This is a genomic window from Candidatus Clostridium stratigraminis (genome assembly GCF_045310675.1).
GTDB classification, from domain to species: domain Bacteria; phylum Bacillota; class Clostridia; order Clostridiales; family Clostridiaceae; genus Clostridium_AT; species Clostridium_AT stratigraminis.
On the sequence record NZ_JBJHZZ010000018.1, the window covers coordinates 1 to 51,965 of the forward strand.

A 51,965-nucleotide genomic window follows, 5' to 3' on the forward strand; every position below is an offset into this window, starting at 1 on the left:
CCATAATAAAACAGCCTCCTATGATTTTTTATTTTATCATAGAAAGCTGCATTTTACAGACTTTTCTTCACAGGCTCAGGCCTTCAGTGTTTCCTTTAGTTTTAAAATTCTTAACACAAGGATATTTATTTACAGCCTTTTAACTCTTCATATCTAAAGCAGCTAATCAAATGATCATTAATAACTCCTGTAGCTTGAAGATGTGCATAAATTATTGTGCTTCCTAAAAATTTAAACCCTTTCTTTTTTAAGTCCAAGCTTACCTTATCAGAAAGTTCAGAAGTAGCAGGAACCTTATTAATATCCTCTATATGGTTAACCACGGGTTTATTATTTACAAAGCTCCATATATATTTATCAAAGCTTCCAGACTCCTTCTGTATTTTGAGAAAAAGCCTTGCATTATTAATAGAGGCTTCTATTTTCTTTCTATTTCTAATGATGCCTTCATTTTTCATTAGCTCTTCAATTTTATCTTCATCATATTGAGAAACAATTGAAGCGTCAAAATTATCATAGGCAATTCGATAATTCTCTCTTTTCTTAAGAACTGTAAGCCAGTTTAAGCCGGCTTGTGCCGATTCTAAAACCAAAAATTCAAAATGCTTTTTATCGTCATGTACTGGAACACCCCATTCTTCATCATGATATCTTACATACAACTCGTTGGTTCCACACCACGGACATCTCTTCATTTTACCCTCCCGTCACTCATTAGGGGACATAACAATTATTAACTGTTATGCCCTTTTTAAATTAAAATACAGCATTCATATTAAAGAGTCAATAATAACTTAATTACATATTATGATTTTATTAAATTAGCATTTAAAAAACTAGAAAAAATATAAAAGAAAGATTATTTAAATAAGCAGATTTTATATTGATACTTTTTTCACTGAACTACGTCTATATGTATGGAATGGTTGGGAGGAGTGTGTGTTGAGGCATGATTTTATAAAGCTGTATGATGAGAGCTATGATGATATCTACAGATATATATATTTTAAAACCAATAGTAAATGGGAAACTGATGATTTGGTAAGTGAAATTTTTAAAAGAGCTTATGAAAAGTTTGATACTGTTACAGGAAATTATAGAGCTTGGCTTTTTACAATTGCCAGGAATTCAGTAATTGATTATTACCGTAAGAAAAATATTTTTTATACAACAGAGGATATAAATGACTATGTTGACTCTAATAATATTGAAGATAATTTAGTTAAAAAAGATTTAATTGAATATCTTAAAAAATCACTTGAAAGTCTTCCTATGGATGAAATGGAGATAATTATGCTAAGGTACTTTTACAATATGAAATTTAAGGATATAAGTAAAATTACGGGAAAAAATAAAGATTTTCTAAAAACAAAGGCAAGTAGAATTCTTAAGAAATTGCGAATACTAGTTAAAAAACATATGGAGGGATAGATGTGAAAAATTTAAAAATTATACTGTCTCTACGTAAATTGAAAAATAGAATTTATGTAAATAAAGATTTAAAGAAAAGCCTAAGAAGCAGCTTTATTGAAGAACATGGAGTAAAAACCTTTAAATTAAGGAAAGGATTAATATTAACTGCTGTTATTTGTATTCTTTTAATGATGACTACTACGCTATTACTAAATAGAAAAACCTATGTTAGTGCCGAGGCTTTAAAGGTAGAAAATTATACCTCCTTTATAGACTTAGGTGAAATGGGAAAAGTAGCAGTAAATGAATATAAGGGAACACTTTATATGATCTTATTTGGAAGAGGAATATATACCTATAATGACAAAGGACTTACAAAGCTTTACGAGGGTGGTGTGAATTCAGGAAGTTTATCTAAAGACGGGAAAAAATATGCCTTTTCCATAGATGGTGCCATAAAGATTTATGATATACCAACAGGAAAAGTAAGTGAGGTTATAGAGGGTGATAATAAAACAACCTTCTATGAAGAGCCTGCTTGGAAGGATGATAATCACACCTTATTTTATACTGAAGTTGTTATAGGGGGAACTGAGGAGCAGCCAACAGTTAAGCACAGTATTTATAGCATAGATATAAATGATTTAAAGTCGGCTGAAATTACAGAGGGAACTTATCCATCATACGTAAACGGAAGGGATGCCATAGTATTTCAAAGTGAGAATGAGCACGTAATATATAAGTCTCTAAAGGACAATACCGAGAAGGATTTAGGAGATGGCAGTCAGCCAAGTGCTTCACCAGATGGAAATTATGTAGCATTAACAAGAACTGAAAGAACATTAAAGGAAGTAGAAAAAAATGTTAAAATTGAAACAAATCTTCAGAATATTTGGGTTATAGATTTAAATAATACAGCCATAAAGAAGAAAATAACAAATAACTATCCTTTAAAAACAATTGACGAGGAAGAATGGCTTAAAGGAATTACACCTTCAAATGAAGAACAGATATTGTCTTATGGAGGAAGGTATTGGTATCTATATCCTTCTTGGAACAGTGATTCTAAAAGTATATACTCTATGAAAAGAATTTTTAATAGTGACAACAAAAGAGATGAAGGAAGACTTATAAAGATAAGTCTTTCAAATAAGGAGCTTTCCGGAAATGATATTGTTGAAAGATATTTAAAGAATATTTCATCTATGGATGAGGATTATTTAAATAGTTTAGTTGATACTAATTTTAAAGATGAAGATTTAAATATTTACAAACTTAAAGGATATAATATTTTGAGCTCAGGTAAGGATACAGCTGGACAATATGTTGATGCTGCAATAAATCTTGCAAGTAAGGATAATTCGGCCGATAAAGTACAAAATGTAAGATACTATTTATTAATGAGAGGAGGAACTTATATTATACTGGGTAAAAAGATACTTAATGAGGTTGAGGTATCAAGCAATAAGCTTGGGATATATTTAAATAGTAATGGCCAAAAGTCTAAGATTATATCCTTACTTGATATTCCGCAAAAATATCTTGAAGGAAAGGCTAATACCTTTGACGAAGTAGCTTATTCAAAGGTAAATGAAACCATATATTTTACAATGAAAGCTGATGAAAATAATACAAAAAAAATTTCAATACTTAATGTATTTGCATATAACTTAAACACAAAACAATTAATGCAGCTGGATAATATTAAAAACAAAGAAGGAAAGCTAAATGCTAATACGCTTTCCTTAGATTATACAGGAAAATATATAGTATTAAATTATAGTATTACTGAAGGAAATGCATTTAAGAATATAAGCAATTTATATGAAACTGATAGTAAAGCAAAGAAAACCCTAAATGAAATAATAGGCGCTTATAAGTCAGAATCATCAATTTCAGCCTATTGGGAAGGGAAAAGTATTATTTTTAAAAGCAATAGCTATGGCCAATATGCATGGTATAGATATACTCCAGATAAAGGTGAAGTAACAATAAGATAGAAAATAGGGGGACATAAAAATGACGAGGGGTCCGTTCTTGAATTTAATAATAGTTCCAATTTTTGTGGTACTTTTCACAATTGTTATAATAAAAAACTATTATTCTGTAGAAGCATTTAATGAAATAAGTATTGCAAAGATAAATAGTAATAAAACTGCAGAAGGCACATTAAAGCCTTTGGAATATAAAATAGAAAATCAACAGGATAAAAAAGATTTTGATAAGTATAATAATACAGTTACTGTCGAAGCTACTGCACCAGAAACAGCAGCAACTCCGGTTTCAGCTGGAGCCACGCAAGAAAGTAGTGTAGTCTATTATTCAGGCAGCAAAGAAAAAAAACAGCTTGCCCTTACCTTTGATGATGGACCTGATGATTATTATACAAATAAAATTTTGGATATATTAAAAAAGTATAATGTAAAGGCTACATTCTTTGTAATTGGTAAGAATGCTGAAATGCATAGAAATACCTTAAAACGGATTGAATATGAAGGTCATGTAATAGGAAGCCATACTTATAGTCATGCAGACCTAAATATGCTAAATGAAACTCAAATACGCTCCGAGCTATCAAAAACAGAGGCGATTTTAGACAGCACTTTAGGGCATCACACAAAGATAATGCGTCCACCATTTGGAAATAACAGTAAAGAAGCAATTAAAACCATTGCTTCTCTAGGCTATAAGATAGTTGATTGGTCAGTTGATACACGTGATTGGTCAGGAGCTTCTCCAACTAAAATAATGGAGTATATTAAAAGTCAGGTACATCCAGGAGCAATTATACTTCACCATAGTGCAAACCGAGTAAATAATACTTTAGAAGTCCTTCCAAAGGAAATAGAAAAGCTTAGATCAGAGGGTTATGAGTTCGTAACTATTCCGGAACTTTTAGGCCCTCATTAGTGAAACCTTCAATCTTCGTTGTTAAGAACATTTGGGGTATCTAAAAATGAAAGCACTAAGTCATGATGATCTCTTAGGTTTATTATAGAAGAATAAAAACTCATCTGATTTGAAAGATATTTTTCAAGCAGGTGAGTTTTATTACATAAAATCAATATAATTTCAATAGTTATGCAGTCTTCTTTAACTGCTTAATAGGCTGCCTTGCAATATTTAAGTTGCTATGCTTTCTTGAATAAGTGAAGTAAATTATAGTTCCTACTGAAAGCCATGCTGCAAAGTAAACCCAAGTCATTAGAGATAGGTTGTACATTAAGAATAAACAGCATAGTACTGCGAACATTGGAAGCACTGGTACCAAAGGAACTGTAAAGCCTCTTTTAATGTGAGGATGGGACTTTCTAAACACAATTACAGAAAGAGCAACAAGCATAAAGGTTCCTATGAGAATTATATTAGCCAAATCAGCAAGCTGTTTTAAATCAACTAAGCCAGTCATTAATGCACCAGCAATACCTACAACTATAGTTGAAAGGATTGGTACATTTGTTTTTTTATTTACTTTTGAAAAGGCTTTAGGTAAAAGTCCATCACGACTTACTGAAAATAATATACGTGAAGCACCATAACTATAGGCAAGCATAACTGCTATTATTCCTATAACTGCACCTACAGAAATAATTGAAGCTGCCCAGCTTTGATTAACACTGCTTAGGGCAAAGGACATAGCATCTGCTACATTTAACTTTGTGTAGCTTGTTAAACCAGTTAAAACAAGGCAAACGACTATATAAATTAAGGTACAAGTAATTAGTGAAGAAACTATTCCCCTTGGAAGGTTTTTTTGGGGATTCTTAACCTCTTCCGCTGAAGTAGAAACGGCATCAAAGCCAGTAAAGGCAAAAAATACTGATGCTGCTCCTGCAAAAACTCCTTTAATTCCAAAGGGCATAAAAGGATGCCAGTTTTGGGAATTAACATGAAATACTCCAACAACTAAAAATAAAAATATAATTGCAAGTTTTATAATAACCATTAAATTATTTATTTTTTTACTTTCCTTAGTTCCTTTTGATAAAAGGAAGGTAACTAGTAAAATAACAAGTACTGCAGGAAGATTTATTATTCCTCCTTCGCTTGGAATGCTTGTAAGTTTATAAGGCAAAATGATTCCAATACTATTTAATAGGCCATTAAAGTAAGCAGCCCAGCCTCCAGCAACAGTAGCGGTGCTTAAGGTATATCCAATTATTAATGACCAGCCCACTAAATGAGCAACAATCTCTCCAAGAGAGGTATATATATATGCATATGCACTTCCTGAGGAAGGTATTGAAGATGCAAATTCAGCATAACAAAGTGCTACTAATATACATACAATAGCTGAACCAATAAATGAAAATACAACAGCAGGACCTGCATCTCTAGATGCCACTAGTCCAGTAAGCACCATTACACCAGTACCTATAGTAGCACCAATACTCATTAGGGTTACATCAAAGGCACCTAAGGTCTTTTGAAGTGTATTTTTACTTTCTAAAATTGACTCTACATCTTTTTTTCTAAAAATAGAACTCATATGTAGTTAACTCCTTTCGAAATGTCCTATGAATTATACTATATGGCTCACAAGCCATATACATATTAAGAAAAATACTATACCTTGTCAAAGCGGTGAAAGTACAATTTACAGCAAATTATTGCATTATTCTATGCATTACTATAAAAAACGCTGTTTTTCTTGCATGTTAGATTCAAAAATGAATTAAAAATTTCAATTATTTAAGCTTGGCTTTCCAAATGCTTTAATTTTAATTAGAATGATGAAGTAATGCCTCTATTGAAACTTTATATTAAGTTATTTATAATAATCATAAAATAAAAAATTTCGCCATCAAGGAAAGGAAGAGTGGTTTTTATGTGGAAAGAATTTAAGGAATTTGCCATGAAAGGTAATGTTGTTGATTTAGCTGTAGGTGTTATTATCGGTGGAGCTTTTGGAAAAATTGTCTCATCACTTGTTAGTGATATAATAATGCCAGTAATTGGACTAATTTTAGGAAATATTGACTATACAAATTTGTTTTTACCTTTAGATGGAGGGCATTATAAAACTCTTGAAGCGGCCAAAGGTGCCGGAGCAGCTACTTTAAATTATGGAGTGTTTTTAAATAATGTTATCGACTTCTTAATAATTGCCTTTTCTATATTTATGGTAATAAAACTAATAAATCGTTTTGCTAAGAAGAAGGAAGAAGAATCAGAACCATCAAATACTAAGCTTTGCAAATACTGCTATAGCACTGTTCATGTAGATGCAACAAGGTGTCCACACTGCACTTCTGTGCTTGAATAGTTTCATAAATCAAATAAGTATTATAAGGTATGCAACATAAAAATTGCATACCTTTTTTATATCTAATTAATAAGATTATAATTTAAAAAAAATTGTGATGGTGCAATATTTTGAGAAATGATTAGATTGATGAAGCAAATTAATGCTAATTTACTTTTGTGTGCTGATTATTAATAAATTCAAATTAATTGGAATTTGAAGAAATAACAATATATGGTACAATTATAAATAACACATAAATGGTTATTAAATACTATATTAAGGGTTATACAATATAGGAAATTTCGTTGCATAAATTTAATCAAAAATAACCAAGGTATGTTATACTAATATAGGGAGGTGAGGTAAAAAATGCTATTTATTTACTCGGTTATCTTTTTTGTGGGGGTAATTTATACTGTAGTCACGTTTTTACTTGGTGGGTTGTTTGGTTTTGCTCACATTGACGGTCATATTGATACCCATATTGACACACATGTAGACACTAATATAGGGTTTCATCCACATATAGATGCCCATGTAGACGGTCATACAGGATCTTCAGCTAACGTATTTCCTATAAAGCCAATAACAGTTGTGTCTTTAATAACTGTATTTGGTGGTATTGGAATGATTGGAACTTATTACGGGGTCAATCCTGTAATATTATTTATTGCTGCTTTAGCTCTAGGTTTATTTGTTTCTTTTCTACTTTATAAATTTGTTGTACTTCCCCTTTATAAGGCTCAAAATACAAGTTCAGTTTCAGAGAAAAGCCTTATAGGCAAGGTTGCCAAAGTTATTTCTCCTATTATAGAGAATGGTTATGGGACAATAGCTTATGCAGTAAATGGAAGTAAATACAACGCACCAGCACAGCATGTAGCTAAGAAATATGTAGCACAAGGAGAAGAAGTAATAATTTTTGAAATTAAAAATAATGTGTTCTATATAGAACCATTAAATGATAAAAATTAAAAGGAGAGATTTAAATGCCAGTGTATATGATTGCGGGGATAATTGTTGGGGTACTAATACTTTTAATTCTAAGCCTGTTTTCCTTATGGAAAAGAGTGCCACAAGATAAGGCGTTAGTTATTACAGGACTTAAGAAAAGGGTTATAACAGGTGGTGGAGGTTTTGTAGTACCTCTACTTGAAAGAACAGATAAGATTTCCCTTGAAAACATGCAAATTGAAATTCGTATTGATGGAGCATTAACTGGACAGGGAGTTGGCATTACAGCTGATGGTGTTGCTGTTGTTAAAGTTAAGTCCGATACAGAATCGATTCTTTCTGCTGCAGAGCAGTTTAATACTTCAAATGGACTGCAGCATACTTTAGAAGTTATTGAACACACTACAAAAAACGTCCTTGAAGGAAAACTTCGTGAAATTGTTTCTAAAATGACTGTAGAAGAGATATATAAAGATAGAGAAAAATTTGCGTCACATGTTCAAGAGGTTGCAGCGCTGGATCTAGCTCAAATGGGGCTTGAGTTAAAAGTGCTGACAATTAAGGATATTGCAGATAAGAACGGCTACCTAGAAGCTCTTGGTAAACCAAGAATTGCAGCAGTAAAAAGAGATGCTTTAATAGCTGAGGCGGATGCAAACAAGGAAACTAAGATAAAAACAGCTGAAGCTTTCAGAGAAGGTGAAGCAGCAAAACTTCTATCAGAAACTCAGATAGCTGAATCAGGCAAGGAAAAGGAATTAAAGGTTCAATCTTATAGAAGAGAACAGGAAATTGCAAAGGCTACTTCTGACCTTGCATATGAAATTGAATCTAATAAGGTTAAAAAAGAAGTTACTGAAACCCAAATGCAGGTTGAAATTACAAGAAAGTTAAAAGAAAAGGAACTTGCGGATGCAACAGTTCAGGTAGAAATAACAAAGAAGGAAAAAGAAATTGAATTAGCTGAAAAAGAAGCACTTAGAAAAGAAAGAGAGCTTGAAGCTACAGTTAGAAAACAAGCTGAAGCAGATAAATTTAAGCAAGTTCAAGTGGCTGATGCCGTAAAATATAAAGAAATTGCAGATGCAGAAGCTAGAGCAAAATCTATTGAACTTGAAGGAAAGGCAAAAGCTGACGCCTTAAGACTTCAGGGTATGGCTGAGGTAGATATTATAAGAGAAAAAGGTATAGCTGAAGCAGAAGCAATGAGTAAAAAAGCAGAAGCATTTAAACTTTATAATGATGCTGCAATGACTCAAATGATTATAGAAAGGCTTCCTGATATAGCTAAAGCCGTAGCTGAACCATTATCCAAGACTGAAAAAATTGTAATTGTTGACAGTGGTAATGGAGAAGGAAAAGGGGCAGCAAAAGTAACAGGCTATGTCAGTGACATAATGTCACAGCTTCCTGAAACAGTAAAGGCACTTACTGGCGTTGATCTTATGGAGCTTTTAAGTAAAAAGACAGAAAATAAGGAAGAAATGTAAAAAAATTTAGACGGGTAACTCTCCTAAGCTTACTGAAATGTTGAAGGATTATTATATAAGCATTTAATTAATAATCCACTATACAAATTCAGCTGCTTATGAGCCTAACCCGTCTAATAGTTTTATGTAATTAATTTAATAATTCTCCTTTTATTTTCCAAGGAAATATAGTAAAATATACATAAAATTTGTTACAAAATAGAAAGTAAATATCTAATCACCTTGAGCAGTCCTATAAATCCTTGAAGATTAGATATTTTGCCACTGCTCCAGGTGAAGATATTTATTACTTTCTATGTATTAAAGGGGATATGCTATGAGATTCATGAATCTTTCAGAAATAATGGATAGATCTATTGATATATTAAGAAAAAATATAAAAAGCATTGCACTATTTAGCTTTGGATATACAGTGATTGAAATTATAGGCATTATTTTAGTTAGTATTATTATTAGTATTTTTGGTGCGATTACCGTTGGAATTTTTCATAATGTTGCATTTGCAGCAATAATTATTTCCGTATTTATTCTGTTTCTTGCTGCTTTTTTAATTAGTTATTGCATAGGAATTATAAGAATATCAAGCGGAGAATTTACTGAGGAAAAAATTTATGCTCACACAGCAATTAAAGCTTCCTTCAAAAGTTTATTTAAGGTTTATGCCATAATAATAATTGGTACTATTGCATTGTTACCGGTACTTGCTGCTTTTGGAGGTCTGGGATATGTTTTAGCTAACTCTTTCAATATTAACAGTATTAACAATATTAGCAATGTTAACACTGTTATAGGAAAAGGAGTTGTCATACTAATTGTCTTTATATTATATATTTTAGCTGCTATATTTGCAGTTTTGGCTGTATTAAATTGGTTTTTATTTTCCCTGCATACCTTAGCTATAGAAAATATTGGAGTTGTTAATTCTATAAAAAGGAGTTTTTATTTAGTGAGGAAAGATTACTTAAGAATTCTTGGAGCTTCTATACTTTTCACATTGACAGTAACTGCTTTAAGGCTTTCGGTAGATTTAATTCTAGGAACTGCTTCAAGTATAATATATTTACTTTTAAAATTTTTTAGTGTTAAACAGGATTACATTGGATTTTTAAGTATGATTTATAATTATACTAACTGGCCCTTAAGCATTATAGTATTAATGGTAATAACACCAATTAATGTTATCATGCTTACTATGCTTTATTATAATCAAAGATTTAAGAAAGAAGGTTATGATTTAGAGCTTCGATTAAGGGAAATAGAATTAAAAAATGAAAGGGAGCAAGTAAGTGAAACTAATTAGTTTAGTTATGCCATCTAAAAGCGAATTTGAAAAAGGTGTTTATAATATAGTGCAAAGCCCAAGCTACACCCATCTTAGAAATGGTGCCTCAGATTTTATTAATAAAATTAAAGAAGGTTTAACAAAGTGGCTTATGAAGCTTTTAAATAAAATTTTTAATAATGTAGATACGGCATCAGCCTATAGTGGAGAACTTTCCACTATATTTATAATATTTGGTATTCTTATTATTGCAGCAATTATATTAGTTATAATTTTAAAAATAAATAAAACTTCGGAGAGAAAGAGAAAAGTAAAAGAGATACTTGGAGAAAAAATAAATGAAAATACTACTCCTAATAGCTTAAGAGAAAAGGCATTAAGTTATTATGAAAATGGAGATGTTAGACAGGCACTTCGATATGACTTCATTTCACTGCTGCTTTTGATGCATAATAACAAGATAATTTATCTTGATGAAACGAAAACCAATGAAGAGATTTATAGCTTTTTAAGAAAAAATAATTTTAATATGTTAAAAAACTTTAAAGTTCTTATAGATAGCTTTAATTTATCCTGGTATGGTAATAAGGAAATTTATGAAGAGAGCTATAGAGTCTGGAACAGTAATATGAACTTAATATGGAATGAGGTGGTTAAACATGAGAGTTAAGAAGGATTACCAATTAATAATTTTTCTTATATTAATCCCTATTTTTATGTTTGGCGCCTTTTATATATCCAGCAGAATTGGAAATAGCCTTCCACAGTTTTCTATAGAAAACAAATCAAATGAAGGTTGTAGTATCTTTTATGAGACTTTGAAGAATTTGAAGCTTCCAGTTGATAGATCAATAAGTACTGTGGAAATACAGGATATTAACAGTATTCAAATTGTTGTTCCAGGAGGAAGCTTTGACATTAATAGTAGTAAGATAAAGAACTGGGTTTACAATGGAGGGGTGCTGGTGAGCCTATCATCAGGAAATATTCATATCCTTGATTATGGACTTTTACCAAAAATAAAAGGGGGCATGAATATTTACAGTTATGGAAAAGGGACAATAATCGGTGCAGATATAAATGCTATAACAAACAAAACCCTTTTGAGTAACACTGATGGAGCTTATGAACTTTTAGCTGAAATGGGTAGCTATAATAAGGCAAAAATATACTTTAATGAAAGTTACTTGTTCTCACAAAACAATAATATGAGTTTATGGGACTATATGCCTCTTTGGTCCAAATTTATAGTTTATCAGCTTATTATTGCTTTAATTGCATTTTTTTATTATAAAGGAAAGCGTTTTGGGAGGCCATTGCCCTTCTACGAAGAAACTGAAAGATCAGAAAATGAATATTTACATTCTGCAGCTGCGCTGTACAGGCAGGCTAAAGGCTATGACCTAATACTTGAAAATTTCTATAAAAAGCTTTTAAAAGAGTTAAATTCAAATCATGAGGATTGGCTTAAGCTTTGGGAAAGTAAGTCTTTACCTTCTCTAAAGGAGGCAAGAAGATTTAAGGAATTCATGGACATTAATAAAAAAAGAAAGCCTAAGGAATATATTAAGGCAATTGCCATAGTAGAGCACTTAATTAATATTATAGAGCAGAGGAGAGAATCATATTGGAAAATCTTGAAAATAATAAAGTAAAAGATCTTATGGAGAAAATAAATACCGAACTGAAAAAGGTAATTGTAGAACAGGATGAGCTTTTAGAACAGGCTTTAATAAGTCTTATTAGTGGTGGTCATGTGCTTATAGAAGGAGTTCCAGGCCTAGCAAAAACCTTAATGGTTAGAGCATTATCAAAGACTCTTTCCCTTGATTTTAAAAGAGTTCAATTTACCCCAGACTTAATGCCTTCAGATCTAACAGGAACAAAGGTATTTAACATGCAGACAAGAGAATTTGAGTTAAAAAAGGGACCTATTTTTACAAACTTTCTTTTGGCAGATGAAATAAATAGAACTCCACCTAAAACTCAGGCAGGCCTTTTGGAGGCAATGGCTGAAAATACAGTTTCCATTGATGGGGAAATGCAGGAACTAGGAAGGCCATATATGGTTTTTGCAACACAGAATCCTTTAGAATATGAAGGAACCTATCCTCTTCCAGAGGCATTAGTAGATAGATTTCTGATGAAAATAATAATATACTATCCCTCTATTAAGGCCGAAAAGGAAGTTTTAAAAAGGCACAATGAGGGTTTTTCCAGCATAAACTTAGATAATTGTGATTTAAACACAATATGCAGTGTAGGTGAAATCTTGTACTGCAGAGAAGAAGTACAGAAGGTAAGGGTGGAGGACTCTCTTATGGAATACATAATAAATATTGTGGCAGAGACAAGAAATAATCCAATTATTGATATTGGAAGTTCTCCAAGGGGTTCTATTGCACTGCTCCAATGTTCAAAAGCCTGTGCCGCATATTACGGAAGAGATTATGTAATCCCTGAAGATATTAAAAAGATGGCATATCCTACCTTAAGGCATAGAGTAATTTTAAAGCCAGAAACAGAGCTTGAAGGGGTAAAGGTAGAACAAGTATTAACAGAGATATTGTCAAAAATTAAAGTGCCTAGATAGAGAAAGGGTGAAAATATGAGCATTACCAAAAGATTTGTTTTCCTTTTAACTTTAGGTATTGTAGTTTTAGCAGGGAGTCTTTTTATAGGAAACTCACTTACTATGTTTATTGTCTATAATTTAATTTGTTTTATTCTGCTATTAACTGATTACTTTATTTCTCCAAAAGATACAGAGATTGAAGTAGCACGAGATGGAAATGATAAACTTTCTATATTTGAAAAGGAAGTTATAAGCTTTACAGTTTACAATAAAAGTGAATTTAGATTAAATATTGAGCTCATGGATGAAATACCGGAATTTCACTTTGAAGCAGAGAATAAAATTATGAAGGAGGTAATAGCTCCTGCTAAGAAGGAGACTTTTCAGTATTTTGTAATTCCTACTAAAAGAGGTGCCTATGAGTTTAAATCAGTGCATATCAGGTATGAAGGGAGGCTGAAGCTCTGCAAAAGGCAGTATAAGGTTCCCTTAAATAAAGAGTATAAGGTATACCCCAATATAAAGAATTTAAGAAAGTATAGACTTAATTTAACTAATAACAAAAATCTTAGACAAGGTCAACGAAGCATGCAAATGCTTGGCAAAGGTACCTCCTTTGAATCCTTAAGAGAATATGTAGTAGGAGATGAATACAGAAAGATCAACTGGAAAGCCACTGCAAGAGAAAATAAACCTATTGTAAACCAATATGAACCAGAGAAGAATCAACATGTATATCTATTTGTAGATACAGGAAGACCAATGAGCTATACTGTACACGGCTTAAGAAAACTAGATCTTGCTGTAAATACAGCTTTAGTGCTTTCTGACATAGTAAATCAAAATGGAGACCAATCGGCACTGCTGCTATTTAACACTGAGGTTAATAATATGATAGCTCCAGGTAAAGGAGCAGGACACAGAAATAGGATAATGGAATCTTTATATCATATTGATTTCACTAATGAAACCTCTAATTATGATGATGCCTTTTACTACTTTAAGAAGAAGGAAAGACATAGAAGCATTATTTTTATTTTTACAGACTTTGAAACCCTTGAGGAAGCTGAAAATATGCTAAGGGTTCTTCCTATTATAAGCAAAAATAATTTAATAGTAATAATCCTAATAAAAAATGAATCCCTTGAAGAAATAAGTATACAAAAGGTAAAAAATCAAAAACAAATGTTTGATAAAGGAGTTGCACTTGAACTTCTAGAAGAAAGAAAAAGGATAATCAGCCTTCTAAATAAAAGAGGAGTATTATGCGTCGAATGCCCCTCTGAAAAATTAGAACTAACCGTAATAAATAAATATATTCAGATTAAGAATAAAAGTTATATATAATTGTTAAAGGATCGATATCATTTCTAAAATGAATTTATATTTAATTTTTTTTCTTAACAACATAAGGAATTGAGAAATAACAAATTAATATTAAAGCTGTTATTCCAGCAAAGAGAAGCTTCGAGTCAGCTGAAATATCTAAAGGTGTAAAGAAGCCTTCAATAATCCCTGCTATTATAAGCATTATAATAACGCCCATAACTAGGGAAACGGATTTTTTAGCTCCGGCTATAAGGGAATGTTTTCTGGAATATTCGCCTGGGATGAGTATACTTCTTGCTATTATAAGTCCAGCGGCTCCAGAGATAAATATAGCAGTAAGCTCAAATACTCCATGAGGAAGAATAAGAGACCAGAAGTTCTTTGGATTACCATACAAATATATTAGTCCAGCCAGAGCTCCTAAGGTTGCTCCATTAAAAAATAGCACATAAATTGTTCCAATACCTATGGTAATACCAAAAACAAAGGCCCTAAGTGAAACAGAAATATTATTAAACATAATAGTGCTTGACATTAGGGGGTAATTCCATTGACCGCCACCGCCAGCTTTACCACTTTTAACGCTGTCCACAATACTCTGCTGGAGAAATAATGCCGCATTATCACTATTATTTAAAGTAAGCAGTATACTAATTATTAAGCCTAATGCAAAAAAACCCAGGGAGGCTAAAACATAATATCTATATTTCTTAAGTAAGTTTGGAAATTCATAGCCTATGTATTTTAAGAGTTCAATAGGAGAAAACTTTTCTACAGCATAAACTTGACTATGGCTTTTACTAATAATTGAGTTTAAGTAAGGAACTACGCTGCTTTCAGCATAGTGAGTTCTAGCATAGGCCAAATGATGACTACACTCTCTAAAACAACTTAAAAACTTTTTGATGTCTCTTGAAGTAACAGACTTTATACCTTTTTTATTTATTCGTGAAGAAAGGTCTTCAAGATCTTTCCATATATTTGAATTAATTTTGATAAATTGTTCTTCTTTCAAATTTACCACCTCAATAGTTATTTTATCAAATAGTGAGGCAATTGTATATAAATGGGAGGTAAACCGTGAAAAAAATTAAGATTACAACTCCTGAAAATATAGAAGTTGAATATACCCTAGCTGACGTAGGATCTCGTACCGCTGCTGCTGTTATTGATTTCTTAATTCAGGGAATGTTTATTTTACTTATTCTTATAGCAATGTTTATAATATATTACTTTTCACCAGACTTTTGGGAAAAATATTATGGATGGATAGCAGGTATTTCTTTACTTCTTTATGGACTTATAACCTATGGCTACTTTATAGTTATGGAATTAAGCGGCAATGGACAGACAATAGGAAAGAAAGCACTTAAACTGAGAACTATCAGAAACAATGGGCAGTCTATTACCTTAAAGCATTCAGCTATTAGAAATCTCTTTAAAGTTTTTATTGATATACTTGGTATAGGATTAATAGTAATCTTTTTTACTAGAGAACATAAAAGACTTGGAGATTATGCAGCCTCCACCCTGGTTATATCTGAGGGAAGCGAGAAAGCGCCTGTTTCTCTAGATGAGCTTCAAAACGCAAATAAAAATTTTAGCTATTATTTATCAGCTGAAGAACAGGAACTTTTAAGGGACTATTTTAAGAGAAAAAATGAAATGGATAATAATGAAGGAATCAGGGAAAAACTGAGGTTATATTTTAATGAAAAATTTGAAGCTCAGGGTGAATTTAATGAATGGAAGGAATTTATCGATAAAATTTAAATCATTACTAAACTTAACTTAGAAATCCATAAGTATAATAAATTGCTATAAATAATTATAATTTATAGCAATTTATTATACTTTATTTACATCATCTGCTATATAATTGTATAATAATACAATAATAATTTTATCTCTAATGATAATCTAAGGAGTAATGTATATGCTTTTTAATTTGAATGAATTTTTGGTATCAGTTTCTTTTGCACTAGATTTTATTGAAATGGATTTTCTAGGTCTGCCCTCTAATCATGGAAAAAGGGTTGCATATATGGCCTTAAAGCTTTCTGAAAAGCTTAATTTTTCAGAGAAAGAAAAGTACGACCTTGTATCGTTAAGTATACTACACGATAGTGGAATCGCTGAGGTGTATTCCAGAGAAGAATTAGCTACTAATGGTATCGGAATACTAAGATTAAATGAAGATATTAAGGATCATTGCGTAATTGGAGAAAATAATGCTAAGCCATATCCGTTTTTTACAGATACAACAAATGTAATAAAGTATCATCATGAAAAATATGATGGGACAGGCTTTTTTAATATAAAAGGTGATAATATACCTTTAATGTCTCATATTATTTTCTTAGCTAACGATATTGAACATAAGTTTAAAAACACTGGTGCTGCTTATAATATTAAAGAAGATATTGTAAATTACATAAGATCTGAAAAAGGCAAGTCATTTTCTCCAAGAATTACAGAAGCTTTTTTAACCCTTTGTGAGGAAGATAGCTTTTGGGAAAATTTAAAAGAAAAAAATGTAAGACCTTACTTAAGAACTAATACCCCTGCTTTTAGTAAAACTCTAAGTTTAAAGGAAATTAGGAGTATAACAAAGGTCATGTCTAAAATCATAGACTCAAAATCTGAATTTACTGAGGTTCATTCCAACGAACTGTCGGAAAAGGTAGCCATAATGGCAGATTTCTATAAAGTACCGGAAGATGAGAAAGATATGTTAATTATTGCGGCAGACTTACATGACATAGGGAAATTAGCTATTTCAAATAAAATATTAGACAAGCCAGAAAAATTAACAAAAGAAGAATTTGAAGTAATGAAGGAACATGTAAGATATACAAGGGCGGCGCTAGAACAAATTACAGGTTTTGAAGATATTACTGAATGGGCTGCTAATCATCATGAAAAGCTAAATGGGAGCGGATATCCTTTAGGAAAAACTGAGGTAGATTTAGATTTTAATTCTAAGCTAATGGCATGTCTTGATATATATCAGGCTCTTGTTGAAGAAAGACCTTATAGAAAGCAGCTTAGCCATAAAGAGGCAATGAGCATAATGAGGAAGATGCAGGAAGATAATTTAATTGATAAAAAAATAGTTAATGATATAAATACTGTTATGGCCTCCATATAACTTATTACTTATTAGTACCTGCTACATTAAATACACTGCATTATATAAAATAAGTTATTGAATTGATTACTGCATAAAAACTTCTAAGTAAAATAAACCCAAAGTCAAGTGATTCCGCTAAATTCATTTCATTTAGACGGTAAACATTAAGGCTTTGGGTTTATTAAATTTTTTATGCTTCTTTTTTATTAGCTAATTTAGTAAAGAAGGTTAATACGTAACCAAGAATTATTAGTAATACTGGACCGCCATAGTCCTTGCCTACAGCCATTATTGCATCCTTGGAGGATTCGGCTCCAACAACATCTCCAAGCCCGGCACCAATGAAGCCTAAAATTCCAAGTACTATAAGTAAAATAGATACTGCAATTGCAAGACTATTAGACTTGAACATTGTATAAGGGGCTTGGTTTCCTTTTAATCTATAAGCCAAGTATGCAAAAGCAAGAATAATATAAGGAATAATAAGAGATAAAGAGGATAGATTAGTTAAGGTTTTAAATAGCCAGTCTACAGAATTTAAACCTACTGCAGGTACTATAATCATTATAATAACTACAATACACTGAATCCATAAAGCATTTTTTAAAGTTCCATCTTCTGATTTCTTAGTAAGTACTTTTGGAAAAGTATTTTCAGGAACTTCAGAGAACATTGCCCTTATTGGTGACTCTATCCACACAACATATGCTGCAATGGAGGTTAAGGTTAAAATAGCTGCATATATCTGAACAAATATTTTACCATTTAATCCGAAGTTTTCAGCTAGCAGTTTATATACAACATAACTTGCATCCTTAAGTCCTGCCTTTTGAATTGCATCCGGTGAAGCTACCACACTAACAGCTATTGAGCCTATAATGTATGCTGCAGCAACAAGCAAAGTTGCTATAATTACAGCCTTTGGAAATGTCTTCTTAGGACTATCTACATCTTGTATATAAGTTCCGGCAACTTCTGCGCCAGCAACCGCAAATAAAAGCCACGCGAAGGTTGAGATATAATCAACATTAAACTTAGGTATAACATTTTCAGCTGTAAAAGCAGTAGCAGATGGTTTGCCTACTAATAATCCAACAATTGCAAATACTATAAAGATCATTGTTGCGGCTATAGTAAATTTTCCTCCAAAATTACTTAGCTTTGAAAATTTCTTTACCCCTGTGGTGGCAATAAAGGTTAAAAGTATTGCAAGACCAATACCTAAGTAGGTTAACATCTGTGCATTTGCATCTGTGAACCTGTTTTCTCCAAAGATTGCCCAGGATACCATTACAGGTATTCTTGCAAAAACCATTTGTAGATAGAAAAGGTTAGCTATAAAGTAGGACCAAGTTCCTATATAAGCCCAATTTGGACCTATACCAGCTTCTATCCAAGTATATATACCACCTTCTTTTTCATTATTTGCAGAAGCAAGCTCTGCTATAACACCGGATAAAGGTAAAAAGAATAATACCGATACGATAAGCCACGATGGTATGGCGGCAGGCCCTAATGCAACAGCATTTGTAGTGATGTTACCGAAACCAAAGGTTGGAACAAAAATCAACATTACTAGGGGCCAAAGTGCGATTTTTTTTGACATAATAAACCCTCCTAATTCCTAAGGTAATAAAGCTTTTTAAACTTCATACCCCCTACTATAAATATAAAGAATAATGTAAAAATTGTATATTATAATTATATTCTACATTTTTCTTTATTGCAATTGTAACAAAAAGTCCTATTTTTATAATTAATTATAATTATACTAAAACTATACATAAATATAATGAAATATATTATTCATAAATTAGCATGCAGCATAAACATAGTAGTCAATATTTTAATTAACTGTTTTTTATAATATTACAAATTAATTGCTCTTTTTTAAGCTATATGATATAAAGTAGTTAAAAATGCTTTAGTATGGAAAGGAACAAATATGAACTTTATAAGTGCAGAAAATATTAGTAAAAGCTACAGCGAAAAAAAGCTTATAATTAACATAAATCTCGGAATAAATGAAGGGGATAAACTTGGACTTATTGGTGTTAATGGCACTGGTAAGTCTACATTATTAAAGGTAATAGCAGGACTTGAAGAGCCGGACTTAGGGAGGATTATAAGAGCTAGTTCCATTCGAATAGAGTACTTAGGTCAAAATCCTGTATTTGATCTTGGGGCAACTGTTTTAGAACAGGTCTTTAAAGGTGATACTGCCATTATGAAGCTAATTAGGGAATATGAAAGTGCTACAAACTCTAAAGCTGCTTCAAATGAAAAAATAATAAAACTCACACAAGAAATGGATGCACTAAATGCGTGGACTATAGAAAGTGAAGCTAAGACTATTTTAACTAAACTTGGCATTTTAGATTTTAACGCTAAAATAGGAACTTTGTCTGGAGGACAAAAAAAGAGAGTGGCTGTGGCAGCAGCCTTAATTAGCCCATCAGATTTGCTTATTTTAGATGAGCCTACCAATCATCTTGATAATGAAAGCATAGATTGGCTTGAGCAGTTTCTGAATAAAAGAAAAGGCGCACTTTTAATGATTACTCATGATAGGTATTTTTTAGATAGAGTAGTTAATAAAATAATAGAACTAGATAATGGGAGTTTGTATCAGTATGAAGGAAACTACAGCAGTTTCCTAGAGAAAAAAATAGAAAGAGAAGAGCTAGAGGCTGTTACTGAGAGTAAACGAAAGAGCCTTTATAAAAAGGAACTGGCATGGATGAGAAGAGGCGCTAAGGCCAGAACCACAAAACAAAAGGCAAGAATAGATCGATTTGAAGCCCTAAGCAAGGATCTACTAATTAATAATGAAGAAGCTATGGAAATATCTGTAGGCAGCAAGAGGCTTGGGAAAAAGGTTATTGAAATTAAAAATATTTCTAAGTCCTTTAATGATAAATTGCTAATAGATAATTTCAGTTATATAGTTGTAAGAAGTGATAGAGCTGGTATTGTAGGACCAAATGGCAGCGGTAAATCTACACTTATTAATATAATGGCGGGCAGGTTAAAACCTGAAAGCGGTACTGTTGAGATAGGGGAAACTGTAAAAATAGGGGTGTACTCTCAGGAGACCTATCATATGGATGACAGTTTAAGGGTTATTGAATACATTAAGGAAGCAGCGGAATTTATAGAGAATGCTGAAGGATTTAAAATTACAGCTTCTCAGATGCTTGAAAGATTTCTGTTTCCAGGAGCTATGCAGTGGACTCCAATTGGGAAGCTTTCCGGAGGAGAAAAAAGAAGGCTTTATCTTTTAAGGGTTCTTATGGAAGCACCAAATGTATTACTTTTAGATGAACCTACAAATGATTTAGATATTGAAACACTTAAGATTTTAGAAGATTATCTTGAAGATTTTCCTGGAGCTGTTATTGCAGTTTCTCATGATAGATATTTTCTTGATAAATTGGCTGAAAGAATATTTAGTTTTGAAGGTAATGGCAAAATAACTGAATATACAGGTAATTATTCTGATTATACTAATACTGTAAAGGAAGCAGAAAATATAACTAACAAAGCAAATGAAAAAACTAAGGATAATGTGGATAAGAGTTACGCTTCTGTGAATAAAAAGAAGGATAAACCAATTAAGTTTTCTTATAAGGAGCAGAAGGAATATGAGGAAATAGATGATGTAATTTCTGAGCTTGAAAGCAGTATTGAGAATATAGAACTGAGAGTTAATGAGGCTTCTTCAGACTACACACTACTACAGGAATTATTATTAGAAAAGAAGCTCTTAGAAAATAATCTTCAAGAAAAAATGGATAGATGGGTTTATTTAAATGAATTAGCTGAGAAAATTGAAGAGATAAAGAAGAAATAAGCAATGAAGTGATTAATGGCACTCATATGAGTTATTACTTATCTGAATAAATAAGTAATAATTCATATGGGTGCCATTTTTAATGTTAATTTAGAACATAGACATTTACATACTTAACTGCCCAATTTACTGACTCTTCATATGTATTAAAGAATACATCTATAGTATTTCCTACAATTGCTGAACCAGTATCAGCAGCTATTGCAAAGCCGTAGTTTTGAACGAAAAGCCTTGTACCATAAGGGATTACTCTAGGGTCTACAGCAATGGTACTGTAGCCATCTTGATTTCTTACAGCTTTTCTACCAGTAGCAGTATAGCCAACACCGCTTTTGACAGAATAGGCTGTTGCTCTCATTTTCATTACTTTAGTAAATGGAATTGGATCCCCACCCCTAGAAACAGGCATTACTGGATATGTACCAAGAACAACAATTTTATCCTGAGGCTTTTTTGAAACAACTTCTTGCAAAACCTGCCTCTTAACTTCTTTGCCATTTTCATATGTAACACTAGTGGTAGTGGTTTTCTCTCCTGCATGTCCATCTTGCACAACTCTTTTTTGAGTATTTGCAAGACTGTGGTCTGTTTTAACTACAGTGGCATAGCTTATTGCTGCGGTATCTGTTAATACCTTGGTGTCAACTCTTATTATTTGCAAGTTCATACCATCAGCTAGTGCAGAAGCTTTATCAATACTAAGCTTATCTTGATCTCTTAAAGTGATTCCTTCAGCTTTGAGCATAGAATCAATATTATTCTCTGAAGATAATACGTCAAGTGATTTACCATCAACAGCCACATTAACCTTTACTGCTCGCTTTATATTGATTATTTCATTTTTATAAACCTTTGAATCTAAGGCAGCATCAATTCTATCTTTTGAACCTACCGTTATATTATTATCTGCCAAAGCCTTTATTACGGTTTTCTTAAAGGTAAGTATCTTTGTTCCCTTACCATTAATTACAACAGTAATATTTTTCAAGTTTAAATATATAGTTGCACTAAGAAGCATAATTGTCAAAATTAACATTAGGTGTTTAAAGTATTTTTTGGCTGATACTTTAATAAAGAAATCTTTTAAAGTATTTATGATATTCGCCTCCTCATTTGAGATTAATAGTATAATAATACTGATAAATTATTATACCCATAAAGTGGTAAATTCATGTAGATAATCATAACCATAAATTTATGATTTGTCAAATTTGCAAGTTATCACTCTTTAAAAATTCACAAAAATGATTATAATTATATATGAATCAAAACAAAAAAGATTAAAGATGTTGTAATATGGAGGAAAGGTTATGAATTTAAAGAGCTTTTTAAAATATGTTGAAATACAGACGAAGGTAGCTAGTGTTACACCCTTCATTTTAGGAACACTCTATGCTTTTTATAGGTTTAATAGTTTTAAAGTTTTAACCTTTATTATTATGTTTATTTCACTTATTTCCTTTGATATGGCCACTACTGCAATAAACAATTATATAGATTTTAAGAAGGCAAATAAGAAAGAAGGCTATGGCTACGAGGAACATAATGCTTTAGGTAAAGATGGTATAAAGGAAAGTACTGCTGTAGCAATAATAATGATTTTGCTAACTATAGCTATATTTTTTGGTATAATCCTTACATTAAAGACTAATGCAGTAGTTCTTCTTATAGGGATTCTTTCCTTTTTTATTGGAATTTTTTATACCTTTGGACCGGTTCCTATATCACGAATGCCTTTAGGAGAAGCATTCTCAGGTTTTTTTATGGGCTTTATTATTCTGTTTTTAGCAGCTTACATTCAAGTGTTTGATAAAAGCATAGTATCTATAGCCTATACTAATAATATATTAAGTTTTAGTTTAAATATTATAGAAACTTTATTGATTTTTATTGTTTCTATACCAACAATAGGTGGTATAGCTAATATCATGCTTGCAAATAATATTTGTGATGTGGAGGATGATATAGCAAACAAACGTTTTACACTTCCATATTACATAGGTAGAAAAAATTCACTTAACTTATTTGCATTTTTATATTACATAGGCTTCGGAGCAATAATTATAGGTGTAATTTTAAAAGCACTTCCTGCTGCATCTTTGTTAGTATTTATTACTTTAATACCCGTTTATAAAAATATTAAAACCTTTACTAAAAATCCTAAAAAGAGTGAAACCTTTGTACTTGCAGTAAAAAACCTTTTGATTATAAACTTATCTCATATTTTTATTTTAACAGTAACTATTATGTATAAAATATTTTAAAAAGTTCTTTTCTTTTTTAAACAACTGTAGTATAATAAAAGCTTGTGTGTTAATAAACAACATAATAGGATGGAACGCTTGGCGTTTGAAAGAAGGAAAATTAATGGAAGATATAAAATTTAGTGATTTAGGCTTAAGTGAAAAGGTACTTAAAAGTATAGATGATATGGGCTTTGAAGAGCCTTCTATGATACAGGCAGAAATAATACCAGTTCTACTTGAAGGCTTTGACGCAATAGGTCAGGCTCAAACAGGAACAGGAAAGACTCTTGCTTTTGGAGCTCCCATATTAAGCAAGTTTGAGAGAAGTGGAAAAATTAATACCATAGTACTTACTCCTACTAGAGAATTAGCAATTCAAGTTAATGATGAATTAGCAAGAATAGCGAAGTACACTAGAGTTAAACTTCTGCCAGTATATGGCGGCCAGCCAATTGAAAGACAGATCAGGGCACTTAGAAGCGGAGTGGATATTGTAGTAGGTACTCCAGGCAGAGTCCTGGATTTACTTAGAAGAAATCTAATTGATCTATCAGAAATTAAGTTTTTAGTTTTAGATGAAGCAGATGAAATGCTTAATATGGGCTTTATAGATGATATCGAGGAAATAATCAAAAACACAAATAGCAATAGACAAACAATGCTGTTTTCTGCTACTATGCCTGATGAGATTAGGAAGCTTTCCAAGAGATACATGAAGGATGATAGAAAGCACATCTCCATTGTTAAAAATACAATGACTGTTTCTACAGTAAGTCAGTATTATTATGAAGTGAAGCAAAAGGACAGATTTGAATCCTTCTGCAGAATACTTGATGTTGATGAGCCTTCTGCAGCAATTATCTTCTGCAAAACTAAAAAAGGTGTAGATGAGCTAGTAGAAGCTATGCAGGCAAGAGGATACAGCGTCGAAGGTATGCATGGGGATATGAACCAAAATAATAGACTTAATACCTTAAGAAAGTTTAAGGAAGGCAATATTGAGTTCTTAGTTGCAACAGATGTAGCAGCTAGAGGAATAGATGTAGAAAATGTGTCTCATGTAATAAACTATGATCTTCCTCAGGATATAGAATCCTATGTACACAGAATAGGAAGAACAGGAAGAGCTAACAAGGAAGGTATTGCTTATTCTATAGTTACTCCTAGAGAATATATGACATTAAAACAAATTGAAAAAGTTACTAAGAGTAAAATAAAAAGAAAAGAAATTCCTACTGTTGATGATATATTTCATGCAAAGTTTAAGAATATATCCAGTAGAGTACAGGAAACTCTTGAAGGTGAAGAATATAAGAGATTTGCATCCTTGGCTGCTGAACTTGATGATGAATATAATTTAGTAGATGTTGCTGCAGCGCTTATGAATATACTTTACAATAAAGAAGTCAGCTATGATTATACTGAAAATGCAATAAGTACTGAAACAAGTAATATAAGGCTGTTCCTTACAGTTGGAAGAATTGATAAAATTAATCCTAAGACACTACTAGAATTCTTTAAGGATACTGCTAATGTAGATAGAGATGAAATAGGCAACATTGATATACTTGAAAAGTTTACCTTTGCAGATGTTTCGGAAAGAGTAGTAGATACTATAATTAAACAATGTACAGGTAAAAGACTTGGTGGTAGAAGGGTTAAGATCGAAGTTTCAAGACCTAGAAAGTAATTTTCACAGCAATATGGGAAGCTATTATAGCTTCCTTATTTTTTACAGGAGGAAATATGGACAAGCGAAGAAGAAATATAGTAATAGCTATAATGGTGGCTATGTTTTTAGCAGCCTTTGAGGGTACTGTTGTTACAACGGCAATGCCTACAATAGCAAAGTCCCTGAAGGGCTTTGAATATATTAGCTGGATTTTTTCAGCCTACCTCTTAACATCTGCTATTTCAACACCTATTTATGGTAAGCTTGCAGATTTGTATGGAAGAAAGCACACAATATGTGTTGGAATAACAATATTTATAATTGGAAGTTCACTTTGCGGCTTATCGCAAAATATGTACGAGCTTATAGCTTTTAGAGCACTTCAAGGCTTAGGGGCTGGGGCTATACTTACACTTACCTACACCATTGTTGGTGACGTTTTTACACTAAGCGAAAGAGCTAGAATTCAAGGGTGGATAGGCACGGTTTGGGGAGTATCAAGTTTAATTGGGCCCTTTATAGGAGGATTTTTAATAGACTTTTTATCTTGGCATTGGATATTTTTTATAAACGTCCCTTTTGGAATATTATCTATAATTCTTATACAGAAAAATCTTAAAGAAGATTTTAAAGTTCTTAAGCATAAAATTGATATACTTGGAACACTTATGATGACAATTACAATAATGAGTTTTCTTTTTGGTGTATTAGAAAACTCTTCAACCTTTTTAACATATATATGTTTTGCAGTTTCCATTGCAGCATTGGTAATCTTCTATTTTATAGAAAAGAAGGCTTATGAACCAATAATACCTTTAAATATCTTTAATATAAATACAACAATAGTGAATTTAGCGGCTTTTCTAATAGCTGGTGTTCTAATAGGAATTCAAGGCTATATGCCTATGTATATTCAAAGTGTATTAGGATATAGGGCAACAATTTCAGGGCTTACCATGTCTCCGATGTCGGTATCATGGTTTTTAACTGCTTTTATTTTATCAAAGGCAATACCAAGGTTTGGAGAGAAAAAGGTGATTTTGGCAGCCATTGGAACTTTGATATTAAGCAGCATACTGCTGTCTACCTTAAATGTAAGCTCATCAATATATATCCTTTTAATTTTTATGTTTATAATGGGTTTTGGCTTTGGTGGGCTTTTCAACGCGGTTACCTTAATTGTCCAGTCTTCAGTGGGTTATAATATGAGAGGAGCTGCAGTAGCAGTTAATACCCTAGTTAGAACTTTGGGACAGACCATCGCTGTAAGTATCTTTGGCAGCGTGCTAAATAATAAAATAGTAAGTTATTTTTATCAGCTTGGATTTATTAACGTGGATACAAACAATCTGTATTCTCCTGTAAATTTAAATAAGGGAATAACATCCATGCAAATAAAGACCGCCATTAATTCTGGTGTTCATTGCATTTTTGCTATAACCATAATTATATGTGTCGTTTGCTTAGTTTTATCTTTAATACTACCAAAAAAATTTCACGATGTTCATTAATTAGTAATAAGTATTAAATTAACAATATTTCCAGGGAAATAAGATAACTGCTTAAAAATATAGGAGATTCAAATACTTCTTATGTGCAATTAATCGGGATATGAAATACCTATTAGAAATATTTAAAGAGGATGGAGTAAACTGAGCCTAAAAAGAATATAATAGATTTATAACCCTGTACTTACGTATGCAGGGTTATTTTACAATATAAATAGATTGTAAATAATAAATATTTGTAAATTTAACACTATTATATATTTTATAGTGGATAAATTATTAAAAACATTTATAATATAAGATAGCTTATTATTTTTTGAAAAACATTTTTGTATTATTAATGGAGATGTAAATTATGAAATTATGTTCAATATGTAATAAAAATATAGCCACTATATTTACTTCAAAAATAAGTGAAGGAAAAACTGAAACTATTGGGGTTTGTTTACCTTGTGCTAAAAAAATGGGACTTCCAGTTATAGATCAGCTAATGGCACAAACTGGAATGAGCCCGGAAGAAGTGGAAAATCTATCAGAGCAGATGAATGATATGCTTAAGGACGTTAACATGGATGACCTAAGTAATAATGATATGTTTATGAATTTAATGAATGGCTCTTTTCCAGAACCTATGAATATTGATAAGGAAGAGGAGAAAAAATCAGATTTAAGGGCTATGGATAAAGCTAAGGAAAAGGAAAAAGAGGCAAAGAAAAAACCTAAGAGAAAGTATCTTGACACCTATGGGACTAATCTTATTGACAAGGCACTAGAAAACAAAGTGGATAAGGTTATCGGAAGAAATAGGGAAATAGATAGAGTAATTCAAATTTTAAATAGAAGAACTAAGAATAACCCAATATTAATAGGTGAGCCAGGCGTTGGTAAAACTGCCATAGCTGAAGGACTTGCTGTGAGAATAGCTGAAAAGGAAGTTCCTGCTAAGCTTTTTGATGCAGAGGTATATCTTCTTGATTTAACTGCTGTTGTTGCAGGTACCCAATTTAGAGGGCAGTTTGAAGGAAGAATGAAGTCCATTATAGACGAGGCTAAAGAAAATGGCAATATCATTTTAGTTATTGATGAGATTCATAATATTATAGGTGCAGGAGAAGCCCAGGGCGGTGCCATGAATGCTGCAAATATTTTAAAGCCTGCATTGGCTCGCGGAGAGATACAAGTTATAGGGGCCACTACTTTAGAAGAATACAGGAAGCATATAGAAAAAGATAGTGCTCTAGAAAGAAGATTCCAACCTGTAATTGTAGAAGAACCTACTGTGGAAGACACCATAGAAATTTTAAAAGGCATAAGACATTATTATGAAGAATATCACAGGGTGCATATATCTGATGAGGTAATTATAGCAGCTGCAAATCTTTCTGAAAGGTATATTACTGATAGATATTTACCTGATAAAGCTATAGATGTCATAGATGAGGCCAGCTCAAGGGCAAATTTAAAAAACAAGGGGCTAGTTGAACTTAAAGCTATTAAAGAAGAATTACAGGCGGTTGTAGATAAAATAAATACTGCGTCAGCTAATAATGATTATGAGAAGGCAGCACAATATAAGGTTGAGGAATGCAGACTTCAGGAGAAGGTAGCAAAGCTTGAGAAAGAATGCAGTGATGTTTATTTAACTATAGAAGACATAGCCTATGTAATTGAAGCATGGACAAAAATACCTGTTAAGAGTCTAACAGAAGAAGAAACTGAGAAATTAATACAACTTGAAAACAGACTTCATAATAGAGTTATAGGTCAAAATGAAGCAATAATCAGCTTAGCTAGAGCTATTAGGAGAAATAGACTTGGCTTTAGAAAGAAGAAAAAGCCATCATCCTTTATATTTGTTGGCCCTACTGGAGTGGGTAAAACTGAACTTGCAAGGGCATTAGCTGTAGAGCTATTTGGGAATGAAGAAGCACTGATTAGAATAGACATGTCTGAATATATGGAGAAGCATACTGTGTCAAAGCTAATAGGAGCTCCTCCAGGATATGTAGGTTATGATGAAGGAGGCCAGCTTACAGAAAAGGTTAGAAGAAAACCTTATTCGGTAATACTTATGGATGAAATAGAAAAAGCACATCCTGATGTATTTAATATGCTGCTGCAAATTCTAGAGGATGGTAGACTTACTGATAGTCAAGGCAGAACCGTCTATTTTGAAAACACAGTTATAATAATGACCTCAAATGCTGGAACTAACTTTAAAAATTCAGGTATTGGATTTGCACAGGATAATTATAATGCACTGGAAAATAAGGTTAGAGAGGCCTTAAAGGAATTTTTTAGACCCGAATTTTTAAATAGAGTAGATGATACTATTGTGTTTAAAGCTCTTACAAAGGAAGAGCTTCATAAAATTATAGACTTAATGCTTAATGAAGTAAAGGAAGAGGTAAGAGAAAAGCATATAAACCTAGATGTTACTGAAGAAGTTAAAGATTTCATATTAGACAAGGGATATGAGGAAAAGTATGGTGCAAGGCCATTAAGAAGAACTATTCAAAAATATATAGAAGATGAAATTGCAGAAGGTTATCTTCATAAGAAAATTCAAGAAGGTTCAAAGGTAACTGCAGTATTAAAGGAAGGAAAGGTCGCTTTGCATTAGAATCGAGGGATGAAATTGAGCAAGTTAACTGAAAAAGAAGATAAATTAAAACTTTATGGGTTCAATAACTTAACAAAAACTTTAAGCTTTAATATCTATGATATTTGCTATACAAAGACAGAAGAGGATAGAAAAAAATACATCGAATATATAGATGATCAGTATAATTCGGAAAGACTAACAAAGATATTAACCGATGTAACTGAAATTATTGGTGCCAGCGTACTAAATATTGCAAAACAGGACTATGATCCACAGGGTGCCAGTGTAACCCTATTAATTTCTGAAGAAGAGGTGCCATTATATGTGCTGGATCCATCCTGCAACAGAGGTATATTAACCCCTGCTCGCGAAAGTGTGGTAGCCCACTTAGATAAGAGTCACGTAACGGTACATTCTTACCCGGAAAGCCATCCTCAAAATGATATTAGTACCTTTAGAGTGGATATTGACGTTTCCACCTGTGGAACTATTTCTCCGTTAAAGGCCTTGAATTATCTTATAGACAGCTTTGATTCTGATGTTATAACTATTGATTATAGAGTTAGGGGCTTTACTAGAGACATTCATGGCTATAAGCATTTTATAGATCATGATATTACTTCTATACAAAATTTTATAGCTAAGGATACCATTGATAGATATAACCTTATAGATATGAATATCTATCAATCCAACATATTTCATACGAAGATGAGGGTAAAGGATATGGATCTGCCTAATTATCTTTTTGAAATAAAGGAAGAGGACTTAAGTGGGGAAGAAAGAGAAGAGATTGTTAAGAAGCTGGATAGAGAAATGACAGAAATATTTTTTGGTATTAATGTTCCAAATATGTAAATTAAATTTTATAATAAAGACATCAAAGCTTTATAATCTATAGCTGAGATGTCTTTTTTATGTAAATATTGTAGTATATATTTATAACTAAAAGAAATATAACTTCGAAAGGGTAATTAATATGATCAATAGTATTAGGTTGGAGATTACAGGCATATTAATATATTTATTGCTATTTATAATACCGATTATTACATATTTGAAATTCAAGGAAAAGGTCAATCCACTAACGGCGCTAAAACTTAATAATGAGCCTTTAAAAAACATACTAAGAGCTATTTTGATAGGCCTTGTATACATATTATTGCTTATTGTAAAAAATGAGCTTACAGACAGAAGGCCTATTAATTTGAGTATAGGTATAATGTGGGTATCAGTGTTTTTAGTGGGTATTTTTGAAGAAGTACCCTTTAGGGGCTTCCTGCTTCAAAAGCTTTGTAAAAAATTAAATTTTATACAAGCCAATATTATCACAACTTTATTATTTGTATTAATTCACATACCTGAGTGGATTTATTCTGGAGCAGATATAATTAAATCTTCCTTCACGGTTTCAATAGTTAGTCTTGTACTTGGATATTTATTTAAGGAGTATGATTCTTTGTGGATACCCATAGTGTGTCATTCCATATTTAACTTTACCACTTGGATCGGACTTAAGTAGATAGGGTTATTCAAATTTTTTATAATTTTTATAAGGACTTTTAAATAATATATATGCAGCTGGTGTTATGAGAAGAGTTTCTATAAATACTGAAAATGTAATTAAATTCACATAAACACTATTATTTATGAACATAGTTATGAAGTATAAAATTATTACTGCTAGACTTGAAAATATTTTTAGCTTTAAACGAACTTTTTTGCTGGTGAGTGGTTTTGCTGCTGTGTCTGCAGGTGCAAATAACAATACAAGACAAAGACTTATTAAAAACAATAATGTTATATATAAATTGTTCAGATTTAATTTAAGACTTAAATATACGTTACCAAAAAATATTAAGAAGTTTGAAATAATACATTTTAAACTTGAGGTAGCATGAATACCAGATGCAAAGCCTCTAATAAAGCCAAAGCTAATCAATGCAATAAAGGTATATCTTGCTATTCCAATAAGGTATGCGGCTAAAAAGAGAATAATTAATTTTGTGATATTTGCCAGAATAGAATCAATACCATACTTTATTTGTTCTAATTCTGTATTAGACTTATTAAGAGAGCCTTTTATGAAATTCATTAAGTTTTTACTTATAATATCAGAAATATCCATATAAATACCATCCTAAAAATATTAAACTTAGTTGATTTTATAATGTCATATGTTGTAATTAAAGTCAAGAATTAATAGAATATTGGATTAATTTCAAATTAATGCTATAATATAAACAAATTATGTGTTAGAATTTGTTAAAATATGAGGTTAAATTAAATGCTTAGTATTATAATTTGTGAAGATAATGATATACAAAGAAAAGCCATTGAAGCTATCATAAATAAGAAAATACAGGATTCTAATTTGGATTTATTTATTAGCTTGTCAACTAATACACCTGAAGTGGTAATTGAACATGTGGAAGCCTCTAGAGGAGTTACTTATATTTACTTTTTAGATGTTGAACTTGGTGAATCAATAAATGGTATTGAGCTTGCAAGAAAAATTAGAAGATTTGATCCTAAAGGCTATATTGTATTTATCACTTCTCATTCAGAATTAACTTTATTAACTTTTCAATATAAAGTACAAGCTATGGATTATATAGTTAAATATGATTCAAAAGATATGAAGGAGAGAATAGCAGAGTGTATTGATGCTGCTTACAATGATTATAAAAATTATAAAATAACTGATGCAAATATGCTTCCTATTAACATAGGAAACAGAATCATTTACTTTAACATGGATGATATTTTATTTTTTGAAACAACTAATAAGGATCATAGAATAAGAATTCATACCTGTGAGGAACAGTTAGAATTCTACGGAACTTTAAAAGATATAGAAAAAATAGTATCAGATTATTATTATAAGCCCCATAGGTCTTATCTGGTAAATACAAAGAAAATAAAAAGTATAGATAAAGATAGACTAATTATACATATGATTAATGGAGAAGAATGCTATATTGCTTCACGTTATTTGAGAGGACTGTTAAACCTATGTTCCATGTAGTTTTTATTGTTCTATATCCGCTTTTAATGGCGACTATATTAAGTGTAATTATTTTTAATATAATTTTTACAAGGCCCAGCAAAAAAAGTATATTTCTATTTACTATAACTAATTACTTTCTTATAGGAATATTTCACTATTTAAATCAGGATAAATTATTATTCCCAATGATTGCTGTTGCTGCTTTTGTATATATTTATTTGGTAATAAGAAAGTTGTATTATTCAATTATTACAGCTATTATTTCTTGCTTAATTTTTATTATAAGTGACGCTGTAGCAGGAGTATTAACCATTTATATTTTAAACTTAAACTATGCTGCATTTGAAAAAAGTGAAAAGGCTTATTTTATTACCGCTGCAGTTATTGTTATAATGGCCTACCTTATAAGTAAGTTAGTTAAATTAATGAGTATCAAATTTCAAATGTATAATAATATATTAAGGGAATATGCAAAAGAGAACTTATTGCTTATTTTATATATTGTTATAGGGATATGTTCCATTTATGCAAACTTAATGATATACAAGCAATTAGCCCCAAATGTTAATAAATTAGTTTTGTTTTTGTATATACTCACTATTATTGCATTTTTTACTATCGCAGTTGTATTAATTACAATAAGCAATAGAAATATTAAAAACAAGCTGGAAAATCAATTTAAAACTCAGGAATATGAGCAGCTAAAAGATTATACAAATATGCTTGAGATTGTTTCAAATGATACTAGAAAGTTTAGACATGATTACTTAAATATACTTAAAACCTTAGGAGATTTTATAGAGGAAGAGGATGTAAAAGGGCTTAAGGAATTTTATAATAAGGAATTAATGCCTGGGAGCAATATAGTTATTGGTGAAAACAAAAATCTAAGTTTACTTCAAAATATAAGGATTATTCCACTAAAGGGACTAATTTCTTCAAAAATTATAGATGCTCAGTCTAATGGAATAAAAACAAGCATAGAAGTTGTTGATGTTATTGATTCACTTTCAATTGGTATTATTGATATTTGCAGAATCATGGGAATAATTTTGGATAATGCAATAGAAGCAACCCTCTGCTGTGAAATTAAAAAGGTAAACCTATCTATAGTACGAAATGATGATAATACTATAATAACCGTTATTAATACTTGTACAAGCAATACTCCACCAGTTCATAAGATTTATGAAAAGAACTTTACTACAAAAGGTGAAGGAAGAGGAATGGGTTTAAAAATAGTTAAAGAAATAATAAATGAAAAATACAGCAATGTTTTGCTGAATACTAAAATTAAAGATGGTATATTTAAACAAGAAATTAATATTTTTCAACAAGAAAGAACGACAATGTAAAAATTGTCGTTCTTTCTTTATGCCTAATTATTTCTTATATAAGGATTCAGGCATTTTAGGTTCACCAAATAAAAGCACCCAGCACATAGACGTGGATGTTGATGCAATAAACATAGCTATTGCACAGATAATAAGAGAAAGCTGTTTTTTGAAATTTAATTTTTTCATAATTAGAGTTCCTCCTTTATTTTTATTTAGTAAGGCACGCAATATCTTATGTAATAATTTAAATATACCACAAAATTACAGATTTTTTTTATAATATGTCGTGAAATGCATAAAATACGTCGTGAAATGTTGAATAAGTTATTTCACGACTAAATATTGACATTTCACGACATTTAATTGAAAGTAAGTTTAAAGAGATGATAAACTATATTTATATTATCGTTAACCATTTTTTATGTAAATGAGGTGTTATAATGGGTCAGGTTAGAATTTTAAAATTTGCATCAGCTTATTCTCTTATAATTTTCTTGTTTCAACTTGCAATTTTTGGAACATTCAATGTTTACCTTATAAAAGTTATGATAGTGGCTTTATTATTATGTTTAGTAGCCTGGTTGTTAGGAGATAAAACAAGCTAATAATTAATAAAACTATCGATTTAGATTTTTAAAAGCTATTAATGTGGAAAATATGAATGTTATTAACAAAACAATAAAAAAGATTATCCAGATCTTTGACTCATAAATATGCTCAATTACTATTAATGATAATATGAAAAACAATAATAATCTAATCATGATACCGCGGAAGCCTTTTTCGTTCATAATGCACAGCTCCATTCTACAATTTAATTAAATTAAAGTAAAAGTTTCTATAATTCGACTATACTATGCACAATTAGGAGAAACAATAGTTATATCGTAAAATGGCCTTTTTTAGTCGTGAAATGTAGCAAGGGAAAATTTCCCCTTAAGAAAGTGTCAATTTTAATAATTTAGAGATATTCTTTTCTAATGCTAACAAGGTTCCCCCTTTCCATTAAAACAGGCTTAATAGCCCATATGGGTATAAGCCTGTTTTGTTTTGCTATATAGGTATCCTTAAACTCATTTTTGTTCCGTAATGAGGTCTGCTTTGTACCTCTACACTGCCCTTGTGCTTTAAGATAATCCATTTAGCTATTGATAATCCTAAACCGGTGCCACCAGATTTCTTGGTTCTTGATTTATCAGCTCTGTAAAATCTATCAAAAATGTGAGGCAGGTCCTCCTTTGAAATACCAATACCTGTGTCATCAATTTCTATAACTAGACTCCCGCCTTTAAAATAAGAATTTAACTTAATATTTCCTCCTTCTGGAGTATATTTTATGCTGTTATCTATAAAAATCCGAAGTGCTTGTTTAAGCAGATTTTTGTCTGCTACTATTTTTAATTGCTCATTTTTTTCATTAATTATATTATGGGTACTATCAATCATTTTTGTTTCTTTAATGACCTCATCTATTACTTCTTTTACTTGAAATTCTGACATTTCTATCTTTTGGGTGTTTTTATCACTACGGGCAAGAAATAGGAGTTGTTCAATTAAATTTTTCATATTTTCAGCTTCAGACTTTATGGCAGTAACTGACTCATCAAGAACCGCCTTATCTTCCTTGCCCCACCTATCTAGAAGATTGGCATAGCCTTGGATTACAGCTATTGGTGTTCTAAGTTCATGGGAAGCATCAGAAACAAATCTGTTTTGTATTTCATAAGAGTCCTGCAATCTATCTAGCATTTGGTTAAAGGTTATTGCCAAATCCTTAAGCTCATCCTTTGAACCACTTATGTTTAATCTAGTATTCATATTTTGAAGTGATATATTTTTAACTGCATCAGTCATTTTTTTAACTGGGAGCAGTAATTTTTTACTCATTTTTGATCCAATCCCCAATATAATCATAAGAAACAACAAATCAGTTGATAAAATCACCAAAACTATGATACCAATGTAATTATTAACCTCTATAGTATTCTTAGTAAATTCAATATATAATAAGCCCTGGTCCGTTCTTATATTGTCGGCATGTTTTTGAATAAAGTATATAAATCCTGAAACTACTGCTATATTTGATAACAGCAAAAAGAAGGAAAAGATGAAAGCATAAAAAGTAGTAATTTTAAAGCTAATTGAGAATCTCAGTTTATTTATAACATAGTTAAAAAGTTTAGGTACTGCCGCCAAAGTAAATTTTAATATCTTTAAAATTTCTGAAAAGAATAAATTTCGCTCTTTTAAGTTTTTATTTTTCTTTATCATTTTTAATCATATATCCCACCCCTCGAATGGTGTGAATAAACTTTTTATTATATTTATCATCAATCTTACTTCTTAAATATCTTATATAAACATCTACGACATTAGTATCGCCATAGTAATCAAAGTCCCAAACAGCCTCAAGTATTTTATCTCTAGTCAGCACTATATCTTTGTTTTCTATAAGATATTTTAATAGGTCAAATTCTTTTTTAGTTAAATCTATAATATTATTATCATAAGTTACAGTATAGTTTTCTAGATTAATGCATAATTTTTCAAGTTCCATGGTTTTCGAATTAATGGGTTCAGTTTTTTTCTTTCTTAGCGCTGTTCTAATTCTGGCCAGAAGCTCTTCTATAGCAAAAGGTTTTGTCATATAATCATTTGCTCCTGTATCCAGCCCCATTACTTTATCAATAATATCATCTTTAGCAGTAAGCATTATGACCGGTACTTCTGAATTTTGCCTAAGCCTTCTCAATACCTCCATTCCATTAAGTGAAGGAAGCATGATATCAAGAATTATTAAATCAAAATTTCCTTCAAGGGCCCTGTTAAGTCCTTCTCTTCCATCATGGCATTGGGAAACTTCATAGCCTTCATATTGGAGCTCCAGCTCAATAAATCTGGCTATTTTTATTTCATCTTCAATTATAAGTATTTTTTGATTAGCCAAGCTCTACCACCACCTTAATTTATAAACATAACCTTAATTATGCAGCAAGAAAAAGAAGAACAAATCTACTAATTATCGCTGCATAAATTAAGTTTACATATTGCTAATTTATATTACAACTGTATTATAAAAAAATATTTACTATAAATAAATAGGCACGAACTGCTTCGTGCCTATTTATTCAAAATTAATTATTACTTGAGCTGCAGCTATCATCTTCAGTTAGTTTTCTTTTAGTAGAATCTACAGTGTCGGCCACCTTATTCAGTACCTCATTTACTTGAGTACAGTCTCCCTTAGGTCCTTGGAATTTTATTCTATGACCTGTTAATAAAACTATCAATAAAACAATAAGTGTAAAGTAAGGTGCAATAATAGTTATAATAACTGCTGGTGTAACTGGCATACTCAAGACAATATTTTCATGTTTCTTAATTATTAGCTTTGTTCTGTTTCCTTTTCTAATGATTTTTTTAACAGTTTCCCAAAAGGAGTTTTTTCTCTCTGTACTTTGCTGCTCATTCACCATATTTTGCTTCTCTAAGTAAATAAGTGCCTCAACTAAATCGTCATTACATTTTTCTAATGCATCCTTTGCTGCTTCATAACTTACATTTGCTCTTTTCCTTAATTCATCAATTTTTTCTAAACTTACTGACATTATAATAACCTCCCAAAACTTTTATTTTTTCTATAGTTTTATTATAGGCAAGATATATTAGTTAAGAATTAATGAATTATTAGAATTTCATTAGAAAAATTTGGCGAGCTTTAACTAGCCTTGGAAAAAGTTATTTTTTAATCATGGAATACAATTAATAAACATAGTATAATATTGCCATAAAGTTAAAATTTGGTTAATGGAAGTTACGTTGTTATCTAATTCATGTGGAGGTAATAATGAAGAATAAATTAGAATTTTTTTTATTCAGTATTCTATTTATATGTACGACCATAATAAGTCCTAATTTTAAAGTAAAAGCTGATAATTCATCCTTATTGATTAATAGATATATTGTAAATGCCGAAGTGTTAAGTAATGGAGATATGAAGGTTGAAGAAAATGTGGACTTTACCTTTAATGGAAGCTTTAATGGAGTAACAAAGGAAATACTTTTTCCAGAAGGAACCTCTTTAGATAATTTAATTGTTAAAGAAGGTGAGAAAAATTATAAAATGACAAGCTCAGCTGTTAAAGGCAGCAGCGATGTATATACCTTGGAACCTAAATCAAGTGAGGCTATTATGCTTTGGATCTATGTGCCCTCTTCAAATATGGATAGAAATTTTAAAATATCCTACAATATTAAAAATGCAGTAAAAAAATATAGTGATACTGGTGAGTTATATTGGAAGTTCATAGGTAATGAAAACAAGACACCTATCAGTGAAACCTCTATAAGTATAGAATTGCCAGCGGATGCTAAAAAAGAAGACATAAAAGTTTTTGCTCATGGCCCTTTAACTGGGAATTCCTCAATTTTAGATAATAGAATTTTAAATTTAACTATAAATAACCTTCCTGAAGGAAGATATATAGAGGCTAGATTACTGTTTCCACCCCAATTAATTCCTGGTGCTAAAAGAGTATATGCAGAAGAAGCCTTAAATAAAATATTAAGCGAAGAGGCATTACTAGCTGATGAAGCCAATAAAGCACGGGAAGAGGCAAGAAATCAAGAGCAAAATGGAAGCTATAACAACTTTCCTCTAAAACTGCCATATAAGGAGGAGGCTAATAATAGACTTGGAGGTATTCTTGTATTTATTTTAATAGGTGGAGGTATTTCTTTATGGGTTTACTTAAAGAATAAATATGGAAGTGACCCTGCTCAGGATTTTGATGGTAAGTATTATAGAGAGCTGCCTGGAGATTATTCACCTGCGGTAATGAGTGTTCTTTACTATAACAGTGTAAGTAATAGAGATATAACAGCCACACTTATGAATCTAATAAGAAAAAAGTATTTAAAACTTGATGTCTTAAAAATACAAAAGAAAAAATTATTTGGGAAAAAAGAAGAAACGGACTATGTTGTTTATAGACTAAAAAGCACTGATAATTCATTACTAGCGCATGAAGAATTTCTTATGGATTGGCTTTTAAATGATCTAGGAGATGGAAACAGCATAGCCTTTAGCAGCATCAAAGAAGTAACAAGTAAGACTGGAGCTGCTATTGAATTTAGAAACAAATATAACATATGGTGTTCATTAGTTAAGGAGGATTCAGAAGCATATAATTTTTTTGAATATAGTGGGGTACTAAGTTTTAGACATAGAAGTATATATGGCTCCAATCAATTTGCAAGATGGAAGGCCTTTAAAAATTTTCTGCAGGATTTCAGCAACTTAAAGGATGCAGAGCCGCCTTCCTTAGTTTTATGGGAACACTTTTTAGTTTATGCAATTTCTTTAGGTGTGGCACAAAGGGTACTAGAGCAGCTTACTATAGTTATCACTGAAGGTGAAATGTATAAATATGGATATGATTTAAATATGCTAACATTTTTATATTACTCTCACTTTACTAATGATGGAGGAAATATATTCAATCAAATTCAGGATATCACAACCACCTTTACAGATTTAACTGACTCAGCCATGGCTATAGCTAATTCTTCTATCTCCTCAGGATCTGGTGATGGAGGTGGCTTTACAGGAGGTGGCTTTGGCGGCGGAGACAGTGGCGGCGGAGGCTTCGGAGGTTTTTAATGATCAATGTTATTTGCAAGGAGGGGGATTATGATTTATGTTGTCTTAGGTATTTTGGTATTATTGATATTATATATTATATCAAGCTATAACGGACTTATTAGCAGAAGAAATAAGGTAAAAGACTGCTGGTCTCAAATGGATATACAGCTAAAAAGAAGGTTTGACTTGATTCCAAACTTAGTTAACACTGTAAAAGGCTATACACAATATGAAGCAGAAACGCTTCAAAAGGTAGTAGAAGCGAGAAGTAAATTTATGAAGGCAATCTCACCAGAAGAAGCTATAAAGGCCAATGGAGAACTTACACAAGTGCTAAACAGACTAGCTGTAGTGGTTGAAAGATATCCAAATTTAAAAGCTAGTGAAAGCTATAAATCTTTGCAAAATCAGCTTATTGAAACAGAGAACAAAATAAGTTTTTCAAGACAGTTCTACAGCGATACGGTTATGAATTATAATAACTATGTACAGAGCTTCCCATCAAACATTATAGCTTCTATATTCAATTTCAAAGAGGAAGCTTATTTTGAAACCTCAAAATCAGAAAGAGAAAATATAGAAGTAGAACTATAGTGAACTAACTAAGTTGACTCTGTTATAAAAATACTTATTTTTCTTTATAAAAAATATAATTTATGATAATATTAAAATATTGGGATTATTTTGAAGCTATATGAGGAGGCAAGTTTGCTATGGATAATAATGAAGAAGTTTCAATGCAAGATTTTATGGATGCACTAGGTGATTCTTTAAAGAGAATTAATAGTGGTGATGTAGTTAAAGGAACAGTTATTTCTGCTTCTGATGATGCAGTTTTTGTTAATATTGGCTACATGGCTGATGGGGTTATAAGCAGGGAAGAGCTATCATATGACGGGACAGTTAACCCAAAGGATATAGTAAAGCCTGGTGACGAAATATATGTTTACATACTCCAAGTAAATGACGGAGAAGGTAACGTAGCATTATCTAAAATAAAAGCAGAAGAACACAAGGTTTGGGATGAATTTGAGGAATCTCTTAATGAGGGAAAAACAATTGAAGTTAAGGTAAATGAAGCTGTTAAAGGTGGAGTTACAGCAAATATAAAAGGCGTAAGAGCCTTCATACCAGCATCACAGCTATCTTTAAAGTATGTTGATGATTTAAAGGATTTTGTAGGAAAGATCTTAACAGTTAGAGTAGTTGAACTTGATATGGATAAGAAGAAAGTTGTACTTTCTAGAAAAGAAGCTCTAAAAGCAGAGGTTGAAATTAAAAAGCAAGAAGTATGGGCTTCACTTAAAAAGGGAGAAAAAAGAACAGGAATAGTAACTAGACTTGCTAAATTTGGTGCTTTTGTGGACCTAGGAGGTATAGATGGACTTATACATATTTCAGATCTATCTTGGAAAAGAGTTTTAGATCCAGCTGAAGTGGTTTCAGTAGGAGATAAGGTTGAAGTTTACGTTATTGACTTCGATAAATCAAAGGATAGAATTTCTCTAGGACTTAAAGAAGTTACAGAGGACCCATGGAATAAGGTCTCATCTATGTTTAAGGTAAATGAAATAGTACAGGGAACTGTGGTTAGACTTACTGACTTTGGAGCTTTTGTAGAAATTGGAGAAGGAATAGATGGTCTTGTAAGAAACTCTGAAATAGCAGAAGAAAGAGTATCAAAGGCTTCAGCTGTTTTAAATGTAGGAGACAAGGTTAAGGTTAAGATTCTTGAATTAGATTCAAAAAATCAAAGATTAGGTTTAAGCATAAGAGAAGCAAAAAATAGCGCTGAAAGAGAAGAAATAAAAGATTTCTTAGGAGATAAATCAGAAGGATTAACATTAGGAGATCTTTTAAAGGATAAGTTTAAGAATTTTAAATTTGAAGAATAAAATATTATATTGGTTTCTTGTTTAGGTAATAAAAATGCGGAAGGGGAGCTTAACATGAGCCCCTTTCCGCGTTTTCAGCAAGTGTCCAAGTAAAAAACTTTAATTTAATGAGCAGGAATTCCCTCATGTTCTCTAGTACCCCAAATCTCTCTTGAATATTCTCTAATTGTATTATCACTTGAAAAAGTACCTGAATGAGCAATATTCATTATACACATTTCATTCCACTTTGCTTTATCTCTATAAAGCCTATCTATATTTTCCTGAGCTTTTACATAGGCGTCAAAGTCCTTTAATACAAAATACTCATCATTAAACATTAGCAGTGAATCATATACATCTTTGAATTCTGAAGGAGAGGTTCCTAAGGAGCCGTTTATTAGCTGATTTAATATTTTATTTATCCTAGGGTCATTGTTATATATATCCCAGGATGAGTAGCCTCCATATTTGTTATAGCTTATAACTTCATTGGCCCTTAAGCCGAATATGACAATGTTGTCCTCTCCAACTTCATCCTTCATTTCAACATTTGCACCATCTAAAGTTGCTGCTGTTATAGCACCATTCATCATAAATTTCATATTTCCAGTTCCAGAGGCTTCTTTTGAGGCAGTAGAAATCTGTTCACTTATATCTGCACAGGGAATTATCTTTTCAGCTAGTGAAACGCTGTAGTTTTCTAAAAATATTACTTTAAGCTTATTATTAATACTTGGATCATTATTAACTAAATTTGCCACGCTGTTAATAAGCTTAATTATTTGTTTTGCAAGTCTATAGCTTGGTGAAGCCTTTGCTCCAAAGAAAAAGGTTCTAGAAAGAAAATCTAAATTCGGATTTTCCTTAAGACTATTATATAAATACATAATGTGAAGAAGGTTCAGCAGTTGTCTTTTATAGGCATGTAGCCTTTTAACCTGTACATCAAATATTGAGTTTGGATTAATTTCAATACCATATTTATTTTTCACTTCATTTGTAAACTCTATTTTATTAGCCATTTTCACAGATGCAATTTTGTTTTGAAGGGCTTTATCATTTTTGTATTTTTCTAATTTAACTAATTCCTTAGGGGACTTAATCCATGCAGCTCCAATAGTATTTGTAATTAAGGAGCTTAAATTTGGATTGGCTTTCATAAGCCAGCGTCTGTGAGTTATTCCATTAGTTTTATTGTTGAATTTTTCAGGATAAAAATCATAAAAGCTAGCAAGCTCTTGATGCTTTAATATTTCAGTGTGCAGATTGGCAACACCATTTACAGAATGGCTGCCTACTATAGCCAAATGAGCCATTTTTACAAGTCCATCTTGGAGTATTGACATGCTGTTTATTTTTCCCCACTGATTTGGATACTTCTTACTTAAATCATCACAAAATCTTCTATTTATTTCTTCAATTATCATATAAATTCTTGGAAGAAGATTCTTAAACATATCATTAGGCCATTTCTCAAGTGCCTCTGACATAATTGTATGATTTGTATAGGCCATTGTATTTTTAGTTATATAAAAGGCTTCCTCCCAAGGTAGAAGTTCGACATCAACTAAAAGTCTAATAAGTTCTGCAACAGCAACAGAAGGATGGGTATCATTAATATGAATTGCCACATGCTTATGCAGCTCATTTATTGAAGAACCTGATTTTTTATAATTTCTAATTATACTTTGAAGACCAGCACTAACAAAGAAGTATTGCTGCTTTAACCTAAGTAGGCGTCCTTCAAATTTACTATCATCTGGATATAAAATCTGTGAAATTGATTCAACGGAAGCCCTGTATTCTTCTGCTTTTACATATTCACCTCGGCTAAAGGTGGAAAAATCAAATTCCCTTTCGCAAGGCTCCGCACTCCAAAGCCTTAATGTGTTTACTATATTATTATGAAAGCCTACCACAGGAGTGTCGTAGGGAACAGCACGAACTGGTTCGTAATTCTCATGAATAAAGGATAATCTTCCATTAATATATTCAGTTCTTATACTTCCGCCAAAATGAACCTCCACAGCTCTATTTTCTTTTCTAATTTCCCATACGTTGCCTTCTCTCAGCCAATAATCAGGAATCTCCACCTGATAGCCATCAACAATCTTTTGTTCAAAAAGACCGTGTTTATATCTAATACCACAACCATGGCCTGGTACACCAATAGAAGCCATAGAATCTAAGAAGCAGGCGGCCAGTCTTCCCAGGCCTCCATTACCAAGCCCTGCATCATGTTCTATTTCTTCCAGGTCATTTAAATCTATACCAAGTTCTTTAAGGCCATCTATGCAAATTTCTCTAATTCCAAGGTTTAAAAGATTGCTGCCTAAAAGCCTCCCAATTAGAAATTCCATAGAAAAATAATAAACCTGTTTTTCTCCAGATTTTAAATAATAGCTATTTGTACCTACCCAATTTTCTGTAACATAGTCTCGTATTAGGCCCCCTAGGGCAAAATACTTGTGAAGCTTTGATGAATCTTCGATATTTTCCGCAAAAGTGTTCATTAATTTTCTCTTATAATCAGATTTGAATTTTTCTTTATTAAGCTTCATTAATTTCCTCCTCTAGCAATATTACGATATGAGAATTATGTCTAATCTACTTTTATAATAATTATGTTCTTCATATTTTATAAGTTTTTCTTAAAATATTAGACAGCAAAACAATTGCTGTCTAAAAATTTGTGCATTAACTTTTACAATAGTGAGGTATATAAGTTTCTATACTCTATAGCTGATTTGCTCCAGCTATTATCTTCCTGCATTCCATTTTTCACTAAATTATACCATACCTCTTTATTGTTGTAAAAGGCTAAAGCTTTTTTAATTGTAAAGAGCATTTCGTGTGCATTATAATTTGCAAAGGAGAAACCGTTCCCTTCATTAGTATATTCATTGAAAGGTTTCACTGTGTCTTTTAAGCCTCCCGTTTCCCGAACAATTGGAAGACTTCCATACCTTAGAGCAATTAGCTGACCAATGCCGCAGGGCTCAAATAGCGAAGGCATAAGAAACATATCAGAAGCTGCGTAAATTCTTTTGGCTAGTGTATTGTTAAAGGTAATATTTGAAGATAATTTATTTGGATATACATCTGCATAATACTTAAACATTTCCTCATATTTTTGTTCTCCGTTGCCCAGCACTACTAATTGCAAATCAAGCTCTAGAAGTTCTTCAATAACATGGGCTACAAGGTCAATACCCTTTTGACCTGCAAGCCTTGTTACCATGGCAATCATAGGTGTATTTTCATTAACAGGCAGGTTTAAACTTTTTTGAAGCTCTAATTTATTTTTTAATTTTCCTTCTATACTTTCTTGGTTATAATTATAAAAAAGCTCTTTATCCTTTTCAGGATCATTTAGCTCAGTATCTATACCATTTACAATACCTAAAAGGTCTCCGCCCCGTACCTCTAGAAGTCCATGCAGCCCTTCACCATAAAAGGAAGTCTTTATTTCTTCAGCATAGGATTTACTTACTGTAGTTATTTTATCACAGAAATTAAGACCACCTTTCATAAAGGATACGCCATCATAATATTTAAGCTTTTCTTCTGTATAATAATCCTCACTAAGGTTTAATAAATCTCCTAAAATATCCTTTGAGAATACTCCTTGGTACTGCAAATTATGTATAGTAAAGATAGTTTTTATATTATCAAATCTAGGATTTTCCTTATAGTGTTCTTTCATAAGAGGAGGTATCATTCCCGAATGCCAGTCGTTAAGATGAATAATATCAGGATTAAAATCAATCATGTGATTAACTGCTTCCAATACTCCCCGTGAGAAATAAGCGAAGCGTTCTCCATCATCAAAGAAGCCATAGGAAGCAGCTCTTTTAAAATAATATTCATTATCTAAAAAGTAAAAAGGAATACCATCATACTCTAAGTATTGAAGTCCGCCATATTGATTTCTCCAGCCAACAGGAACGTTAAAGGTTGCTAGAGTAAGCATTTTACTTTTATATTCCTGTTTAATTTCGGAGAATTTAGGAATTATTACTCTTACATCTAAACCTAATTTTCGAAGGGCTTTTGGAAGTGCGTAAGCTACGTCACCAAGGCCCCCTGTTTTAATTAAAGGATGTGCTTCTGATGCAACAAATAATATTTTCATTAACTGTCCACCTCACATTTTTATTTAAATTTAGATTTTCTTTCTACAACTAAGGGAATATCTTTATCACCTTTAAGTTCTTTTCCTTCTTCTATAACAATGCCTTTATCTATAACTATATTAGTTAGCTTAGCTCCTGATTTAATTACACAGTTTTGCATTATAATGCAGTTTTCAATTTCTACATCTTTATGTATATTTACTCTTCTAAAAATAATACTATTTTTTACCTTACCTTCAATAACACAGCCGTTTGCCACTAAAGAATTTTCTGCTTTAGAAGTTTCGGTATATTTTGTAGGAGGTTCATCCTGGGTTTTAGTAAATATTGTTCCATTCTCAGAAAATAGTTCACTGCTTATATCTAAATCTAATAAATCCATATTGGTTTTATAGTAAGCTTTAATTGAATTTATACAACTTAGATAACCATTAAAGCTATAAGCATTTACGTTTAATTTACCCATTTTTTCATAAATTGCTTCTTTTATAGAATTATAATGGCCAGTTTTAATACATCTAAGAAGTAATTTTATTAATACTTCCTTTTTCATTATAAACATATCCATAGATATATTGTTTTGATCATCTGTACCTATATTCTTACCTACTGTTAATACTTTATCGCCTTCAAGATTTAATACATCACAGTTTATAAAACTGGTTTCATCACTATAAACATTTTTATAGATTATGGTTACATCTGCCCCAGACTTTTCATGGAAGGCTGCTGCAGATTTATAGTCAATATTACATACCATATAGGAGGAGGATATAATTACATACTTTTCTTTGCTTTTATAAAGATATTCTATATTATTTTTAAGAGTTTCTATTTCATTAATGTATTTTCCTGAGTAGCTGAAGTTAAAAATAAATAGACCGTTTATTTTTCTTGCAAGGTCCCAAGGCTTCCCTGAACCTAAATGATCCATAAGGGAGCGTGTCTTGCCATCTGTAAATATTCCAATGTTACTCATGCCTGAGTTAACTAAATTAGAAAGCACAAAATCTATAATTCTGTATCTGCCTCCAAAGGGTATAGAGGCAAGAGGCCTATTTTTAGTAAGTCTTCTTATGTTATCTTCATCTTCATTTAACAGTATAATACCCATGTAATCCTTAAGCATCTTAATTCTCCTCCCTATTAAAGTTTTGAATCTGCATCTATAACTTGTCCTTCACCAACCACCTTTATTGAATTTCCATCACCAAGAATAGTATTTTCCTCTATAATAACGTCACCACCAATAATTGATTTTGTAATTACTGAATTATCCTTTATCTTTGTATTAGACATAACTACGGAGTCTAATATTGTGCAGTTTTTGCCAACTGTTACTCCTGGGAAAATCACAGAGTTTTTAACTTCACCAAAGACCTTGCAGCCGTCAGTAATTAAGGAATTGCTAATAACTGCATTTTCACCTATAAACTGAGGTGGAAGTGAGGCATTTACTGAATAAATTTTCCAGCTGTGGTCGTGGATATTTAATTCGTTATTATCATCTAATAAATCCATATTAGCCTGCCATAAGCTTTCAATAGTGCCTACATCCTTCCAATAGCCTTTAAAGGGATAAGCAAACATTCTTTTATTAGCCTCAAGCATCTTTGGTATAATGTTTTTTCCAAAATCATTACTTGAAGTCTTATCAGCTTCATCTTTAATTAAAAATTGTCCCAAGGTTTCCCAGTTAAATATGTAAATACCCATGGAAGCAAGATTACTTTTTGCCTTTTTGGGTTTTTCTTCAAACTCATATATTTCAAGGTTTTCCTTTGTATTCATAATTCCAAATCTATGGGTTTCCTCGTAAGGAACTTCCATAACTGCTATAGTTGCATCTGCATTATTTTCCTTATGAAAATCCAGCATATTAGAATAATCCATTTTATAAATGTGATCACCAGAAAGAATAAGTACATATTCAGGATTGTAATTATCTATAAAATTCATATTTTGATATATTGCATTTGCTGTACCCTTATACCAGTCGCCGCCGGTTTCCCTCATGTAAGGAGGAAGTATACTAACACCACCGTTATTTCTGTCAAGATCCCAAGGGGTGCCGATTCCTATATGAGAGTTAAGAACAAAAGGTTGATACTGTGTTAAAACACCAACGGTATCTATTCCAGAGTTTGAACAGTTGCTTAGTGGAAAATCAATTATTCTGTATTTTCCACCATAAGGCACCGCCGGCTTTGCAATGCCTTTGGTAAGAATGCCCAGTCTACTGCCTTGTCCCCCAGCTAGTATCATTGCTATCATTTCTTTCTTCTGCATTTTCTATGCTCCTTTCTAATTTATAATTATATGAAGGTTTTATTATAATTAATGACAATGGTGGAATTGTAAGCTTTATGTGATAAGGTTCGCTATGCCAATTCTCAGGCCAAGGTCTTATGAATGTTTCATTTGTTTTATTTGTGCCACCATATAAGTCACTATCACTGTTAAATACTTCTTTATAATGGGTAAAAACTGGAGCACCAACCTTGTAATTAGTATAGGAAACCGGTGTAAAATTACATATAATAATTAAAAAGTCATTTTTATTAATTCCAGACCTCATAAATGAAATAATACTCTGATCAGCATTTTGATGATCGATCCATTTAAAGCCTTCATTATTGTGATCTTTTTCCCAAAGAGAGGGTTCTTTAATATATAAAAAGTTTAAGTCTTTAACGTAGGCTCGAAGTGCCTTATGCATTGGATAACTTAGCAGTAGCCAATCAAGTTCCTCTGCAAATCTCCATTCAATAAATTGACCAAATTCTCCGCCCATAAATAGAAGCTTTTTTCCTGGGTGGCACATCATATAACCATAAAAGAGTCTTAGGTTGGAAAACTTCTCTGAATAGTCACCTGGCATTTTATTTAAAAGAGACTTTTTACCATGCACAACCTCATCGTGAGAAAGCGGAAGTATAAAATTTTCGCTAAAGGCATACATAAGTGAGAAAGTTATTAAATTATGATGATACTTTCTATATACTGGGTTCATCTGCATATATTTCAGCATGTCATTCATCCAGCCCATATTCCATTTGTAATTAAAGCCAAGGCCTCCTAAGTATACAGGTGCTGTAACTGCAGGAAAGGTGCTAGAATCCTCAGCTATCATCAGCACATTAGGAAAATGGCTAAAAATTGTTGAGTTTAATTTCTTTAAAAAATCTATGGACTCTAGGTTCTCGCTTCCTCCATATTTATTTGTAAGGTTACTTTTATCGCTTTTGCCATAATTCATATAAAGCATATTTGCTACTGCATCTACTCTTATGCCATCTATATGGTATATATCAAACAAAAATAGAGCATTTGATATTAGAAATTGTCTTACCTTACTTTTGCCTAAATCAAAATTTGCTGTACCCCAATCATTTTCACCTAGTAGAGGGTTTTTATATTCATATAGGGGGAAGCCATCAAAATTATATAAACCATGGGCATCCTTGCAGAAGTGCCCAGGAACCCAGTCTAGGATAACACCGATGTTATGCTCATGAAATTTATTTACAAAATACATAAAATCCTCTGGAGCTCCATACCTACTTGTAACAGAGAAGTAACCCGTACTTTGGTATCCCCAGGAAGCGTCTAAGGGATGCTCTGTAATAGGTAATAGCTCTATATGTGTATAACCCATTTGCATAATATATTCCAAAAGTTTATCTGCAATTTCTCTATAATTCATAAAACTATCATTTTTCTTTTTCCAAGAGCCTATATGAAGCTCATAAATGTTTAAGGGATTATTGTAAATGGAATTTTCCCTTCTCTTAATAAGCCAAGGACTATCCCCCCAGTTAAAGGAGGTTAAATCAGTAACTAATGAGGCAGTATTCGGTCTAAGCTCTGAACAATAGGCATAAGGGTCTGCTTTAAGTAGTTTTTTTCCTGATGTTGTTGTTATTTCATATTTATAAATCTCATTAGCCTTAATATATGGAATAAATAAGGTCCATATATTAAGCTGTTTCTTCAGCTTCATTATATGCTCTTTGCCGCACCAATTATTAAAGCTTCCTACAACACTTACTGCTATAGCATGGGGAGCCCATAAGGTAAATCTAGTTCCATGAATTCCATGCAGCACCGTAATATGGCTACCGAAAATATTATAATTTTTTAAATGCGGTATTTTATTTAAATTTACTTTAAGTTTTCTTCTGGGCTTATTAAATTTCATAGTTGTAACACCTCTGCCTTAGTTAAGATGACTATGAGAAAAGGCAGAACTAAATATGTTCTGCCTTTTAAAATTTAAAGGCTTAAAATAATAATGTTGCAATTTTTAAGTATTAATCCTTCAAATAAAATACAAATATTGTGAATGTTCTATAATTACAGTGTACCTGTATCTTAGTAGCTAGTCAATTAAATTACTATTTAAATATGTTAATTTGTTATACTATATTATATACAAAGATTATTTATGAATTTTATTTAAGGATGGTGGACTTATGAGACTACTTATAACTAACGACGATGGAATAAATGCAGAGGGAATATATATTTTAGCAAAGAAATTAGAAAAGAATCATGAAGTTACAATTGTAGCTCCAGATAATCAAAGAAGTGCCTGCGGACATTCAATAACCTTAACAAGACCCCTAATATTAAAAGAAGTTAAGCTTAGTAATTTTAATTCAAAGGCCTATAGCTTAGATGGAACTCCAGCAGATTGTGTAAAGTTTGCTCTAGATAAACTTCTAAAGGGCAAAATTGACATGGTTGTTTCAGGTATAAATAAAGGTGTTAACCTGGGTACAGACGTTATATATTCGGGCACAGTATCAGCAGCAATTGAGGCCGCAGTATATAATGTTCCTTCCATAGCAATTTCTTCTGAATTTATAGGGGATAAGGAAAACTATGATGTAGCAGCAAAAACCGTAGAAAGTGTACTTGTAAATTTAAAAGACAAAGCTGTTAAGGATGATGTGGTTTTAAATATTAATATTCCAATGCTTCCGGAAGAGGAGATAAAAGGCATAAAAGTATGCAAAATAGGCAGCAGAACTTATAATAATGTTTATTTAGAAAAAGAGGACAGTGAAGGAGAGATGATCTATGAAATAGTTGGAGATATAAAAGAAGGCTCAGAAAAAGATACAGATGTTTATTATTTCAAAGAAGGCTATATAACTTTGACACCTCTTCATTATGATCTTACTAACTTTAAAATTTTAAAAACCGTAGAGGAATGGTTTTAGAAAAATTTTTGTAATACTGGAATAATGTATTTAGCTATTAGGACATAATAAACATGATAAAAACCTAAATAATTTCTCTTTTTTCACTTTACATTTTACATATAATTTGGTAAGATATAATAAAAATTAGGAAATAATTATTATTTAAGGAGGAATATAAATGAAAAAATATGTATGTTTAGCTTGTGGATATATATATGATCCAGAGTTAGGTGATCCAGATAACGGAGTTAATCCAGGAACTTCATGGGAGAATGTACCTGAAGATTGGGTTTGCCCACTTTGCGGTGTAGGTAAGGATCAATTTGAAGAAGCATAAGAAAATCTAAGCAATCTCAATTGAGATTGCTTTTATTTTTTAAAGATAATAAAAATTTATATAATACTTATAATGTACAGAAATTAAATAGGGATTAGCATTTATAGTTTATTTGTAATTATTATAGAAAGGAAAAAATATTTATGTTAGAAACTTTAAGTTATATAGGTGAGAAGCTTAATAATGCAGGAATCTTATGGGCAGTAGGAGCGTCTATAGTTTTAACTAATTATGGATTAGTGGAAAAGCCTAATGATATAGATATATTAGTAGATATTAATGATATTAAAAAAGCAGATGAAATATTAAAAGGAGTTGGCATGAAGAAGCCATTGAAAGATGGAGAATCAACAATATATTCCACAAAGTACTTTTATGAATATATTGTAAATGGTATCGATGTGGACGTTATGGCAGGCTTTGCAATTAATTTTAATGAAGGCACATATGAATATAGCTTTGATAAGAAAGCTGTTACATATTCAATGAAAGCTAATGGTGTAGAAATACCCCTAACATCTTTGGAAGATTGGTATGTCCTATATCAACTTATGCCTGATAGAGAAAAAAAAGTTAAGATAATTGAAAAATATCTATTATCTAATGGAATAAAAGAAACTCATCTTATTAATAGAGCATTAGATAAAAAACTTCCAAATAAGATTAGAGAAAGAATAGAATTATTAATAAGATCTCAAAAGAAGTAATAACACTATCATTAATGTGAACTTTTCATATTTTCAGTCATTATGTTGATACCTTGCCTAGTGTATCGGTACATGAAATATAAAGATATCAGTAGTTTTTTTAAGAAATCTAAACATAGTTAATTAAATTAACAAATTCGGCATCTTCATATAAGTCAATCTGTGATATTATAAATAACGTCGCAAAAATAAATCGACAAACTAATATCGACAAACTAATTTAATTTTACACTGCGAGCTTAATCAACTCGAAATTACTTATAAAAAAGTATTGACAGAGTAAAAATTAAATGATAAGATATAAAAGCTGTCAGACGACAGTAAACAAATTGGTCTTTGAAAATTAAACAGATATATAATAAGGTAAAAAACCAGCAATTCTTTTATTTAATTAAAGTA

General features: G+C 31.4%; 45 protein-coding genes. 29 read left to right on the top strand and 16 right to left on the bottom strand.

The window, feature by feature from the left end:
• Positions 1-125: 125 nt before the first annotated feature.
• Positions 126-695 (bottom strand): DNA-3-methyladenine glycosylase I, encoded by a 570-nt coding sequence (locus tag ACJDUG_RS15960; RefSeq protein WP_406770866.1) that lies wholly within the window; start codon positions 693-695, stop codon positions 126-128.
• Positions 696-939: 244 nt separating this feature from the next.
• Between ACJDUG_RS15960 and ACJDUG_RS15965 the strand changes: the two genes are divergently transcribed.
• Genes ACJDUG_RS15965 through ACJDUG_RS15975 form a run of 3 tightly spaced genes read left to right on the top strand, consistent with a single transcriptional unit; the run spans position 940 to position 4,323 of the window.
• Positions 940-1,431, top strand: coding sequence for an RNA polymerase sigma factor (locus tag ACJDUG_RS15965; protein ID WP_406770867.1), 492 nt, complete (start codon positions 940-942; stop codon positions 1,429-1,431).
• A 2-nt stretch (positions 1,432-1,433) separates the two neighbouring features.
• On the top strand, positions 1,434-3,413 hold the full coding sequence (locus ACJDUG_RS15970) for a TolB-like translocation protein (protein WP_406770868.1): 1,980 nt from the start codon (positions 1,434-1,436) through the stop codon (positions 3,411-3,413).
• Between the two features lie 19 nt (positions 3,414-3,432).
• Positions 3,433-4,323 carry a polysaccharide deacetylase family protein gene (locus ACJDUG_RS15975; protein ID WP_406770869.1) on the top strand — a complete coding sequence of 297 codons (891 nt, stop codon included), beginning with the start codon at positions 3,433-3,435 and terminating at the stop codon, positions 4,321-4,323.
• Positions 4,324-4,331: 8 nt separating this feature from the next.
• Here ACJDUG_RS15975 and ACJDUG_RS15980 read toward each other — a convergent pair whose 3' ends face one another.
• Complete coding sequence (locus ACJDUG_RS15980; protein ID WP_406770870.1) at positions 4,332-4,478, bottom strand: hypothetical protein; 147 nt, start codon at positions 4,476-4,478, stop codon at positions 4,332-4,334.
• Positions 4,479-4,492: 14 nt separating this feature from the next.
• On the bottom strand, positions 4,493-5,902 hold the full coding sequence (locus ACJDUG_RS15985) for an amino acid permease (RefSeq protein ID WP_406770871.1): 1,410 nt from the start codon (positions 5,900-5,902) through the stop codon (positions 4,493-4,495).
• Between the two features lie 339 nt (positions 5,903-6,241).
• On the opposite strand from ACJDUG_RS15985, the gene mscL reads away from it, so the two are divergent.
• From mscL to ACJDUG_RS16025, 8 genes are all read left to right on the top strand, one after another.
• Positions 6,242-6,679 carry a large conductance mechanosensitive channel protein MscL gene (gene mscL, locus ACJDUG_RS15990; RefSeq protein WP_406770872.1) on the top strand — a complete coding sequence of 146 codons (438 nt, stop codon included), beginning with the start codon at positions 6,242-6,244 and terminating at the stop codon, positions 6,677-6,679.
• 351 nt (positions 6,680-7,030) lie between these two features.
• Positions 7,031-7,636: an NfeD family protein gene (locus tag ACJDUG_RS15995; protein WP_406770873.1), complete on the top strand. Its 606-nt coding sequence runs from the start codon at positions 7,031-7,033 to the stop codon at positions 7,634-7,636.
• Positions 7,637-7,650: 14 nt separating this feature from the next.
• Positions 7,651-9,105, top strand: a complete 1,455-nt coding sequence (locus ACJDUG_RS16000; protein WP_406770874.1) for a flotillin family protein — start codon at positions 7,651-7,653, stop codon at positions 9,103-9,105.
• Between the two features lie 316 nt (positions 9,106-9,421).
• Positions 9,422-10,405: a hypothetical protein gene (locus ACJDUG_RS16005; RefSeq protein WP_406770875.1), complete on the top strand. Its 984-nt coding sequence runs from the start codon at positions 9,422-9,424 to the stop codon at positions 10,403-10,405.
• Positions 10,392-11,057: a hypothetical protein gene (locus ACJDUG_RS16010; RefSeq protein ID WP_406770876.1), complete on the top strand. Its 666-nt coding sequence runs from the start codon at positions 10,392-10,394 to the stop codon at positions 11,055-11,057. The genes ACJDUG_RS16005 and ACJDUG_RS16010 overlap by 14 nt, the downstream gene beginning before the upstream one ends.
• Complete coding sequence (locus ACJDUG_RS16015; protein WP_406770877.1) at positions 11,047-12,042, top strand: hypothetical protein; 996 nt, start codon at positions 11,047-11,049, stop codon at positions 12,040-12,042. The genes ACJDUG_RS16010 and ACJDUG_RS16015 overlap by 11 nt, the downstream gene beginning before the upstream one ends.
• Positions 12,015-12,980, top strand: coding sequence for an AAA family ATPase (locus tag ACJDUG_RS16020; RefSeq protein ID WP_406770878.1), 966 nt, complete (start codon positions 12,015-12,017; stop codon positions 12,978-12,980). The genes ACJDUG_RS16015 and ACJDUG_RS16020 overlap by 28 nt, the downstream gene beginning before the upstream one ends.
• Positions 12,981-12,995: 15 nt before the next feature.
• Positions 12,996-14,309 carry a DUF58 domain-containing protein gene (locus ACJDUG_RS16025; RefSeq protein WP_406770879.1) on the top strand — a complete coding sequence of 438 codons (1,314 nt, stop codon included), beginning with the start codon at positions 12,996-12,998 and terminating at the stop codon, positions 14,307-14,309.
• Positions 14,310-14,349: 40 nt separating this feature from the next.
• Here the strand turns inward: ACJDUG_RS16025 and ACJDUG_RS16030 are convergent, their stop codons facing one another.
• Positions 14,350-15,306 carry a stage II sporulation protein M gene (locus ACJDUG_RS16030; protein ID WP_406770880.1) on the bottom strand — a complete coding sequence of 319 codons (957 nt, stop codon included), beginning with the start codon at positions 15,304-15,306 and terminating at the stop codon, positions 14,350-14,352.
• A gap of 65 nt (positions 15,307-15,371) precedes the next feature.
• Between ACJDUG_RS16030 and ACJDUG_RS16035 the strand changes: the two genes are divergently transcribed.
• Both ACJDUG_RS16035 and ACJDUG_RS16040 read left to right on the top strand, forming a co-directional pair.
• Positions 15,372-16,064, top strand: a complete 693-nt coding sequence (locus ACJDUG_RS16035) for an RDD family protein (RefSeq protein ID WP_406770881.1) — start codon at positions 15,372-15,374, stop codon at positions 16,062-16,064.
• A gap of 163 nt (positions 16,065-16,227) precedes the next feature.
• Positions 16,228-17,442 carry an HD-GYP domain-containing protein gene (locus ACJDUG_RS16040; RefSeq protein ID WP_406770882.1) on the top strand — a complete coding sequence of 405 codons (1,215 nt, stop codon included), beginning with the start codon at positions 16,228-16,230 and terminating at the stop codon, positions 17,440-17,442.
• 172 nt (positions 17,443-17,614) lie between these two features.
• On the opposite strand, the gene ACJDUG_RS16045 is transcribed toward ACJDUG_RS16040, so the two are convergent.
• Positions 17,615-19,030 carry an amino acid permease gene (locus ACJDUG_RS16045; protein WP_406770883.1) on the bottom strand — a complete coding sequence of 472 codons (1,416 nt, stop codon included), beginning with the start codon at positions 19,028-19,030 and terminating at the stop codon, positions 17,615-17,617.
• 339 nt (positions 19,031-19,369) lie between these two features.
• Here ACJDUG_RS16045 and ACJDUG_RS16050 point away from each other — a divergent pair, with 339 nt between their 5' ends.
• Positions 19,370-21,277, top strand: a complete 1,908-nt coding sequence (locus ACJDUG_RS16050; protein ID WP_406770884.1) for an ABC-F family ATP-binding cassette domain-containing protein — start codon at positions 19,370-19,372, stop codon at positions 21,275-21,277.
• An 85-nt stretch (positions 21,278-21,362) separates the two neighbouring features.
• Here ACJDUG_RS16050 and ACJDUG_RS16055 read toward each other — a convergent pair whose 3' ends face one another.
• Positions 21,363-22,313, bottom strand: coding sequence for a 3D domain-containing protein (locus ACJDUG_RS16055; protein ID WP_406770885.1), 951 nt, complete (start codon positions 22,311-22,313; stop codon positions 21,363-21,365).
• A gap of 274 nt (positions 22,314-22,587) precedes the next feature.
• On the opposite strand from ACJDUG_RS16055, the gene menA reads away from it, so the two are divergent.
• The 6 genes from menA to ACJDUG_RS16085 all read left to right on the top strand — a co-directional run bounded on the left by menA (position 22,588) and on the right by ACJDUG_RS16085 (position 30,830).
• A complete protein-coding gene (gene menA / locus ACJDUG_RS16060) occupies positions 22,588-23,541 on the top strand; it encodes a 1,4-dihydroxy-2-naphthoate polyprenyltransferase (RefSeq protein WP_406770886.1) in 954 nt (317 codons plus the stop codon).
• A 103-nt stretch (positions 23,542-23,644) separates the two neighbouring features.
• A complete protein-coding gene (locus ACJDUG_RS16065; protein ID WP_406770887.1) occupies positions 23,645-25,213 on the top strand; it encodes a DEAD/DEAH box helicase in 1,569 nt (522 codons plus the stop codon).
• A 56-nt stretch (positions 25,214-25,269) separates the two neighbouring features.
• Positions 25,270-26,706, top strand: coding sequence for an MDR family MFS transporter (locus tag ACJDUG_RS16070; RefSeq protein WP_406770888.1), 1,437 nt, complete (start codon positions 25,270-25,272; stop codon positions 26,704-26,706).
• Positions 26,707-27,058: 352 nt separating this feature from the next.
• The gene (locus ACJDUG_RS16075; RefSeq protein WP_406770889.1) at positions 27,059-29,326 is read left to right on the top strand and encodes an ATP-dependent Clp protease ATP-binding subunit; all 2,268 of its coding nucleotides are present in this window, start codon (positions 27,059-27,061) and stop codon (positions 29,324-29,326) included.
• A gap of 15 nt (positions 29,327-29,341) precedes the next feature.
• The gene (gene speD, locus ACJDUG_RS16080; protein ID WP_406770890.1) at positions 29,342-30,166 is read left to right on the top strand and encodes an adenosylmethionine decarboxylase; all 825 of its coding nucleotides are present in this window, start codon (positions 29,342-29,344) and stop codon (positions 30,164-30,166) included.
• Positions 30,167-30,470: 304 nt separating this feature from the next.
• On the top strand, positions 30,471-30,830 hold the full coding sequence (locus ACJDUG_RS16085; protein ID WP_406770891.1) for a CPBP family intramembrane glutamic endopeptidase: 360 nt from the start codon (positions 30,471-30,473) through the stop codon (positions 30,828-30,830).
• A gap of 6 nt (positions 30,831-30,836) precedes the next feature.
• On the opposite strand, the gene ACJDUG_RS16090 is transcribed toward ACJDUG_RS16085, so the two are convergent.
• Positions 30,837-31,436: an accessory gene regulator B family protein gene (locus ACJDUG_RS16090; protein ID WP_406770892.1), complete on the bottom strand. Its 600-nt coding sequence runs from the start codon at positions 31,434-31,436 to the stop codon at positions 30,837-30,839.
• Positions 31,437-31,595: 159 nt separating this feature from the next.
• Here ACJDUG_RS16090 and ACJDUG_RS16095 point away from each other — a divergent pair, with 159 nt between their 5' ends.
• Positions 31,596-32,336: a LytR/AlgR family response regulator transcription factor gene (locus ACJDUG_RS16095; RefSeq protein WP_406770893.1), complete on the top strand. Its 741-nt coding sequence runs from the start codon at positions 31,596-31,598 to the stop codon at positions 32,334-32,336.
• The gene (locus ACJDUG_RS16100) at positions 32,324-33,673 is read left to right on the top strand and encodes a sensor histidine kinase (RefSeq protein ID WP_406770894.1); all 1,350 of its coding nucleotides are present in this window, start codon (positions 32,324-32,326) and stop codon (positions 33,671-33,673) included. The genes ACJDUG_RS16095 and ACJDUG_RS16100 overlap by 13 nt, the downstream gene beginning before the upstream one ends.
• A gap of 27 nt (positions 33,674-33,700) precedes the next feature.
• On the opposite strand, the gene ACJDUG_RS16105 is transcribed toward ACJDUG_RS16100, so the two are convergent.
• On the bottom strand, positions 33,701-33,841 hold the full coding sequence (locus ACJDUG_RS16105; RefSeq protein ID WP_406766556.1) for an AgrD family cyclic lactone autoinducer peptide: 141 nt from the start codon (positions 33,839-33,841) through the stop codon (positions 33,701-33,703).
• Positions 33,842-34,095: 254 nt separating this feature from the next.
• On the opposite strand from ACJDUG_RS16105, the gene ACJDUG_RS16110 reads away from it, so the two are divergent.
• A complete protein-coding gene (locus ACJDUG_RS16110; protein WP_406770895.1) occupies positions 34,096-34,260 on the top strand; it encodes a hypothetical protein in 165 nt (54 codons plus the stop codon).
• 448 nt (positions 34,261-34,708) lie between these two features.
• On the opposite strand, the gene ACJDUG_RS16115 is transcribed toward ACJDUG_RS16110, so the two are convergent.
• The 3 genes from ACJDUG_RS16115 to ACJDUG_RS16125 all read right to left on the bottom strand — a co-directional run bounded on the left by ACJDUG_RS16115 (position 34,709) and on the right by ACJDUG_RS16125 (position 37,263).
• A complete protein-coding gene (locus ACJDUG_RS16115) occupies positions 34,709-35,926 on the bottom strand; it encodes a sensor histidine kinase (protein WP_406770896.1) in 1,218 nt (405 codons plus the stop codon).
• Positions 35,910-36,602, bottom strand: a complete 693-nt coding sequence (locus ACJDUG_RS16120; protein ID WP_406770897.1) for a response regulator transcription factor — start codon at positions 36,600-36,602, stop codon at positions 35,910-35,912. Before ACJDUG_RS16120 ends, ACJDUG_RS16115 begins: the two co-directional genes overlap by 17 nt.
• A 187-nt stretch (positions 36,603-36,789) precedes the next feature.
• Positions 36,790-37,263, bottom strand: a complete 474-nt coding sequence (locus tag ACJDUG_RS16125; RefSeq protein ID WP_406770898.1) for a DUF4342 domain-containing protein — start codon at positions 37,261-37,263, stop codon at positions 36,790-36,792.
• Between the two features lie 239 nt (positions 37,264-37,502).
• Between ACJDUG_RS16125 and ACJDUG_RS16130 the strand changes: the two genes are divergently transcribed.
• From ACJDUG_RS16130 to rpsA, 3 genes are all read left to right on the top strand, one after another.
• Positions 37,503-39,317, top strand: coding sequence for a DUF2207 family protein (locus tag ACJDUG_RS16130; protein ID WP_406770899.1), 1,815 nt, complete (start codon positions 37,503-37,505; stop codon positions 39,315-39,317).
• Positions 39,318-39,347: 30 nt separating this feature from the next.
• A complete protein-coding gene (locus tag ACJDUG_RS16135; RefSeq protein WP_406770900.1) occupies positions 39,348-39,893 on the top strand; it encodes a LemA family protein in 546 nt (181 codons plus the stop codon).
• 119 nt (positions 39,894-40,012) lie between these two features.
• Positions 40,013-41,194 carry a 30S ribosomal protein S1 gene (gene rpsA, locus ACJDUG_RS16140; protein WP_406770901.1) on the top strand — a complete coding sequence of 394 codons (1,182 nt, stop codon included), beginning with the start codon at positions 40,013-40,015 and terminating at the stop codon, positions 41,192-41,194.
• 104 nt (positions 41,195-41,298) lie between these two features.
• On the opposite strand, the gene ACJDUG_RS16145 is transcribed toward rpsA, so the two are convergent.
• The 5 genes from ACJDUG_RS16145 to glgB form a co-directional block, all read right to left on the bottom strand.
• The gene (locus ACJDUG_RS16145) at positions 41,299-43,737 is read right to left on the bottom strand and encodes a glycogen/starch/alpha-glucan phosphorylase (RefSeq protein ID WP_406770902.1); all 2,439 of its coding nucleotides are present in this window, start codon (positions 43,735-43,737) and stop codon (positions 41,299-41,301) included.
• Between the two features lie 143 nt (positions 43,738-43,880).
• A complete protein-coding gene (gene glgA / locus ACJDUG_RS16150) occupies positions 43,881-45,311 on the bottom strand; it encodes a glycogen synthase GlgA (protein ID WP_406770903.1) in 1,431 nt (476 codons plus the stop codon).
• Positions 45,312-45,331: 20 nt separating this feature from the next.
• Complete coding sequence (glgD, locus tag ACJDUG_RS16155; RefSeq protein WP_406770904.1) at positions 45,332-46,441, bottom strand: glucose-1-phosphate adenylyltransferase subunit GlgD; 1,110 nt, start codon at positions 46,439-46,441, stop codon at positions 45,332-45,334.
• Between the two features lie 17 nt (positions 46,442-46,458).
• Positions 46,459-47,601, bottom strand: a complete 1,143-nt coding sequence (locus tag ACJDUG_RS16160) for a glucose-1-phosphate adenylyltransferase (protein WP_406770905.1) — start codon at positions 47,599-47,601, stop codon at positions 46,459-46,461.
• Positions 47,549-49,513, bottom strand: coding sequence for a 1,4-alpha-glucan branching protein GlgB (gene glgB / locus ACJDUG_RS16165; RefSeq protein WP_406770906.1), 1,965 nt, complete (start codon positions 49,511-49,513; stop codon positions 47,549-47,551). Before glgB ends, ACJDUG_RS16160 begins: the two co-directional genes overlap by 53 nt.
• A gap of 274 nt (positions 49,514-49,787) precedes the next feature.
• Here glgB and surE point away from each other — a divergent pair, with 274 nt between their 5' ends.
• The 3 genes from surE to ACJDUG_RS16180 all read left to right on the top strand — a co-directional run bounded on the left by surE (position 49,788) and on the right by ACJDUG_RS16180 (position 51,566).
• On the top strand, positions 49,788-50,540 hold the full coding sequence (surE, locus tag ACJDUG_RS16170; protein ID WP_406770907.1) for a 5'/3'-nucleotidase SurE: 753 nt from the start codon (positions 49,788-49,790) through the stop codon (positions 50,538-50,540).
• 160 nt (positions 50,541-50,700) lie between these two features.
• Positions 50,701-50,859 carry a rubredoxin gene (gene rd, locus ACJDUG_RS16175; RefSeq protein ID WP_406770908.1) on the top strand — a complete coding sequence of 53 codons (159 nt, stop codon included), beginning with the start codon at positions 50,701-50,703 and terminating at the stop codon, positions 50,857-50,859.
• Between the two features lie 143 nt (positions 50,860-51,002).
• Positions 51,003-51,566, top strand: coding sequence for a nucleotidyltransferase family protein (locus ACJDUG_RS16180; protein ID WP_406770909.1), 564 nt, complete (start codon positions 51,003-51,005; stop codon positions 51,564-51,566).
• Positions 51,567-51,965: the final 399 nt, after the last annotated feature.

What these genes read in the sequence shown, in the direction of transcription:
- ACJDUG_RS15960 (WP_406770866.1), bottom strand. Translation starts at nt 695, where the DNA reads ATGAAGAGATGTCCGTGGTGTGGAACCAACGAGTTGTATGTAAGATAT.
- ACJDUG_RS15975 (WP_406770869.1), top strand. Translation starts at nt 3,433, where the DNA reads ATGACGAGGGGTCCGTTCTTGAATTTAATAATAGTTCCAATTTTTGTG.
- ACJDUG_RS15985 (WP_406770871.1), bottom strand. Translation starts at nt 5,902, where the DNA reads ATGAGTTCTATTTTTAGAAAAAAAGATGTAGAGTCAATTTTAGAAAGT.
- mscL (WP_406770872.1), top strand. Translation starts at nt 6,242, where the DNA reads ATGTGGAAAGAATTTAAGGAATTTGCCATGAAAGGTAATGTTGTTGAT.
- ACJDUG_RS15995 (WP_406770873.1), top strand. Translation starts at nt 7,031, where the DNA reads ATGCTATTTATTTACTCGGTTATCTTTTTTGTGGGGGTAATTTATACT.
- ACJDUG_RS16000 (WP_406770874.1), top strand. Translation starts at nt 7,651, where the DNA reads ATGCCAGTGTATATGATTGCGGGGATAATTGTTGGGGTACTAATACTT.
- ACJDUG_RS16005 (WP_406770875.1), top strand. Translation starts at nt 9,422, where the DNA reads ATGAGATTCATGAATCTTTCAGAAATAATGGATAGATCTATTGATATA.
- ACJDUG_RS16015 (WP_406770877.1), top strand. Translation starts at nt 11,047, where the DNA reads ATGAGAGTTAAGAAGGATTACCAATTAATAATTTTTCTTATATTAATC.
- ACJDUG_RS16025 (WP_406770879.1), top strand. Translation starts at nt 12,996, where the DNA reads ATGAGCATTACCAAAAGATTTGTTTTCCTTTTAACTTTAGGTATTGTA.
- ACJDUG_RS16040 (WP_406770882.1), top strand. Translation starts at nt 16,228, where the DNA reads ATGCTTTTTAATTTGAATGAATTTTTGGTATCAGTTTCTTTTGCACTA.
- ACJDUG_RS16045 (WP_406770883.1), bottom strand. Translation starts at nt 19,030, where the DNA reads ATGTCAAAAAAAATCGCACTTTGGCCCCTAGTAATGTTGATTTTTGTT.
- ACJDUG_RS16050 (WP_406770884.1), top strand. Translation starts at nt 19,370, where the DNA reads ATGAACTTTATAAGTGCAGAAAATATTAGTAAAAGCTACAGCGAAAAA.
- ACJDUG_RS16055 (WP_406770885.1), bottom strand. Translation starts at nt 22,313, where the DNA reads ATGTTAATTTTGACAATTATGCTTCTTAGTGCAACTATATATTTAAAC.
- menA (WP_406770886.1), top strand. Translation starts at nt 22,588, where the DNA reads ATGAATTTAAAGAGCTTTTTAAAATATGTTGAAATACAGACGAAGGTA.
- ACJDUG_RS16065 (WP_406770887.1), top strand. Translation starts at nt 23,645, where the DNA reads ATGGAAGATATAAAATTTAGTGATTTAGGCTTAAGTGAAAAGGTACTT.
- ACJDUG_RS16070 (WP_406770888.1), top strand. Translation starts at nt 25,270, where the DNA reads ATGGACAAGCGAAGAAGAAATATAGTAATAGCTATAATGGTGGCTATG.
- ACJDUG_RS16075 (WP_406770889.1), top strand. Translation starts at nt 27,059, where the DNA reads ATGAAATTATGTTCAATATGTAATAAAAATATAGCCACTATATTTACT.
- ACJDUG_RS16090 (WP_406770892.1), bottom strand. Translation starts at nt 31,436, where the DNA reads ATGGATATTTCTGATATTATAAGTAAAAACTTAATGAATTTCATAAAA.
- ACJDUG_RS16095 (WP_406770893.1), top strand. Translation starts at nt 31,596, where the DNA reads ATGCTTAGTATTATAATTTGTGAAGATAATGATATACAAAGAAAAGCC.
- ACJDUG_RS16100 (WP_406770894.1), top strand. Translation starts at nt 32,324, where the DNA reads ATGTTCCATGTAGTTTTTATTGTTCTATATCCGCTTTTAATGGCGACT.
- ACJDUG_RS16105 (WP_406766556.1), bottom strand. Translation starts at nt 33,841, where the DNA reads ATGAAAAAATTAAATTTCAAAAAACAGCTTTCTCTTATTATCTGTGCA.
- ACJDUG_RS16110 (WP_406770895.1), top strand. Translation starts at nt 34,096, where the DNA reads ATGGGTCAGGTTAGAATTTTAAAATTTGCATCAGCTTATTCTCTTATA.
- ACJDUG_RS16115 (WP_406770896.1), bottom strand. Translation starts at nt 35,926, where the DNA reads ATGATAAAGAAAAATAAAAACTTAAAAGAGCGAAATTTATTCTTTTCA.
- ACJDUG_RS16125 (WP_406770898.1), bottom strand. Translation starts at nt 37,263, where the DNA reads ATGTCAGTAAGTTTAGAAAAAATTGATGAATTAAGGAAAAGAGCAAAT.
- ACJDUG_RS16130 (WP_406770899.1), top strand. Translation starts at nt 37,503, where the DNA reads ATGAAGAATAAATTAGAATTTTTTTTATTCAGTATTCTATTTATATGT.
- ACJDUG_RS16135 (WP_406770900.1), top strand. Translation starts at nt 39,348, where the DNA reads ATGATTTATGTTGTCTTAGGTATTTTGGTATTATTGATATTATATATT.
- rpsA (WP_406770901.1), top strand. Translation starts at nt 40,013, where the DNA reads ATGGATAATAATGAAGAAGTTTCAATGCAAGATTTTATGGATGCACTA.
- ACJDUG_RS16145 (WP_406770902.1), bottom strand. Translation starts at nt 43,737, where the DNA reads ATGAAGCTTAATAAAGAAAAATTCAAATCTGATTATAAGAGAAAATTA.
- glgA (WP_406770903.1), bottom strand. Translation starts at nt 45,311, where the DNA reads ATGAAAATATTATTTGTTGCATCAGAAGCACATCCTTTAATTAAAACA.
- glgD (WP_406770904.1), bottom strand. Translation starts at nt 46,441, where the DNA reads ATGCTTAAGGATTACATGGGTATTATACTGTTAAATGAAGATGAAGAT.
- ACJDUG_RS16160 (WP_406770905.1), bottom strand. Translation starts at nt 47,601, where the DNA reads ATGCAGAAGAAAGAAATGATAGCAATGATACTAGCTGGGGGACAAGGC.
- glgB (WP_406770906.1), bottom strand. Translation starts at nt 49,513, where the DNA reads ATGAAATTTAATAAGCCCAGAAGAAAACTTAAAGTAAATTTAAATAAA.
- surE (WP_406770907.1), top strand. Translation starts at nt 49,788, where the DNA reads ATGAGACTACTTATAACTAACGACGATGGAATAAATGCAGAGGGAATA.
- rd (WP_406770908.1), top strand. Translation starts at nt 50,701, where the DNA reads ATGAAAAAATATGTATGTTTAGCTTGTGGATATATATATGATCCAGAG.
- ACJDUG_RS16180 (WP_406770909.1), top strand. Translation starts at nt 51,003, where the DNA reads ATGTTAGAAACTTTAAGTTATATAGGTGAGAAGCTTAATAATGCAGGA.